Origin of the sequence: Bacillus sp. PK3_68 (assembly GCF_003600835.1) — a bacterium.
In the GTDB taxonomy this organism is placed as follows: Bacteria; Bacillota; Bacilli; order Bacillales; family Domibacillaceae; genus Pseudobacillus.
In genome coordinates this window covers 403701-461371 of sequence record NZ_NQYC01000001.1, presented here as the reverse complement: position 1 = coordinate 461371, position 57671 = coordinate 403701, and the positions used below count along the sequence as shown (strand labels likewise).

General features: G+C 38.4%; 57 protein-coding genes, 3 pseudogenes and 1 riboswitch (1 of these 61 only partly in view). Of the genes and pseudogenes, 40 read left to right on the top strand and 20 right to left on the bottom strand.

The annotated features are described in order from the left end of the window. The first annotated feature begins 54 nt into the window (after nt 1-54). Nucleotides 55-1653, top strand: coding sequence for an amidohydrolase (locus CJ483_RS02240; protein WP_120031530.1), 1599 nt, complete (start codon nt 55-57; stop codon nt 1651-1653). Nucleotides 1654-1824: 171 nt separating this feature from the next. Here CJ483_RS02240 and CJ483_RS02235 read toward each other — a convergent pair whose 3' ends face one another. Then, complete coding sequence (locus tag CJ483_RS02235; RefSeq protein ID WP_120031528.1) at nt 1825-2697, bottom strand: LysR family transcriptional regulator; 873 nt, start codon at nt 2695-2697, stop codon at nt 1825-1827. Nucleotides 2698-2822: 125 nt separating this feature from the next. Between CJ483_RS02235 and CJ483_RS02230 the strand changes: the two genes are divergently transcribed. Continuing rightward, the gene (locus CJ483_RS02230) at nt 2823-3923 is read left to right on the top strand and encodes an AbrB family transcriptional regulator (protein WP_120031526.1); all 1101 of its coding nucleotides are present in this window, start codon (nt 2823-2825) and stop codon (nt 3921-3923) included. A gap of 89 nt (nt 3924-4012) precedes the next feature. Here the strand turns inward: CJ483_RS02230 and CJ483_RS24845 are convergent, their stop codons facing one another. Then, nucleotides 4013-4144, bottom strand: a complete 132-nt coding sequence (locus tag CJ483_RS24845) for a hypothetical protein (RefSeq protein ID WP_259455538.1) — start codon at nt 4142-4144, stop codon at nt 4013-4015. Nucleotides 4145-4357: 213 nt separating this feature from the next. Between CJ483_RS24845 and CJ483_RS02225 the strand changes: the two genes are divergently transcribed. The 5 genes from CJ483_RS02225 (at nt 4358) to CJ483_RS24325 (ending at nt 9163) form a co-directional block, all read left to right on the top strand. Further along, a complete protein-coding gene (locus CJ483_RS02225) occupies nt 4358-4705 on the top strand; it encodes a hypothetical protein (RefSeq protein ID WP_120031524.1) in 348 nt (115 codons plus the stop codon). Nucleotides 4706-4926: 221 nt separating this feature from the next. Then, on the top strand, nt 4927-5241 hold the full coding sequence (locus tag CJ483_RS02220; RefSeq protein WP_120031521.1) for a hypothetical protein: 315 nt from the start codon (nt 4927-4929) through the stop codon (nt 5239-5241). A gap of 250 nt (nt 5242-5491) precedes the next feature. Next, the gene (locus CJ483_RS02215; protein WP_120031519.1) at nt 5492-6121 is read left to right on the top strand and encodes a metal-dependent hydrolase; all 630 of its coding nucleotides are present in this window, start codon (nt 5492-5494) and stop codon (nt 6119-6121) included. 1830 nt (nt 6122-7951) lie between these two features. Beyond that, nucleotides 7952-8530: a cupin domain-containing protein gene (locus CJ483_RS02205; protein WP_120037747.1), complete on the top strand. Its 579-nt coding sequence runs from the start codon at nt 7952-7954 to the stop codon at nt 8528-8530. 495 nt (nt 8531-9025) lie between these two features. Next, the gene (locus tag CJ483_RS24325; RefSeq protein WP_182916938.1) at nt 9026-9163 is read left to right on the top strand and encodes a hypothetical protein; all 138 of its coding nucleotides are present in this window, start codon (nt 9026-9028) and stop codon (nt 9161-9163) included. A gap of 433 nt (nt 9164-9596) precedes the next feature. Here the strand turns inward: CJ483_RS24325 and CJ483_RS02200 are convergent, their stop codons facing one another. Then, nucleotides 9597-10175, bottom strand: coding sequence for an undecaprenyl-diphosphatase (locus tag CJ483_RS02200; RefSeq protein WP_120031515.1), 579 nt, complete (start codon nt 10173-10175; stop codon nt 9597-9599). Nucleotides 10176-10819: 644 nt separating this feature from the next. On the opposite strand from CJ483_RS02200, the gene CJ483_RS02195 reads away from it, so the two are divergent. After that, nucleotides 10820-11389: a DUF2238 domain-containing protein gene (locus CJ483_RS02195; protein WP_142927202.1), complete on the top strand. Its 570-nt coding sequence runs from the start codon at nt 10820-10822 to the stop codon at nt 11387-11389. Nucleotides 11390-11481: 92 nt separating this feature from the next. On the opposite strand, the gene CJ483_RS02190 is transcribed toward CJ483_RS02195, so the two are convergent. Next, nucleotides 11482-11889 carry a hypothetical protein gene (locus CJ483_RS02190; protein WP_120031511.1) on the bottom strand — a complete coding sequence of 136 codons (408 nt, stop codon included), beginning with the start codon at nt 11887-11889 and terminating at the stop codon, nt 11482-11484. Between the two features lie 332 nt (nt 11890-12221). Between CJ483_RS02190 and CJ483_RS02185 the strand changes: the two genes are divergently transcribed. Beyond that, nucleotides 12222-12431: a hypothetical protein gene (locus CJ483_RS02185; RefSeq protein WP_120031509.1), complete on the top strand. Its 210-nt coding sequence runs from the start codon at nt 12222-12224 to the stop codon at nt 12429-12431. A gap of 125 nt (nt 12432-12556) precedes the next feature. Beyond that, a pseudogene (locus CJ483_RS02180) lies at nt 12557-13063 on the top strand (NUDIX hydrolase). 659 nt (nt 13064-13722) lie between these two features. Here CJ483_RS02180 and CJ483_RS02170 read toward each other — a convergent pair. Then, nucleotides 13723-14580, bottom strand: a complete 858-nt coding sequence (locus tag CJ483_RS02170) for an MBL fold metallo-hydrolase (RefSeq protein WP_120031505.1) — start codon at nt 14578-14580, stop codon at nt 13723-13725. Between the two features lie 594 nt (nt 14581-15174). Between CJ483_RS02170 and CJ483_RS02165 the strand changes: the two genes are divergently transcribed. From CJ483_RS02165 to CJ483_RS24320, 5 genes and pseudogenes are all read left to right on the top strand, one after another. After that, complete coding sequence (locus CJ483_RS02165; RefSeq protein WP_120031503.1) at nt 15175-16059, top strand: YitT family protein; 885 nt, start codon at nt 15175-15177, stop codon at nt 16057-16059. 198 nt (nt 16060-16257) lie between these two features. Beyond that, nucleotides 16258-16665, top strand: a complete 408-nt coding sequence (locus tag CJ483_RS02160) for a sporulation protein (RefSeq protein ID WP_120031501.1) — start codon at nt 16258-16260, stop codon at nt 16663-16665. Nucleotides 16666-16758: 93 nt separating this feature from the next. Further along, nucleotides 16759-16936, top strand: a riboswitch (cobalamin riboswitch). A 210-nt stretch (nt 16937-17146) separates the two neighbouring features. After that, nucleotides 17147-19371 (top strand): annotated as a pseudogene (locus CJ483_RS02155) (ribonucleoside-diphosphate reductase subunit alpha). 8 nt (nt 19372-19379) lie between these two features. After that, entirely contained in the window at nt 19380-20420 is a 1041-nt protein-coding gene (locus tag CJ483_RS02150) for a ribonucleotide-diphosphate reductase subunit beta (RefSeq protein WP_120031499.1), read from the top strand. A gap of 383 nt (nt 20421-20803) precedes the next feature. Then, nucleotides 20804-20944, top strand: coding sequence for a hypothetical protein (locus CJ483_RS24320; protein ID WP_182916937.1), 141 nt, complete (start codon nt 20804-20806; stop codon nt 20942-20944). Nucleotides 20945-21030: 86 nt separating this feature from the next. Here CJ483_RS24320 and CJ483_RS02145 read toward each other — a convergent pair whose 3' ends face one another. Then, nucleotides 21031-21333, bottom strand: coding sequence for a DUF6509 family protein (locus tag CJ483_RS02145; protein ID WP_120031497.1), 303 nt, complete (start codon nt 21331-21333; stop codon nt 21031-21033). A gap of 210 nt (nt 21334-21543) precedes the next feature. Between CJ483_RS02145 and CJ483_RS02140 the strand changes: the two genes are divergently transcribed. Together CJ483_RS02140 and CJ483_RS02135 are read left to right on the top strand one after the other, a co-directional pair. Then, nucleotides 21544-22362: a GDSL-type esterase/lipase family protein gene (locus CJ483_RS02140; protein ID WP_120031495.1), complete on the top strand. Its 819-nt coding sequence runs from the start codon at nt 21544-21546 to the stop codon at nt 22360-22362. 115 nt (nt 22363-22477) lie between these two features. Next, nucleotides 22478-22960, top strand: a complete 483-nt coding sequence (locus CJ483_RS02135; protein ID WP_120031493.1) for a C40 family peptidase — start codon at nt 22478-22480, stop codon at nt 22958-22960. A 44-nt stretch (nt 22961-23004) separates the two neighbouring features. On the opposite strand, the gene CJ483_RS02130 is transcribed toward CJ483_RS02135, so the two are convergent. Continuing rightward, the gene (locus CJ483_RS02130; protein ID WP_120031491.1) at nt 23005-23340 is read right to left on the bottom strand and encodes a coiled-coil domain-containing protein; all 336 of its coding nucleotides are present in this window, start codon (nt 23338-23340) and stop codon (nt 23005-23007) included. A gap of 309 nt (nt 23341-23649) precedes the next feature. On the opposite strand from CJ483_RS02130, the gene CJ483_RS02125 reads away from it, so the two are divergent. Further along, nucleotides 23650-23925, top strand: coding sequence for a YqhV family protein (locus CJ483_RS02125; protein WP_120031489.1), 276 nt, complete (start codon nt 23650-23652; stop codon nt 23923-23925). Nucleotides 23926-24368: 443 nt separating this feature from the next. Continuing rightward, a complete protein-coding gene (gene fosM / locus CJ483_RS02120) occupies nt 24369-24791 on the top strand; it encodes a FosM family fosfomycin resistance protein (RefSeq protein ID WP_120031487.1) in 423 nt (140 codons plus the stop codon). Between the two features lie 146 nt (nt 24792-24937). Here fosM and CJ483_RS02115 read toward each other — a convergent pair whose 3' ends face one another. From CJ483_RS02115 to CJ483_RS02105, 3 genes are all read right to left on the bottom strand, one after another. Next, nucleotides 24938-25474 carry a helix-turn-helix domain-containing protein gene (locus CJ483_RS02115; protein WP_120031485.1) on the bottom strand — a complete coding sequence of 179 codons (537 nt, stop codon included), beginning with the start codon at nt 25472-25474 and terminating at the stop codon, nt 24938-24940. 81 nt (nt 25475-25555) lie between these two features. Continuing rightward, nucleotides 25556-26782 carry a DUF819 family protein gene (locus CJ483_RS02110; RefSeq protein ID WP_120031483.1) on the bottom strand — a complete coding sequence of 409 codons (1227 nt, stop codon included), beginning with the start codon at nt 26780-26782 and terminating at the stop codon, nt 25556-25558. Further along, a complete protein-coding gene (locus CJ483_RS02105; RefSeq protein WP_120031481.1) occupies nt 26754-27791 on the bottom strand; it encodes a dipeptidase in 1038 nt (345 codons plus the stop codon). Before CJ483_RS02105 ends, CJ483_RS02110 begins: the two co-directional genes overlap by 29 nt. Before the next feature lie 339 nt (nt 27792-28130). On the opposite strand from CJ483_RS02105, the gene CJ483_RS02100 reads away from it, so the two are divergent. After that, on the top strand, nt 28131-28868 hold the full coding sequence (locus CJ483_RS02100; protein ID WP_120031479.1) for a cyclase family protein: 738 nt from the start codon (nt 28131-28133) through the stop codon (nt 28866-28868). 874 nt (nt 28869-29742) lie between these two features. On the opposite strand, the gene CJ483_RS02095 is transcribed toward CJ483_RS02100, so the two are convergent. After that, nucleotides 29743-30993 carry a helix-turn-helix domain-containing protein gene (locus CJ483_RS02095; RefSeq protein ID WP_120031477.1) on the bottom strand — a complete coding sequence of 417 codons (1251 nt, stop codon included), beginning with the start codon at nt 30991-30993 and terminating at the stop codon, nt 29743-29745. Between the two features lie 146 nt (nt 30994-31139). Between CJ483_RS02095 and CJ483_RS02090 the strand changes: the two genes are divergently transcribed. From CJ483_RS02090 to CJ483_RS02080, 3 genes are all read left to right on the top strand, one after another. Continuing rightward, the gene (locus CJ483_RS02090; protein ID WP_120031475.1) at nt 31140-31898 is read left to right on the top strand and encodes an SDR family NAD(P)-dependent oxidoreductase; all 759 of its coding nucleotides are present in this window, start codon (nt 31140-31142) and stop codon (nt 31896-31898) included. Between the two features lie 429 nt (nt 31899-32327). Further along, a complete protein-coding gene (locus tag CJ483_RS02085) occupies nt 32328-33083 on the top strand; it encodes a GNAT family N-acetyltransferase (protein WP_120031473.1) in 756 nt (251 codons plus the stop codon). A 295-nt stretch (nt 33084-33378) separates the two neighbouring features. Beyond that, a complete protein-coding gene (locus tag CJ483_RS02080) occupies nt 33379-33933 on the top strand; it encodes a sugar O-acetyltransferase (RefSeq protein WP_120031470.1) in 555 nt (184 codons plus the stop codon). A gap of 360 nt (nt 33934-34293) precedes the next feature. Here the strand turns inward: CJ483_RS02080 and CJ483_RS02075 are convergent, their stop codons facing one another. After that, complete coding sequence (locus CJ483_RS02075) at nt 34294-34545, bottom strand: hypothetical protein (RefSeq protein WP_120031468.1); 252 nt, start codon at nt 34543-34545, stop codon at nt 34294-34296. Between the two features lie 283 nt (nt 34546-34828). Between CJ483_RS02075 and CJ483_RS02070 the strand changes: the two genes are divergently transcribed. Both CJ483_RS02070 and CJ483_RS02065 read left to right on the top strand, forming a co-directional pair. After that, a complete protein-coding gene (locus CJ483_RS02070; protein ID WP_120031466.1) occupies nt 34829-35074 on the top strand; it encodes a helix-turn-helix domain-containing protein in 246 nt (81 codons plus the stop codon). Between the two features lie 114 nt (nt 35075-35188). After that, nucleotides 35189-35431: a hypothetical protein gene (locus tag CJ483_RS02065; protein ID WP_120031464.1), complete on the top strand. Its 243-nt coding sequence runs from the start codon at nt 35189-35191 to the stop codon at nt 35429-35431. Nucleotides 35432-35583: 152 nt separating this feature from the next. Here the strand turns inward: CJ483_RS02065 and CJ483_RS24315 are convergent, their stop codons facing one another. Together CJ483_RS24315 and CJ483_RS02060 are read right to left on the bottom strand one after the other, a co-directional pair. Beyond that, nucleotides 35584-35754: a hypothetical protein gene (locus CJ483_RS24315; protein ID WP_182917179.1), complete on the bottom strand. Its 171-nt coding sequence runs from the start codon at nt 35752-35754 to the stop codon at nt 35584-35586. Between the two features lie 23 nt (nt 35755-35777). Next, nucleotides 35778-36305 (bottom strand): helix-turn-helix domain-containing protein, encoded by a 528-nt coding sequence (locus CJ483_RS02060; RefSeq protein ID WP_120031462.1) that lies wholly within the window; start codon nt 36303-36305, stop codon nt 35778-35780. 423 nt (nt 36306-36728) lie between these two features. Here CJ483_RS02060 and CJ483_RS02055 point away from each other — a divergent pair, with 423 nt between their 5' ends. Together CJ483_RS02055 and CJ483_RS02050 are read left to right on the top strand one after the other, a co-directional pair. Further along, complete coding sequence (locus CJ483_RS02055; protein WP_120031460.1) at nt 36729-37511, top strand: dioxygenase family protein; 783 nt, start codon at nt 36729-36731, stop codon at nt 37509-37511. 29 nt (nt 37512-37540) lie between these two features. After that, the gene (locus CJ483_RS02050) at nt 37541-37972 is read left to right on the top strand and encodes a DoxX family protein (RefSeq protein ID WP_120031458.1); all 432 of its coding nucleotides are present in this window, start codon (nt 37541-37543) and stop codon (nt 37970-37972) included. Between the two features lie 96 nt (nt 37973-38068). Here the strand turns inward: CJ483_RS02050 and CJ483_RS02045 are convergent. Continuing rightward, a pseudogene (locus CJ483_RS02045) lies at nt 38069-38395 on the bottom strand (four-helix bundle copper-binding protein). A gap of 143 nt (nt 38396-38538) precedes the next feature. Between CJ483_RS02045 and CJ483_RS02040 the strand changes: the two are divergent. From CJ483_RS02040 to CJ483_RS02025, 4 genes are all read left to right on the top strand, one after another. Beyond that, on the top strand, nt 38539-39921 hold the full coding sequence (locus tag CJ483_RS02040) for a sensor histidine kinase (RefSeq protein ID WP_342753566.1): 1383 nt from the start codon (nt 38539-38541) through the stop codon (nt 39919-39921). Next, on the top strand, nt 39918-40628 hold the full coding sequence (locus tag CJ483_RS02035) for a response regulator transcription factor (protein ID WP_120031456.1): 711 nt from the start codon (nt 39918-39920) through the stop codon (nt 40626-40628). The genes CJ483_RS02040 and CJ483_RS02035 overlap by 4 nt, the downstream gene beginning before the upstream one ends. A gap of 66 nt (nt 40629-40694) precedes the next feature. After that, nucleotides 40695-41279, top strand: coding sequence for a YdhK family protein (locus CJ483_RS02030; protein ID WP_120031454.1), 585 nt, complete (start codon nt 40695-40697; stop codon nt 41277-41279). A 508-nt stretch (nt 41280-41787) separates the two neighbouring features. Then, nucleotides 41788-42345: a DUF4256 domain-containing protein gene (locus CJ483_RS02025; protein WP_120031452.1), complete on the top strand. Its 558-nt coding sequence runs from the start codon at nt 41788-41790 to the stop codon at nt 42343-42345. A gap of 250 nt (nt 42346-42595) precedes the next feature. Here CJ483_RS02025 and CJ483_RS02020 read toward each other — a convergent pair whose 3' ends face one another. After that, nucleotides 42596-42988 (bottom strand): hypothetical protein, encoded by a 393-nt coding sequence (locus tag CJ483_RS02020; protein ID WP_120031450.1) that lies wholly within the window; start codon nt 42986-42988, stop codon nt 42596-42598. A gap of 277 nt (nt 42989-43265) precedes the next feature. On the opposite strand from CJ483_RS02020, the gene CJ483_RS02015 reads away from it, so the two are divergent. Further along, the gene (locus CJ483_RS02015) at nt 43266-43757 is read left to right on the top strand and encodes a GNAT family N-acetyltransferase (protein WP_120031448.1); all 492 of its coding nucleotides are present in this window, start codon (nt 43266-43268) and stop codon (nt 43755-43757) included. A gap of 394 nt (nt 43758-44151) precedes the next feature. On the opposite strand, the gene CJ483_RS02010 is transcribed toward CJ483_RS02015, so the two are convergent. Together CJ483_RS02010 and CJ483_RS02005 are read right to left on the bottom strand one after the other, a co-directional pair. After that, nucleotides 44152-44829 carry a DUF2711 family protein gene (locus tag CJ483_RS02010; protein WP_182916936.1) on the bottom strand — a complete coding sequence of 226 codons (678 nt, stop codon included), beginning with the start codon at nt 44827-44829 and terminating at the stop codon, nt 44152-44154. 327 nt (nt 44830-45156) lie between these two features. Continuing rightward, a complete protein-coding gene (locus tag CJ483_RS02005) occupies nt 45157-46563 on the bottom strand; it encodes an amino acid permease (RefSeq protein ID WP_406908639.1) in 1407 nt (468 codons plus the stop codon). 651 nt (nt 46564-47214) lie between these two features. Here CJ483_RS02005 and CJ483_RS02000 point away from each other — a divergent pair. Then, a complete protein-coding gene (locus tag CJ483_RS02000) occupies nt 47215-48597 on the top strand; it encodes a sigma-54 interaction domain-containing protein (RefSeq protein ID WP_120031444.1) in 1383 nt (460 codons plus the stop codon). A 582-nt stretch (nt 48598-49179) separates the two neighbouring features. Next, the gene (locus tag CJ483_RS01995) at nt 49180-49638 is read left to right on the top strand and encodes a divergent PAP2 family protein (protein WP_120031442.1); all 459 of its coding nucleotides are present in this window, start codon (nt 49180-49182) and stop codon (nt 49636-49638) included. Between the two features lie 205 nt (nt 49639-49843). On the opposite strand, the gene CJ483_RS01990 is transcribed toward CJ483_RS01995, so the two are convergent. Next, nucleotides 49844-50413, bottom strand: a complete 570-nt coding sequence (locus tag CJ483_RS01990; protein WP_120031440.1) for a GNAT family N-acetyltransferase — start codon at nt 50411-50413, stop codon at nt 49844-49846. A gap of 91 nt (nt 50414-50504) precedes the next feature. Between CJ483_RS01990 and pdxR the strand changes: the two genes are divergently transcribed. The 3 genes from pdxR (at nt 50505) to CJ483_RS01980 (ending at nt 54493) form a co-directional block, all read left to right on the top strand. Continuing rightward, on the top strand, nt 50505-51884 hold the full coding sequence (gene pdxR, locus CJ483_RS01985; RefSeq protein ID WP_120031438.1) for a MocR-like pyridoxine biosynthesis transcription factor PdxR: 1380 nt from the start codon (nt 50505-50507) through the stop codon (nt 51882-51884). 57 nt (nt 51885-51941) lie between these two features. Next, on the top strand, nt 51942-52085 hold the full coding sequence (locus CJ483_RS24310) for a hypothetical protein (protein ID WP_182916935.1): 144 nt from the start codon (nt 51942-51944) through the stop codon (nt 52083-52085). 245 nt (nt 52086-52330) lie between these two features. Further along, the gene (locus CJ483_RS01980; RefSeq protein ID WP_120031436.1) at nt 52331-54493 is read left to right on the top strand and encodes a sensor domain-containing protein; all 2163 of its coding nucleotides are present in this window, start codon (nt 52331-52333) and stop codon (nt 54491-54493) included. Nucleotides 54494-54675: 182 nt separating this feature from the next. Here the strand turns inward: CJ483_RS01980 and CJ483_RS01975 are convergent, their stop codons facing one another. Further along, the gene (locus tag CJ483_RS01975) at nt 54676-55116 is read right to left on the bottom strand and encodes an Lrp/AsnC family transcriptional regulator (protein ID WP_120031434.1); all 441 of its coding nucleotides are present in this window, start codon (nt 55114-55116) and stop codon (nt 54676-54678) included. 120 nt (nt 55117-55236) lie between these two features. On the opposite strand from CJ483_RS01975, the gene CJ483_RS01970 reads away from it, so the two are divergent. The 3 genes from CJ483_RS01970 to CJ483_RS01960 form a co-directional block, all read left to right on the top strand. After that, a complete protein-coding gene (locus CJ483_RS01970) occupies nt 55237-55656 on the top strand; it encodes a carboxymuconolactone decarboxylase family protein (protein ID WP_120031432.1) in 420 nt (139 codons plus the stop codon). Between the two features lie 198 nt (nt 55657-55854). Continuing rightward, a complete protein-coding gene (locus CJ483_RS01965) occupies nt 55855-56658 on the top strand; it encodes a CPBP family intramembrane glutamic endopeptidase (protein WP_259455537.1) in 804 nt (267 codons plus the stop codon). Between the two features lie 241 nt (nt 56659-56899). Continuing rightward, nucleotides 56900-57671, top strand: the 5' portion of a protein-coding gene (locus CJ483_RS01960) for a CdaR family transcriptional regulator (protein WP_120031430.1). It continues 149 nt past the right edge of the window; the window shows 772 of its 921 coding nt (coding positions 1-772); the start codon lies at nt 56900-56902; the stop codon falls past the right edge of the window.

Here is a 57671-nt window from a genome sequence, read left to right as displayed (position 1 = left end):
TAATAGACGCCCGTTATGTGCTTTTATTTTACTTGATGTTTTGGGAGGGTCATTATGTCAAAGTCAATATTTACTAATGGGGTAATTCACACATTTGATGAAAACCAACCGTTAGTTGAAACAGTCGTCGTAGACGGTGGACGGATTACAGAGATAGGATCCCATAAAGAAATGATGACAAAATGGGGAGATAGCGACACAAAAATTATCGATTTACAAGGGAAGATGGTGACTCCCGGACTGATTGACAGTCATCTTCATCTTTCAGGGGTTGCTTTTCAATATTTGGATTTAAATTTGATTGGGATCACATCTAAACGAGCGATGCTTGAAAAAATACGCGAGAGAGCGAGTGCCACTCCGCCGGGTAAGTGGCTGCTTGGTATGGGATGGGATGAGAACCTTTTTACCGATGGAACGATGCCGACGATACAGGAACTAGATCAAGTTGCCCCGCATTGCCCGGTTTTCTTAAAGAGAATTTGTCACCATGCATTTCTTGTAAACAGCAAAGCACTTGAAATGTCCCATTACCACCCGTCCATAACAGTCCCAACTGGCGGAAGCATTGTTCTTGATGAAACTACCAAAAAACCAACGGGTTTGCTGCTTGAATCGGCTTCTAAGCTGGTTACCGATTACATACCGGACCATACATATGAGGAATTGAAGTCCGGCCTGGGGCAAGCAATGGACCATGTCGCACAGCGGGGGATAACAAGCGTCCATACGAATGATCCGCTCTACCTGGGCGGCTTTGATCAAACATATAAAATGTATGATGAATTAATCAATGAAGAGGAAAAAGGTCTGCGGTGCAACCTTTTAATTGATTACCCTTTTCTTGATCGCTTGAAGGAGAGAGGCATATATGCAGGTTATGGGAATGATAAATTGCAAATTGGTGCAGTAAAGATTTTTGCAGACGGGGCCTTTGGGAAAAGAACCGCTTTACTCTCAGAGCCTTATTATGATGCGCCGAACCAGTTTGGGGAAGCGCAGCACAGCCAGGAAGAGCTTTATCACATGGTGAAAGAGGCAAGAGAGCACTCCATGCCAATAGCTGTTCATACCATTGGTGATCAGGCAGTAGAAAATGTGCTGGAAATACTTGATCAATTTCCGAAAGTCAATCACCGCGACCGCATTATCCATGTGTCGTTGCTGCGAGAGGACTTGATCCAGCGCTTGGCAAAGTCACACATAGTAGCAGACATTCAACCGAGATTTTTAGTTGGGGATTTCCCGTGGGTAAAAGAAAGACTTGGAGAGCAAAGAATCCAGTATTTATATGCCTGGAAATCGCTGTTAACGGCTGGAGTAGTATGTGCAGGGGGGTCCGATGCACCGGTCGAGCCTGTTGATCCGTTGTTAGGTATTCATGCAGCAGTCACCCGGAGAGACCCTGCACAATCGCATGACGGCTGGAATGAAAAAGAGAAGCTGTCAATGCTTGAATCGTTCAAGCTATTTACCATCGGTGGGGCATACGCGACAAATGAGGAACATAAAAAAGGAACGATCTCGCCTGGGAAGCTAGCCGATATGACGGTTTATTCAAACGACATTTTGTCAATGGAGGATCCAGACGAACTGTTAACGACCAAAATCGAGATGACCATCGTGGACGGAAAGGTTGTTTACCGGGGGTAAACAACTAAAGAGAATGCCATTAATAATGGAACCGACTAACGAGACTGGATAAAGTCATTAGCTGTCAGTTGGACTGAACAAAAAGATCATTGACCGCCCCGTAATTGAACTATTACCGAGCGGTCTGCTTTTAGTTGTTTACGCCAATAGGTTTGACGGTTCATCGGACAGCTAGTTAATTTTCTCCAAATCCACCTGCTCCATAAATTCAACAAAAGCCCGGACAATGTTAAGCTGGAGCGATTCTTCATGGAAAATCATCCACGTTTTTCGGATGATCGGCTGTCCATCTTTTGAGCGGATGGCTATTTTATACACATCTTTTAAATCGCTTAAGAGCATCCCTGGCAAAATAGCATAGCCCAAGCCGTTGGCCATCATATTTTTGCTTGTGCCGGCTTTGTCTACATCGATACTGACAAGAGGCGGTTTCGTATAGTTTTCTGCCCACCAATTATCGACGACTGTCCGCAAGTTCTGATCTGTATGATAATCGATCCGCGGCAGATCGGGCAAATCTTCCAAAGTAATTTTTTCTCTGGAAGCAATATAAATTGGCTCTTCGAATAAGAGCTTTTTGCCGCCTTTCCAACTATAATCTCCTTTCACAAAAGCAACGTGTACATCCTGGTTATAAGCTAAATGAATAATTTCGTTGCTCCAGCCTGTCATCACTTTAAATTCTATATCGGGGTATTCATCTTTAAAGAGCTTTAGCAGCCCGGGAAGTTTATAATCTGTAAAAAAGGTGGAGACACCGAGCCGGAGTGTGCCAGTAATTTTCTTTTCCATGTTCAGCACATTCTCTTTTATATGCTGCAGCTTTAACAGCATGTCATCAGCACATTTAGCAAGATACTCTCCTTGGGGAGTAAATTGTACACCGCGCCGTCCACGATTGACAATTTGCACACCGAATTCCTTTTCCATTTGCTTTAAACGGTTCGTTAGTGCGGGCTGAGAAATGTACAGCTTGTTTGCCGCTTTTGTCATGTTTTTTTCATTAAATAATGTTTGTAAGACGCGCCAATCTCTTTCATCCATTGCTCTTTTTCCTTTCTGCTATAACTATATTTTATGGTTAAAGATAAAAAAGCGATATTTTATTTATTTCTTTAATCTTAGTATAATTTATTTATAGACAACAAGAAAAGAAAGAAGAGGATCGGATGAAAGTAAACAAATGGGTCGTCCTACTAGTAAGCAGCCTTGGCGGGCTGTTGTTATCATTGACTGGTTTGTCAATTGGTTGGATGTTAGGAACCTTGCTTGCGGCCGCTTTTATTTCTTTTGCTTTTCCGCAAATTTCAGGAGCAAAAGACATCCCTAAAAGCTGGTTATATATAGGACAGTTAATATTGGGCATTCAATTGGGTCAAAAGATTAACCTGTCGGTGTTAACTGCTTTTCAGTCTCATTGGATCGTTATCACTCTTATGATCGGATTATCAGTTGTTTTCTCATTACTTTCCGGTCTTAGTTTATGGAAATTTAGCCGCTCAGATATGCTCACAAGCTTTTTTGGCACAGCGCCTGGCGGATTGTCAGCTATGCCGGCACTGGCGGAAGAGGTAGGCGCCAACACTGCAGTGGTGAGCATTATTCAGACCATGCGTGTGTTTTTAGTGATTTTAATTATTCCGGTGTTCGTTTCACTTTGGACGATACATCCAGCTAGCGCAGCGGCTGTGCAACAGACTTCACTGGGATTTGAGCCAAGTCAATTGCTGTGGACAGCCGTATTAGCTCTGACAGGATGGGGCGGTTATCATATCGGGAAATATTTAAAATTCCCGGCACCTTGGCTTCTGGGAAGCATGACAGCTGTGGCAATTGTTCAATCATTCAGTTCTTCCTATGCCGGTCATAATATGGTAGCCTACTGGCCGCACAACTTGATCGTTTTGTCACAAATTTTGATTGCCGTATCGATTGGAGTCCGTTTTCATAAGAAAATGTTTATCGGACTGAAGCAGACGCTGATTGTCGGCTTGATCAGTACCATTGGGCTGATTGGTGTGATGTTTGCCTGTGCATACCTTGTTTCTCTTGTGACAGGCATAGATTTTAAAACAGCTGCACTCGCTTTTGCACCAGGGGGAATTGCTGAAATGGCCACGACAGCGGTTGTACTTGATGCAGATTCGACCTTTGTAGTTGCTGTGCAAGTGCTTAGAATTTTGGCCGTTTGTCTTGTGTTACCGCCTTTCTTTCGATTGCTGCACGGTTGGGAGATGCGGAAGGAGGTTCATTCGCACCTCTCTGCGTAATTTAAGCGAGAGAAAAACAAATTCATCGCTGTTATTCAGAAAAGGGCAGTCTAAAAATTGGTTATCCACCAACTTTTAGACTGCCCTTCTTAATGAATTTTTTCCTCTTTCATTTCAATAAGTTCTTCGCTCATCTGTCTAATTCGGTCAGATAATTCGAGAACAATCTCTTCTAATTGAGTAATCCTTATTAATAACTTTTCTTCGTCTAATTTTTTCATAATTTTCCTCCTAAACCTGGCGGCTTTCAAAACGTGCACACCTTACTATTGATATTATCTTTTTTTGCCTGCTTTAAACTTTTTGAAAAAAGTTTTTCTTTCCAAAGAATGTGAAACGCACGGGTAAAAAACAGAAAAATGGGTACAGTAATAGAAACGGGAGAAATGAGGTTTGAAGGGCGCCATACGAAGAAGAAGAGGAGGTGTCACAAGGTGGAATTGTTGTTGCTTCTTACCGGTGCACTGTTTTTGGGGCTGTACTTACAGCGGAAAAAACAGTCGTCAAACTATAAAATAGATCATGGCATGCTGATTACAGAGGATACATTCAATCAAGTAAATATCCCATTATCAGAAATTGTGGAAGTTGTAAAAATAGGAAAAACAGCGAAGCCGCGTTTCCGGTTTAATGTTGAGACCTTTCTGGGAAGGCTCGATAGTGTAGCGGTATATACGCGTTCAAATGTTTCTTATCTTCTCAGAGTGAGAAATGCTAAAATGCTAATCAGAGAATTAAAAGAGCAAAATCCAGGTGTGTATACAAAAGCAGAAGTTATATAATGACAATGTGATGAGCGAACAGGCAGGCCCCGGCTATTTATTATAGTGGGGCTATATTTTATTTTTTTGAAAAAAGCTCTTTTTTTTGTTTTATATTTGCCGATCCCAGCATATTATTTACAATTCATTGACGAAAGGAATTTTTTGTTTACAAAGCAATTCAAAGCTGATAGGTTATAGGTGATGTGATTGACCATATATAGTGAAAAAGAGGTATATATATGACACCCTTCATAAATGAAGATGCTGCTATTGAATGCACGACTACCGATACGGAATATCGTTGGAAGAAAAATGTGATTAAAGTGGATAAGGGATTTTTAATCAGTAAAGGTATAGTCACAAATGTTCGGATTCCGATTCATCACATAGATACGGTTGTATATTCGATGAATCCGAAAAAACCGGCTCTCGTACCAGGATTAAAAATTATCGGCAAAGGAACTGTACTCGCAGAGCTTGATATTTCCGGTGAATATATTGAAAGTGTGCAGGACTGGCTTCTTCAAGTGATTGAGCGGCACACGAATGCTTAACCCTGTGTTTACTCGCAGGGTTTTTTTGTTTGCAAAACTAAAGGAGATCCTTATCTAGTTATGTATGGATGTAGGGTTTGCTAGCTGCTATCGTTCGATCTGAAGGGCGAGAGCGTGAGGTGAAATAGACAAACAGTTAAAGAGAAAGAGGGGAGTTATTTAGTGTAGATAAGATCATTACCGTTCATTTTTTTATAGGATTAAGAACGTTTGTTTGTTATAATGGAGAAAAAGAAAAGGATGGAAATAGATGAAAGGATCGGCTCATTTGGCTATCGGAGGAGGCTCCGGATTAGCAACAGCTGTTTATTTACATACGGATCCTCTTACTACAGCTGCATTAGTTGGCATTGGGGCAGTAGCTGGTCTTGCACCTGACCTTGACGTAAATGGAAAGCTGTCCAATCGAATTACTATATCAAAAAAGTGGCTGATCTTGTTTTTTGCAGCAGCTGGCCTGCTTCTAATTGGCTATAGCTACGTAATGTTGAGCGGTTTTGTTCAGTCGGCTGGCTTCATCGTTGGTCTTTGCTTGACGATATTGCCTAGATTGTTTATTAAGCAGCGTACGATGCTCTTTATAACAGGAGCTGGATTAGGTGTGACCGCTTGGTATGCCGATATTTTTTGGCTGTTGTTGTTAAGCGGGTTTATTATTGTTTCTTCATTTTTATCTCACCGTTCATTAACTCACTCTTTAATAGGAGCTGCCTGTTTTGCAGGGATAGCGTGGCAATTCCAACAAAGTGTAGGAATTGAAGGCAGCTTTTTGGCTGCTTCGATCGCTTACATGAGCCATTTAGTAGCAGATATGAAAGTATGGCCGGCTAATAAAAGAGGCATTAAATGGTTTCAGCCATTGTTTAATAAAGAGTTTTAAGGCGGGAGAACCCGGGCTATAAAAGGGATTGAGGGAGAGGTTAAAAACTCCCCCAGAGTTCCCCAATATTACATATTGATCATGCTGTTGAATGCTTGGACGGGCTTTTCTTTTAACTTAATCCACCTCTGGAGTGTTTTCTAAACGTTCAGCGGTGACTTTGACTGAAATAAGCGGTCTTATTAAAATAGTGTAGCCCATAAGCTGTAACTAGTGCTAACCCGCTCGTTCATTATATGGTCAAAACAGAACTTTATGGTACGGCTTCGTATTAGTTGAGCAGCTCTATAGAAAATAAAAATAAAATCTTCATCCTTTAAGCTAGAACCATAACGGAATGTTGTTTGAATACACCAAGCTCGATGCGTTTTCAGCTGTTTTAATAAAATGTCGTCTACCAGTATTGTTCGATAACTATTTTTTAGTTTTCGACGATCTGGTATTTTTTTCGTCTCGTATTTTGTTAACTGTACGTGTTTTTCTCTCAAAATCAATGTCATTGTACGTTAAACCAAGCGCTTGTCCTCTACGCTCTCCATATAAGAAGGAGTATGTAGTTTGTAATTTTTTCTTAGCAGCACGGCATTTTTTTATAACACATTCATAAAAACACGCTTGCAGATTGCTTGATCGAGATTTTATAGTCGGTGTTTACTGAGAAGGAGATTGATTTGTAATCTAATGACGATCTCTTGTGGCAATCGTGAAGGATTTTATAGTCGTTCTTATGAGTTTTATTAGCCATGAAACTCATCCAATGTACCCAAGTGATCTTGCGAGCAGATACTCGTTATACATGATGATTTGTCGTCTGAATGCTTCAGGCGAAAAGAATATTGAAAAGAAGAATATAAAAAAGCCAGGAAAATCTCCTGGCAGACTTATTAACCTGTATATGTTCTGGGGGAACGAACAGGTGACTCTTTAACCAGTATTTCCAATTCAAATAAAAATATACAACAGGAAAGATCTCAGCCTCTGGAAAGCATCAACACTTCAATTATAAGAGGTCGGGAGCGTCCTAATGAAAGATTCTAACCTTATAGTCAGGCAGAAATCGAAGGCAGCTAGGACGGTGCTTCATGTAATAAAAGACAATGGGTTCGGATGTCTGGCCAGGATGCTATTTGATGCATTTGTTGGACGAATAACAAGCGATAGATGAATGAGAGATAGGTTAAAAATCCCTTGAATGTAATTGGTTGTAATGGGAAAATAAGGAATGTGTTAAAAATTTGGAGTTAGCAACTGGCATTTGCGTGCTCCTACCTAAATGTGTAGCGTGCAGAAGGGGTAGTTAAGGTGCTAAGAAAGATATTTTGCAGGCATTCATGGGCTTTACGTATTGATGATACGAAAGTGAGAGGGAAAGTTTACGAATGTAAGAAGTGTGGGGAGGTGAGAATCAAATTTTATTAAGATTATAGTTCATTGAAAATATAACAGCTTACTATAGAGCTTAACGGAAAAAGAGAGGGTACCAAACCATTAAGGCAGTATGCAGCTGCTTTATGGTTTGGTGTCTTTTTTTATTTTATGGAAAGGGGAGGAATGCAAAACAATTAAATCTTTTTATAGATATAAATGGAAAAGAAAGACAAAACTTGATTATGAGGGCCAAGGAGATACCGTTGGGCGCTTACCGTTCAAACAGAGAATAGCAGTTATTTGAAAAAGCGTATTTCATTATTACGCAATCGAGCCATTGAATGGGAGGGGGGTATTGGGGATAATAGAGGATTCCTTTAAATAAGTCACCATAAATCAAAGTACACTCCCTAAATATGGTGCATAGGATAATTCTATAAATTGATGAAAGGAATGAAAGTGATGTATTACGTTCCTTATATGTATCAATATCCACATCCTTACTATGTTAACCCGCCGATAGATAACCAGAGAAGACAGTCGGCTTATTGGCCCATGCCTAATGAGATGAAGCATGGAAACCGATTTGCTTCTCCACAGCCTTTAAAAGGTAAAGGAAGCTTTGGATTAAAAGATTATGGAACCCAACCATTTGTTGTAAACATTGATAAGGCCACTAACCAAAACAACACATTTCGTACGGCCCTATGGACAGGGAAAAATCTACAAGTAACTCTGATGAGTATTGGAGTGGGAAAAGACATCGGATTAGAAGTTCATCCGACAGTTGACCAGTTTTTGCGCATTGAAGAAGGGCAAGGAATGGTTCAGGCAGGAAATACTAAAGATAATTTGTATTTTGAAGAAAGAGTGTATGAGGATTACGCAATTATGATACCAGCAGGGACATGGCACAATGTCATCAATACTGGAAATAAGCCAATGAAGCTTTACTCGATCTATGCGCCACCTGAGCATCCATTTGGTACTGTTTATAAAACGAAAGCAGATGCAATGGCGGCTGAGAAAAAAACACACTAATAAATAGCAGGTTGAATAGTTTTATGGTTACTTTTCCTTAATAATTGTTTTAGGGGAAGAACGGAACAAAAAACGGACAAATTCCGTCCAATAATCGAACAAACAGGGTGCCGTTTTGGGTACCTTTTTATTTTTCCATTATCAGTCAGTTAGTTGGCTAGATTGTGAGATTCTTTTACAAAACGACCGACTGTCGACAGCTGCTGCTTCTGTTGAAAATGAGAAGTGATCCAAAAGAGCCTTATGGGTGCTAATAGAGGAACATACAAGAGAAGGAGTATTTAAGAAAAGAGAGAGGAGGGGTTAATTTCCTCTAGTTGTTATCGAAGCGTTTGGTCCAAGTGTTTGCAGGGAATTGGTAAGCAAGTTAGCAGACAACGAACTAGTTTTCCAGGGAGATAACACAGAGGAGGCAATATGGAAAGAGACGAATTCACCTACGAGATTCTTAAAGAAATTCAGAATGGAAAGCAACTTCACTAGAGTGACTTTTCGATGAATCAGGAGCAATTTGAAGCTGAAATAGACACGATTAAAAAGAACCATCTAGTCCAAATTGATGGCACGAGTGATGGGGAGAAGGGTCCGGAGTTAACATCGGAAGGGATTACGTATATAGAAGAGTATGAATAGGAGTAAGCAATAGTAGCATTCTTTAGCTGTTTTTATTTGAGGTGGCTAGATTATCCTCTCAGCATATCGAGAATAAAGTTCCTTTCTTGAAAGTGAATTATTAAAAGGTGGTTGATAACTTGCAAAAAAAGATTGGAATAGTGCCTTTGAAACATCCAATATTTAAATAGTGATGAGGTTCATTCAGCAAGTGTAGTGGCATTGATTAATGTTTTATCTCATAAAGGGATCATTACTGCTGATGAGTATTTAAAAGAGTTTACAGACTTGATTAAAAAGATGGATGATAAAAAGGCAAAATAAGTCTTATATAGACAGAGCATTTTCTTTGCGGGGCTTCTTCTGTATACAAAATAAAAACCCTATTTGCAATAGGATTTTTATTTTCCTCTTCATACCACACTTACAGCAATCGCTATCTTGAGCTGATAATTCAACAATCTCTCATTTTACCCTGGCCTTGAAAGAGGGGTCTTTGGATTAGCTTAGTTATTGGTGGTACTTTAAATAAAATATAGTGTGTAAACAAAGCGATTAATAAGCCATTTATAAATCCAGCCATTACATCAAGTGGATAATGTACTCCCACCCACACCCTAGAGAAAGCTACACCTACAGCGAGAGCAAACCAGATATGTTTAAAGCGATAGGATGACAGCCATAGAGTAACAGCAATTACTATTGCGGAAGTAGCATGGTCACTCGGGAAAGAGGAGTTAGCAGAATGGTCTACGAGTTGAATAATGTTATGCGATATAAAAGGCCGATCTCTATAGATGAATACTTCAATAAGTCTGTTTATTGAAAATCCTAAGGCAAATGCAAACATAGCTTGAAAGGCTATTATGCGAAAATTACTTTTGTTTAGTAGCCATAACATTATAATCAATAAACCAAAAGCATATTGAACATACTCAGCAAAGAAAATCATGATGTTGTCTAGCAATTGATAGCGCTGAACTTGATCATTGATAAATTTAAACCATTCGTAATCTGCATCTGTAAAATTCATTTGATAATTACCTTTAACGTACTAAATTAATTAACGTTTCCTTTCCATCTGTCTATTACTAACATTTTAACAATCACTATCCATTTTTCAAGGTATTGTTGCATAATTCTACATGATTAAAAAATAGAGTACTTAAATAATTTTATTATTTCTGTCCGATTGGATTACTTTTCTTTGAAATCCAAGGGTTAGTTTAACGTATGGGTTAGGAAGAGAAAATCGTTTCTTTTTTTAAACAAAAAGAAATTGAGGATGATTAGATATGAGATGGATATTGGAAAGCTGAACGACTTATTTGTGAGGTTAACTATAAATCAATTCTTTGATGGAATGGTTCAATTGGATTTCAAAAAGTGATCCAGCGTCCGAATAGAAGGTGCTCTTTTTATGTCCAAATATATAACATGATTCTTCCCGGCATTTGAGCAACAGCTTTAAAATAAGAAGAAAAATGTGAGATTGTGTATTTAAAAAATATCCAACACATATAAAAAGTGTTATAGCTATCTCTACGGCAATACATTGAATGTAATCGCCTGTATTTTTTTAGGATAAGCGGGCAATTTAACAATACATATAGAACAATGTTTATAAATATGAGGAACAAGTAAATGCTAAGAACTTTTACAAATGAGGCGATAAATATGAAAAAGAAAGCCATATTGATATTAAGCATAGGGTTTGCTGTCTTGATAGCATCTGCTTTCTTCTTACAACATTTAAATGGATCTTCCCCTAAATGGACAGACATGCTGGGGAGAATTGTGATTGGTCTTCTGCCTATCCTACTTTTATTTTTAAAGAGGATTCCTTTTAGCTTGCCGTTGATTATAGGGTATTATGCTTTGCTTTTTTTCGCATTTTTCCTAGGTGCCGTTTTACGTTTTTATGATCGTTTTTCTTGGTGGGATACGGTTCTGCATTTTGGAGGAAGTGTTTTCACAGCCTTTGTTGCAATGGCTTTATACAGGCTTCTCATTCCTGAGTCGGCAGAAAGAAGAATTTCTCGCTGGCTGATTTTTCTATTTGTCCTAACATTCGCGGTAACCTTCAGTGCCTTTTGGGAAGTTATAGAGTTTATTGGGTCTGTTATGGGGGCTTTGGAAAGTGATGATAATAAAGATACGATGACCGATACGCTATCAGGCATGGCAGGAGGGGTTATCATAGCTATCTATGCAGCCTTTCACAAAAAGGTAAGCGACCAAAACTGAGGGACAAAGACATAAATAAGTGAATAGATTAGGGAGCTACCTTAGAAGAATATTCATTAAGGCAGCTCCCTTTCTGTTGTGAAGGTATTTATTTATCTTTTCTTATTATTAGGATCTTCCGTATCTCTATTGTTTTCAAGGAGATCTTCATCATTTTCATTCATATTGTTATCCCCAGGCATCAGATTATTTTCATTGTTTTGGTTATTATCACCATCGGGGAGTATATCATTTCCGTTGTTCGTGTCATCTCCGCCGTTGGGGAGTATATCATTTTCATTGTTCCTGTTGTCTTCACCATCAGGCAGGATATCATCGTCCCTATTCATGTCATTTTCGTTGTCGGGGCCTATATCATTAACCTTATTCTCATTGTCATTTTGAGGTGTTTGTTGTGTATCATTGTCATCTTCTACTGGATCATTATCATTGTTACAACCCATTAATACTACGGCTGTTAATAAAAAGGCAGGTAGTATATGTAACCATTTTTTAGGCACTTTTGTTTCCTCTCTTTCAGCGTTGTTTTTTATTGCTTTATCATTTTGTTCAGTTTATTAATTTTTATGTATAGCTTAACATGAGGCCGATTTGTTTTATTTGTACAGTAGATCATGATCTGGGATGAGGATGGGGCTTGTCATTTTTTATCATAAAAGCAATAAGGAAACAGTTAAAAAGAGGAGGCTGGAAAGTTCTTCGTTTAAAACTTTTTATAAAAATAAAAGCATTAGTCGTATAAAATTCTCATAACAAAGAATTAATTTTGTATCTACTATATCAATTATCTGGTAAAATTTAGTTGAGAAAACGTTGTGAAAGGAGGTCTACAGTGGAAGTCATTTTAACGAGTATATTTTCAGCTATCATTATATTTATTACTGTCTTTTACATGGTGAAGGTATTTATTGTCGCTTATAAGAGGAAGGAAATATCAACTCGAAAATTCATTGCTTTTTCAGCTTCTTCCATTTTAATCGGTGTTATAATCGCTTCCGTATTACCCTTTGCTTATCAAAAAATACTTCATTATATCTACTAACTATCTCTTTTAAAAGGACCTTCCTAATCAAAGGTCTTTCATTTTTTAATCAATCAACGAAATTTAACATCGCTAATCAATAAAATAGAAGTGTACCTAGGAAACAAATGAAGGTGGCAAGGTAGATGGGGATGTCTAATTATTATAAAAGGCTGCGTGAAAAGGTAGGTAATGAATTGATATTCATGACAAGTGTAGCAGCGATTGTTCGAAATGATTGAGGTGAAATTTTATTTCAAAACAAAAGAAATGGGGAAAAGTGGAGTCTTCCTGCTGGAGCCATTGAGCCTGGAGAGGTACCAGCGCAAGCTGTGATTCGAGAAGTATGGGAAGAAACCGGTCTAACCGTTGTACCAAAGAAACTATTAGGCGTATTTGCTGGGGAAGAATTTCGCTATAAATACCCTAATGGTGATCAAGTGGAATATATTATATTCGTATTTGAATGTATGATTTATCAAGGGAGGCTTGGTCCAGTAGACGATGAAACTGTGGAATTGCGTTACTTTGATGCAAGTGACATGCCAGGACTTGCCTTACCTTACCCTAAATCATTATTTGTACAGGGAATGACAGCGGATTTATCTTTTCAATGGGATGACAATTGGCTAGAAAATATCCCGGGAAAATGATGAGGATGTACTTCATAGATTAACCAAGAAAATGGTGAAAAAGTTTGCCCTTATTAAGCAGGCTTTTTATTTGCATTATATTGGAAGAATCTTGTATAGAAATATGCCTATGTACAATAAAAAGGGAAGAGTAGAGGGGGCTCACTAAAAGGCGTAAGTACTAGAGAATTTGCTGTTTGAACATGGCTATGACTTAGATGCAGAAATAGAAGCTTAGAAAAGTTTTTTTATACGCCTGAGTTATGGTACTCAAAGCGATAAAAATAGACTGTCTATTGACAGTCCTTTTTATTTTGCTTGTGAATGGGGGCTGTTGATTTCCATTCCAGGCGCTTCGCTTTCCGCGGGGCGAGCGGTAAGCCTCCTCGCCGCGTAAGCGCCTGCGGGGTCTCACCTGTCTCGCTGATCCCGCAGGAGTCTTTGCGCCTTCCATTCCAATCAACAGGGTTTGTAAAGTTAGAATAGCCGTACAACGATGCCTGCTTTAAGATAAACTCAGAGAAGTCTATCTTTCTCCTGAATGGCTTGAAAACTAACGAAGAATAAAAGTGGTTCGGAACGATCTTATTTCGAACCACTTTTGCCGACAAACTGAGACCGTCTATCGACGGTCTGTTCTCGAATTAAGATTTTTATTAACACCATTCTCTTGCAGATAATCAATGGGTATTTTTGTCTACATATTTCCCGTAATCAGGTATAGCAATTTGGTCAAATTCTTTAACAAGCTTTTGCAAACTGTTTGTCAACAACTCGCCAGACATAGGTAATCCATGACCGGTAACAGCAACAGTTGGCTCTAATGCTTCTAACTTAATGACTGATTCCTTGGCTGCTTTCCAATCTGTTGTGAGGTACCTCGGAGGCCCGCTGATTTCCTGTTCTTGTGTTAAAACTTTATAAAGATATTCTTGCTTAACAGTAACGAACGCGTCCCCTGCGATTAATGCTCGGTCTTTTTCTCTAAATAAGGAAACATGTCCAGGTGCATGTCCGGGTGTGTGAATCCATTTAAAATCCGGCATATGAGGAACGGCTCCATCAGGAGGCAGCGGTTTTACATTATCTCCTAAATCAATCGGCTCATTAGGAAACATAGGAGACATTTTTGCCACCATACCGCCTTCAACCGTCGGGTCTGGTTCTGGATAACTTTTTTGGCCTGTGAGAAAAGGAATTTCTAACTCGTGTGCATAGACAGGAACTTCCCAATGCTTAACCAGGTCAATAACAGCCCCGACATGATCAAAATGGCCATGTGTCAAAATGATTGCCTGTGGCCGGCTGCTTGCCCCAAAGCGTTCTTCGATAACAGAAATAATTTCATTTGCCGACTCAGGCATTCCTGTATCAACTAATACGAAGTCCCTCATCCTAGGATTTCCAACTAAATGAATATTGACGATTTGGACAGTATGACAAAATAAGTCTGGCAGTACCTCAATACCCACTCCACTGCCTATAGAAGTTGTTGGAATATATTTGTAATCACTTCCGTAATTTATATCCTTATCCACTTTTCATCCTCCTTCATTCACCTAAATACCTGCGCAAAATCTATTGTTCCCCTTTATTTGTTCATCTAAGCAAAGTATTTGAAGCAAGAAAAATGAATAAGATCGATCAAATTATGTTAAATCCTATTACTCAAAAATCTTAAGGGGTGAAAGTGAAAGGCATGCAAGGAACAAGTTGCATTCAAACGAAAAAGCTTTCCGATGAAGTAAAGGATTGTCTGGCGGTTTGAGTAGTCTTAGGAGTACTGTTGCTACTTTTTTACAGCAGCAAAAAGGCCCCGCTTAATAGCCGGGCATATACATCTGTTCACTAAAGAATCTCCCTGAAAAGTGCCTATTCAGAAGGCTGCTACATACTTGAATAGCCTTCTTACATAATTGTAGACCCCACTATGCAGTGAGGTTTTTTCCTGTCCATTCAGAAAATGAAACATTATAATAGAAAGGAATAAAAAGTGGAAAAAGCTTTATAGTGCACAGCTATGGAAGGGATAATTTTTTTATTTTAAGGCTTTTCCTAATTGAAAGTTATTTTTCTTAAGCAGGAATTAAGATATACTAAAAATAAATAAGTATGAGTAAAGGTGTGGTTTTTTGACGGACGAGTTATTGGTAAAAAAGCAACATAAGAAATTATCGCGTTTGAAAGTGATTCAGAGGGCTGTTTTTATTACAGTTGGCGCCTTGCTCATGGCTGTTGGATTAGAGATCTTTTTAGTTCCCAACCAGGTAATTGATGGTGGGGTGACAGGTATTTCCATTATGCTTTCCCACATTACAGGAGTAAAACTTGGTATCTTTCTTTTTATCTTAAATTTACCGTTTGTATACTTGGGATATAAGCAATTTGGGAAAACTTTTGCTATATCGACTGTATATGGGATTATTATGCTATCTGTCTTCGCCACATTTTTTCACCCGATTATGCCGTTTACTGAGGATATCCTTCTGGCCACAATTTTTGGAGGGATTTTTCTAGGTGTTGGGGTTGGGATGGTCATCCGAAATGGCGGGGCGCTAGATGGGACTGAAGTACTTTCAATTGTGATAAGCAAAAAAGTCCCTTTTTCTGTTGGTGAAATTGTCATGTTCATCAATTTATTTATACTTAGCTCTGCAGGGTTTGTCTACACGTGGGATCGTGCGATGTATTCTATCCTAGCTTATGTGGTAGCTGCTAAAGCGATCGATATTGTCGTTGCCGGGATGGAAGAATCAAAATCGGCATGGATTATTAGCGATGAAGCAAGAGAGATAGGCGATGCCATTAATAGCCGATTAGGAAGAGGCGTCACTTATTTACATGGAGAGGGCGCTTATACAGGTGATGACAAAAAGGTTATATTTTGCATCATTACCCGTTTGGAAGAATCTAAATTAACCACAATCGTGGAGGAGATCGATGCTTCGGCTTTCCTGGCCATTGCAGATATTTCGGAAGTGCGCGGTGGACGGTTTAAAAAGAGAAACATCCATTAAATTATTAATCTATTTGCGATTACAACTGTACATATTTTTCAGTTGGCAGACAAAGTCTACAAGGTAAAACATACTTTTTAAAAAGTATGTTTTTATTTATTTATGTGTAAAATTCAAAACCATCCTATTTGGTTAAGATTAAGGAGCGAGCCTCGGGGAATATTAAACTAATACTAACTAAAAGAAAGGAGAAGTTTCATGTGGAAACATATTTTATCCAGTATTGGAATTGACGGAGTAGCGATTGATACAGCTCTTCAAAAAGCGGCTTACCACAGAGGGGATAAAATTGAAGGAACAGTATTGATTAATGGCGGCCGGGCTGCGGAACCAATTGATGCACTCATTGTTTCTTTGCATCTGCAAATGGATGAAGTTCGCGAAGACAGTGATTTTGCATACCATGACAAAGATGTAAAAGAACTTCTTATCCCGATTCAACGTGAAATCCAGCCTAAAGAAAAGCTAACGATTCCTTTCTCGCTGGAAATTGACCTTGAACATCCACCTACCAGTGATACAAATAAAACCTTTTTAAAAACAACCGCTGTGATTCCGCAAGCCGTTGATCCTTCTGATCAGGATGAATTAATCATTTTAAATTAAATAAGGACAGAAAAATAAATCAAGGCTTGCACAGGAGAATTTTCATTGTTATACTAATCCGGACACAACATTTAGTGGTAATGCTTTAATTAAATCAATATTTAGTAAAAAGGTGCTGTCACAGCTTAATAGGGAATTCGGTGAAATACCGAAGCTGTCCCCGCAACTGTAAGTGTGAACGACCGCAGATCAATCCACTGTCTAATAGATGGGAAGGAATGTGGAAGGAAGAAGCACAAGCCAGGAGACCTGCCTTTTTACTGCGTGTACTCTTCTTCGGGAGTTGGGAAGAAAGCGCGGAGAAAATAAAAATGTCTTTCGTTCAGACAAGCTCTTTTGATGATGCTTAGGAGCAGGTCTGTCCCATTTTTCATTAAACTTTTATTTCTTCGCTCTTATCCCATCTTTCATCTAGAAAGATGGTTTTTTTATGGACAAAAAAATCTCTTTCTAAACTACTTATCGTTTAGGAGGAACAAATATGATTCAAACAGTACAAAGTGTGGCAGAAGAGGCGTTCAGTGAAATTCAAAAAGAATTTCCCTCTATTGAACTGGCAAGCTACAAGAAAAAAGTAAGAGAAACTTTGGATACGAGAGAGGGATGGACAAATGAGCAGGTTCAGCAGCTGCTTTTACATTCAGCCGTGGAGCGGATCACAAGTGAAGAGCCGGATTGGACATTTGTAGCTGCCCGTCTGTATTTACAACAATTATATAAGCAAGCAGCTATAACACGTGGGGAAAACACCAATAGGTATGGCAGCTTCTTGAACCTTATTCACCTTCTGCTGAAAGAAGGAATATACAATCCGCAGTTAACGACAGCTTATACGGAAGCGGAGATTAATGAGTTAAGCACCATCATTGATCCTGATAAAGATCACTTATTTACATACATCGGAATTGTTACATTGAGCGAAAGATATTTAGCTTATACGCTCGACAAGCAGCCAGCAGAGCTTCCGCAGGAAAGATGGCTCATTATTGCGATGACGTTAATGATGAACGAACCTCAATCGGTACGTCTCCAATACGTAAAAGAAGCATATTGGGCTCTTTCTAATTTATATATGACAACAGCTACGCCAACACTTGCCAATGCCGGGAAATCATACGGCCAGCTGTCAAGCTGCTTTATCGATACGGTGGACGACAGCCTGCAAGGGATCTTTGATGCCAATACGGACGCTGCCAATTTGAGCAAAAATGGAGGGGCCTGGGCATTTACTTAGGGAAAATTCGCAGCCAGGGCAGTGACATTAAAGGATTCAAAAATGTCAGCTCCGGCGTGATTCCATGGATGAAACAGCTCAATAATACGGCCGTTTCTGTCGATCAGCTCGGACAGCGTCAGGGGGCGATCGCCGTTTATCTCGATGTCTGGCATAAAGACATTTTTTCCTTTTTAGAAACCCGTTTGAATAATGGAGATGAACGCCGCCGAACACATGATTTGTTTACCGGTATAACGATACCGGATTTGTTTATGGAAGCTGTTGATAATAGGGAAGAATGGCATTTATTTGACCCGCATGAGGTAAGGAAGGTAATGGGCTACTCGCTTGAAGACTCATTTGATGAAAAAAGAGGAGCAGGTACATTTAGAAACCGGTATAAAGAGTGTGCGGCTCATCCAGGGCTCAGCAAAAAAACCGTGCCGGCTATTGAGATTATGAAAGCTATTATGATTTCCCAGCTTGAAACAGGCACCCCTTATATGTTTTACAGGGATACCGTCAACCGGGCGAATCCGAATAAGCATGCCGGCATGATTTATGCGAGCAATCTCTGTACGGAAATCTGCCAAAATATGAGTCCGACTGTTGTGATCGAAGAAAAGACGGAAGACGGAAAAATCATGATTACAAAGGACCCAGGCGATTATGTGGTATGTAATTTGTCATCTGTTTCTTTGGCCCGCGCTGTTATGGATGAAGTGCTTGAGCGCTTAATTCCGATTCAGGTAAGAATGCTTGATAACGTGATTGAAATGAACAGTATCCCAGTGCTACAAGCACAGCTGACGAACAAGAAATATAGGGGAATTGGGCTCGGCACGTTTGGCTGGCAGCACCTGCTCGCTTTGAAGGGATTAAGCTGGGAATCGGACGAAGCAGTCAGTTATTGCGATGAGCTGTACGAGCAGCTCGCATTCTTAACTATTGAGGCAAGCGCGGAGCTTGCAGCCGAAAAAGGGGCTTACCCGGTATTTGCAGGGTCAGAGTGGGAGAGCGGCGTCTACTTTGAGCAAAGAGGTTACAGTGGGACGAAATGGCAAGAGTTAAAGGAAAAAGTGAAAAGATCAGGCATGAGGAATGGATATTTGCTGGCAGTGGCGCCGAATTCATCCACTGCTTTGATTGCCGGTTCAACAGCCGGAATTGACCCGGTTTTCCGTAAAGAATATATGGAAGAGAAGAAAAATTATAAAATCCCAGTGACTGCTCCGGACTTGTCGGCTAAGACGACCTGGTACTATAAAACAGTTTACTTAATTGATCAGCATTGGAGCATTCGCCAGAACGCCAAGCGCCAGCGCCATATTGACCAGGCCGTCTCCTTTAACTTATATGTGCGGAACGACATTAAGGCAAAAGCGCTGCTTGATCTGCATTTGGATGCGTGGGATTCAGGATTAAAAACAACTTATTATGTGCGGTCGACCGCTTCTGATATTGAAGACTGTGAAAGCTGTCATTCATAAGGGGGAGAATGAGTATGAAGCTTAAAAAAAGAGAAATCATTGATCATAGTGCACCAAACCGTTCTACAGGGATTGTGAACGGGAAAAGCTCAAATATTTTAAACTGGGACGATGTGCGCTTTAGCTGGGCTTATCCAAAATATAAGAGAATGCTTGCGAACTTTTGGACACCATTTGAAATCAATATGACGAAAGACCGCCAGCAATTTAGCGAGCTGTCTCCTGATGAAAGAAATGCATTTTTAAAGATTATCGGTTTGCTTGCTTTGCTTGATAGTATTCAAACCGATTATGCTGGCAGAGCGGCAGACTATTTAACAGATTCCAGCTTGCATGCGTTAATGATTATTCTTGCTCAGCAGGAAGTGATTCATAATCATTCTTACAGCTACGTGTTATCGAGTGTGGCGGATAAAGAGACGCAAGACCAAGTATTTGATTTTTGGCGGACCGAACCGATTCTTCAAGAACGCAATGAGTTTGTGACAAAAGGGTATGAAGCCTTTTCTCATGAACCAACCGTCGAAAACTTTCTGAAATCGATTATTTATGATGTGATATTAGAAGGCCTTTTCTTTTACTCTGGATTTGCTTTTTTCTACAATTTGGCCCGCAATCAAAAAATGATTGCAACGAGCACAATGATTAATTATATCAATCGGGATGAGCAACTTCATGTCGGATTATTTGAAAAGATTTTTAAAGAAGTGCTAAATGAACATCCCGAATATGATACAGAAGAATTACATCTCTACGGAAAGGAGGCCTTCCGACAGGCCGCTGAACTTGAAATTGAGTGGGGAAACTCAATCATTGGCCATAAAATAGATGGAATTCAAATGAGCGAGCTGGAAAGCTATATTAAGTTCATGGCCAATAAACGTGCTGAACAGTTAGGTTTCACAGCGCCGTTTGAAGGCTACCGGACAAACCCAATGCGCTGGATTATTGCTTATCAGGAAGTAGATTTCGGGAAGACAGACTTTTTTGAACAAAAATCCCGTGCCTATACGAAGACAAGTGAAGCGAACGGGTTTGACGAATTATAATGAGTAGTCTCCATTCTTCTTAAATTCTTTAAGAGAATGGCTTGGCGATGAATAGCTAGTATATAGTAAGACAAGCCTTAACCATTCGCAGTATAGGAAACCTACAAGAAAAGTTAATGGAGGCAGAAGAGGCGGCTCATTCAATTGAAGCAGACGATGATGTTATCGTTCCTTTAATTGAGTGAGCCGCTAATTTTACTGGCAGCACTGAAGAAAAGGAACAATTGCAAAGAATAGAAGGTTCAATCGCTGATTGACTTTTTTAGGTTATTTTCTGAATATTCAGGGTAAAATAAAAGCAAGATATTGACATGTTTTTCTGTCTGTTATATATTATTGGTATAAAAATATATTTGTTATATAACAGGAGGGAGGTGGAAAATATGGAAATGTATCGAGAGGCTTATGAATATTACATGGAAAGCTGTGAAAATTATGAAATGGAATCCATTAGCTTTTACCATTTTGTTAAGCATTTAACAGAAGAGCAGCTGCAGGAGTACATGAAGAGCGAAATAAAATAGAGGATGTGATTATTACGGAGACATTAACTGAAGAAATAAGTTAAACCCCGCAGGCAGTGAGTATTCGTGCAGCGGGGCTTTGTCTGTTATTCGGCTTCTTCGGTTTCGTCAGGAAGATGATCCTGGCAATAAGCTGCCACAAGCGCTTCTTCGTCCTCTTCAAGTTCAAAATCCAAAACTTCTCCTGTTGCCCGATCGTGTAAGTGATAATGAATGATCTTTTCCTCATCTCCATTTACCAAATAAAGCACACGAATATAGAAACCAGATTCTGAGTATAACTCATCCTCTTCGTCTACCTTTGCATATAAATGAAATTCAAATCTTTCCCCATCGAGCAGCCCGAATGGATCTTCAAGCAGTTCAACTGTATGATGTGTAATGTCCATTAACAATCCGTCCTTTGAAAGTAATATGAGTACGTTTTATTTTAACATAAAACTTGCTTATAGCCGCATACCAGGTTTTTTTGCTTGAAAATACAGGTATGATTATTATAAGATTCGTCTACACTTACTACTGAATTTCCTCTCTGTTGATGAGTAAATGAAAAATAAGCGTACATAAAAGAATATCTAAAAGGAGCAAAGGAGCGAAAAATGAAGCGTTTATTTAAATATACCGTCTCTGTTCTCATTGTTGCTGTCATTGCTGTATCCCTTTGGCTTTACTATCCTACTTACAAGATCCAGCAAATGAAGGAAGAATCTGCCCCTACGTCTGCTCAAGCTGCTCTTTCTTACGTTGACTATTATAGCAATGTTGATAAAGAGAGTTTAACTCATCTTGCCATTGGTGACTCGATCATTGCGGGTTTTGGCTCAGAGAATGAAGAAAGCTTCGTCGATTATTTTTCCCGCCGTTTCGAAGAGCAAACAGGAAAAACGGTCATTCTGGAAAACGAAGGGATCCTTGGAATTAACAGTACGAATTTAAACACACTCGTACAAAGAGGCACCTTTGATGACCAAATTAAAAAGGCAGATTTGATTACAATTAATGTCGGCGGCAACGATATTTTGGAGACTCTTTATCAAGGTGATTATAAAAACGTTGTAGCTAATTTTGACTCTATGAGAAAGACATTCACGGACAACTTAAAGGCGATAAGTGAAAGGATCAAGAAAGAAAATCCTTCAGCAACCATTGTTTTTTTGGAGATGTACAATCCTCTAAATCCGGATCACGAACTTTATAAAGTAGCTGATCAACTTCTTCCAAAATGGAATGTGAAAATTTATGAGGTAGCCCGCCATTACAATCATTCGATTGTTCTAGAGACAACAAAAGTGCTTAATGGCCATCATTTGCAATATCTTTCATCTGATGGTGTGCATCCAAATTCTCTCGGATACGAAGCGCTCTCAAAACAAATGCTGAAGCAGTTAAAGAAGAAGCCATTCGTTGAATCCGTCTGATAAAAAAGCAGATTTCCTATCTGCTTTTTTATTATGCTTCGATCTGGGAATATTAAACACAAACCAGCATATATTTAATTTCGTGTACAATCTTTGCAATCAGGGGGTAGGTTAATTGAACAGGCATTTATCAATTTCGAGGTGGTTTGTCCCAGTATTTATGCTGCTATCCTTTGCTTTTTTCTTTGCCTGCGAGCCAGTCAATCAAGCATCGGCCACCATTAATTATGGAGAAGAAGCAGCAGCAACGGCACAAACACTAATAGGGGCTCCTTACAAGTATGGAGGCACCTCTCCCAAAGGGTTTGATGCCGGAAGCTTTACACAGTATGTGTATAAGGAAGCTGCTACTCAAATGAACATTCCAAGAACAAGTGCTGCTCAATTTAAAACAGGAAAAGCAGTCAAACAGAAAGATTTACAATTTGGCGACTTGGTGTTCTATGCAACAGGAGCGAAAGGAAAAGTTTCTTTTGTTGCGATTTATACAGGGAATGGCAAGTTTGTAGGAGCTACATCTAAAGGCGTAAAAGAAGTAAAGATGAACACCTCCTATTGGAAGAACCGTTATATAGGCGCGAAAAGAATCATTAAATAAAAAAAGCAAGCTGGGACTCTTTTTGCTCCCAGCTTGCTTTTTTGTTAGAAGCCGTCTTCCATTGCAGCAAAAGGAATGTTAAGACGGTTCTCTACTGCGCGTAATCGTTGGTTTAATCTGTTTAAGCGCCTCGTGTGACGTTCATCATTCTGATTAAGGCGTGTAATTTCGCGATTGATCCGTGTAATTTCCCGGCTCAGCCGAGTTATCTCTGCTACCTGCCGCTCGTTTTGGCGTTCCAAAGCAGTCACTCTTCTCTCCAATGCAGAAGGCTGTCTGCTCACATCATCATACTCTTCTTCAAGAGGCATATAGGAATAATCCGAATAATAATCAGCTGACTGAGGCACAAAGCCAGGAGGATAATAATATGGATTCATGTTCTTCATTCTCCTTTTATCGTAGGGTCAATTTCCCTACATCATATGTGGAGAGTGATCAAATGACAGGGTGAAAGCCTAGGGAGGCTCTTAACGGCAGTTGGAGTTTCTAGTTATGCAGCAAATATAAGAGCAGGCTATTAACAAAAATAAGGAAATTTCATCGGGAAATTCATGAGCGAATAAAGTAAGTGACCGAATCCATCGTATGATGAAAGCAAAATGTTTAAAAAAATGATGAGCCTTGTCCTGCTTTCTTATATTGCTGCATATAAATTGTAAAAAGAATGGTTTTTACTGGAGGAGCGTATGTTTACATTTATAGAAAAAGCGGTAATGGGTATGGCTTTATTGAGAATATTATCGGGTGGAATTGAGATTTTCGCTGCTTTTTTAATGCTTAGATTTAACGATATTGAAAAAGCTTTGATTCTGAACAGTTCACTCGCCTTGGTAGGTCCGATTATTTTAATTGCCACTACATCCATCGGTCTGTTGGGATTGACCGATCGGATATCATTTCAAACAATCTTCTGGGTCTTTCTTGGTGTAGGATGTATTCTGTACGGGGTAAGAAGCGGATAGCCGTCAACTATCAGATCTGTTCTTTAATGAAAACCGATTACGGTAATGGTTCTCTCAACTTGTATAAGCAGAAAATAAATAATACATTGTAGGCTGAATATAAAAAGAGCTTAAGGCTTCTGGACTAGCTCCGCTAAACGGCAGTTTTCATTTTCCATTCTTTTATTTTGTAGAAGTTGTTGAAAATAAAAAGCAGTCTTCATTATAAGATTGCTTTTTATTTTTTATTTCCTCTGGATCGTTAGGTAAGCTAAAATTAGCATAGGAGTGAAAATGCAGGGAATAGTCCTTCAAAGAAGCGATAGGCTGCTTAAAGTGAAATAGGCGTTAAGAAGGATAACGGATTCAATAATTAAATACATAACGATGAGATTGTGCAAGTCAAACAAATAAAGCGAATAAGTTTTTAGCTTTTATCAGAATGCATAACGGAGGTAAGACAATTGTCAGTAAAAGGCCTTAATCACTTGTTGTTTTCTGTTTCCAATTTGGACAGGTCCATTCAGTTTTATCAAAACGTATTTGGTGCAAAGCTGCTAGTAAAGGGGAGAAGTACAGCTTATTTTGATTTAGATGGCATGTGGCTGGCGCTCAATGTAGAAGAAAATATCCCTCGCAATGAAATCAGCCAGTCCTATACCCATATTGCCTTTTCAATCAAAGAAGAGGACTACGATAAGATGTACGAGAAATTAGAGAAGTTACACGTAAATATTTTGTCAGGGCGCTCCAGGGACGAAAAAGATAAAAAGTCTATCTACTTTACTGATCCCGATGGGCATAAATTTGAACTTCATACAGGCACTTTACAAGATAGACTTCGTTATTATAAAGAGGAAAAAAAGCATATGGAGTTTTACGATTGAAAAATTTTTTCATTCAGGAAGACTTCTTCATGCCATATAACAGTCTGATGAACGAACACAAAACCGCTATAGCGAGTATAGCGGCAAGGGATAACAGATGATTGGAGTGGGTGGACGTTCCCCCTTGAACAGCGACCGAGATCCATTTATAATACTCGTCCGGTCATAGCCCATACAGAGACAGCGGTTTCATTGGAGTGGTTGAAAAATCTATGGGGAATAGTGCTCTTGAAGCGAATAGAATCCCCTTCATTTAAAATGTATTCGTTGCTTCCCAGAACAACCGTCATCTGTCCTTTGAGTATCAGGCCGCATTCTTCACCGGAATGCTCTATAAGTTGTTGATTTTCTTTTCCGGGTTCCAAGTGAATCATAATCATTTCAATTGTTCCCTCTGTAATAGGAGTCAATAATTGATATTTAGAATGAGACAGGGGAAAAGTAAGGGTTTTCCGCTCTTCCTTTCGAATAATATGCGTAGATTGTTCATCATTTTCCAAGAGCGATGAAATAGAAACATCCAAACCTTTGCAAAGTTTGTAAAGAGTAGTCAGAGTCGGATCCGTCGTTCGGCGTTCAATTTGACTAATCATGCTTACACTTACACCTGACTTTTCTGCTAGTGCTTTTAAAGACAAATTTTGCGCTGTTCGCAAGTCACGAATCTTTGTACCGTCAAACATGGCATCTCCCTCAGTTCGGTTATTTGTATGCTTGTATTATACAACAGACCCGGCATTTTATTAATGCCGGGTGAAATTTACTTATATTAAACTAGAAAACCAGAAACCTAACAATGTGCCAACATAGTTGCCAATAATATAGCCGAGTGTTCCGACGACAAGTATAGGCCCAATTAAATTTTTCCATCCTTTAGCAATCGCTAATGCGGCTGCAGTAGTTGGACCGCCGATGTTAGCGTTACTTGCTAGAATGATATCTTCGAGGTTCGTTTTTAACAACTTTCCGGCAGCTAGTGAGATAATCATATTAATCATGACAATGATAAACACAAACACCAGCAGCAAAGGAGCATTTTTAATAATGAGAGGGATAGATGCTGGAATCCCAATCACCACAAAGAATAAATAAATTAAGTATGTACCTATTTCCTGGCTTCCATTAATCTTGTCAAAGTATTTCGGGAATAGCCCCAAAATAATAAAAGTAATGGTTGTAAGCATCAGGTACTTGTCTCCTACAAGGCCATTAAGCAAGTTCATCACAAGAGAAGAGTTTTCACCGGATGGAATCAATTGATCGAAAAACTCCGCTATTTTAAATGAAATAATAACGAGTAAAAAGGCTGTACCGACAGAAAGGGCAATATCTTTTAAGGAAATGTCCTTCCTTTTCCAAAAACTTTCTGCTAAAGTTTTGCCATCTTCATTAGAGTTGCCGCTCTCTACTTCCAAGACATGAGGCATGCTGTACCGTTTTCTGAAAAATGAAAGTGTCGGAATAATCATCAAGATAATAAAGTAGATGGCCATCATTAAATTATCGGCAACTACTGTAGCGGAAACTAATTCGCCAGGTGCTTCAAACTTTGCGGCCATGGCAGCGAAGTTAACGCCTCCACCGATATAAGAGGCACTCATCATTGCTCCAATCTTATCAAGGTAGGGAATGTGGTCTTTTAATAAAAAGAAACTGACGATCGTTCCTGCCACCGTTCCGATGGAGCTTAATAGAAAAATGATAAGCAGTTTGCCGCTCTCTCGCCATATCTGTTTAATATTTACATGAAAGAGAAGCAGCGGAATGGCTAAAGGAATGATCACTCCCCATATCGAGTCATATACCGGTGATTCTGTTGGAATGATGCCAGTGTTAGACAAAACAATGGCACCGATAAGAGCAATGATGGCACCTGATATTTTGGATGCCCAGCTATACCGTTGTTCTAAGTAAATACTGACAGACGCCCACACAACGATAATTCCCCATAATGTTAACGTATCATCTGCTTGAATAAGTGTTTGTCCCATTTATGCTCCCCCTCTTGCTTAAATGATTTGTAATATAAGAATGAGCATTTTCGAAGCTAATGGCCTCTAATTCTGCATTTGTAAAACCTCTTTTGCTCATTTTTTCGAGAAGATCCGGTACGGTGGATGCATCCTCTAAGCCTTTCGTATATACAGGAGAAGCGGTTCCTAAATCGTAAGAATGAAGATAATCTACAAAGTCAAAGCCGAAGGCGAGGTGCTGCGGGCCGACAAGATTGGCAATATAGACGGCATGATCAATGAACCGATCAATCGTTGGCTCTTCTTCATCGACAAATGCCCCATAAGCATTCAGGCCGATCATCCCTCCTCTGTGGGCAATGGCTTTTATTTGTTCATCGGTTAAATTTCGCTCGTGCATACAGACCGATTTTGCATTGCTGTGAGAAGCGATAATAGGATGATTAGTAGTATTATACATATCCCAAAAGCTAGTTTCAGTTAGGTGAGAGACATCGAGTACCCAGTTTTGTCTGTTTGCATAGGCAACAGCAATCTTTCCGTAATCTGTAAGGCCTTTGAATGATGATACACAATCAGCTCCTGTACCAGTTGCTAAAAAGTTGTGTTCATTCCACGCAAATATGGAGTGCATGATCTTATGTTCACTAAGGTAAGTGAAGGCGTTTTCTATTTTTGATAGGGTGGTTTCTCCTTCCCAGTCCTCCATAAATGTGAGGCCTTCAAGGCCTAAATAAATGTTGATTTTTTCTGTCTCCACAAGCTTTTTTTCGCGAGAAGAGGGAGGGGAGAGGGCGGCGTGTTTTGAAGAATTTAAATCCTCCATAACATATGTCAGCAGTTGCTTAAACCGTTCATAGGATTGATTGGCAAACTTGGGTTCCACCCAAAAAACACAGATAATTGATGTGATTCCACCTGCTTTTAGTTTTGGATAATGAACTCTGTCAAAAACACTTTTCTCGCCTCGGCTTTTTCTCCAGGCAATGTCTGTAAATAAATCTGAGTGCAAATCAAAAACTTTCAAGGCATCTCCTCCTAGGAATTATGTTATATTGTAATTTATCTAATATATTATAACTGAATTTTCATAAAGACAAGACTATTTAGCATATTTGTTCGATCATAGCCTATTTTTTATCAAAGCAGAGGAAGATGAAAGTGATTCTATTTGTCTGGATTGCCAACAATAAAATTGTAATTTTACAATTATTTTGACTTTTAGAGAAAAGTAGGTGTTTAATAGTAATTGGAATTACTGGTGTTCTTGCCCATAGAGAATAAAAAAGGAGAGCAACCATAGAAATGCAAAGTTTCTTGCTTTAGAAGGAAGTTTTGCAGTGAATTTTTTAACGGGGGGATTAAGGTGTCAAATGAATTATTGAAAGCATTTAATCTAATTAAGGAAAAAGAATGGATAGACCTTACTCATACATTTGGTCCCGATTCACCACATTTTGCAGCGTTTGATTCCGCAGAATTTAATACATTATTTACTCACGATGATGGGTTTTTCGCTCAAAGCTTTAAATTTGCAGGCCAGTATGGGACACATTTGGATGCCCCTATTCATTTTGTACGGAATACACGATATTTAGATGAGCTAGAGTTAAAGGAGCTTGTTTTGCCCCTAATTGTCATTGATAAATCGAAGGAGGCAGAAGAAAATCATGACTTTACTTTAGGGATAGCTGATATTTTAAAGTTTGAAGAAGAATATGGAATGATTGAAGAAGGAACATTTGTTGCTCTGCGTACAGACTGGAGCAAACGCTGGCCGAATAGAGAAGCATTTGAAAATAAAGATGTTCATGGCGATAACCGTGCACCCGGTTGGTCGCTAGAATCTTTAAAATTTTTGTTTGAAGAGAGAAAAATTAAAGCGGTTGGCCATGAAACATTTGATACGGATTCAGCTGTTGACTTCAAAAAAAACGGCTCACTCTTGGGTGAGTATTATGTTTTAGAACAAGATACATATCAAGTAGAATTATTAACGAATTTGGACAAGGTTCCTGCCAAAGGTGCCGTTATTTTCAATATCGTTCCTAAGCCGGAAAAAGCGTCAGGATTTCCAGTAAGGTCTTTTGCCATATTGCCATAAAAGAAGAGAAAACAGCTCCTGCAGCTTAAGGGCTGTTTTTTATTTTCTTCAAGCAGCTTTACAATGGGTCGGAGGATAGCCTTGAAGGCTGGTAGTTTAGGAGAAATTTCTCTTCTTACTTCCGGCGGGAGAAACTATAGATTATGACATCTAATCAAAGAGATCATTGTGTAAAATTCAAATATATTCCTTATTGGTTCAATCAATAAATTTCTTTAGCATATAAAACCAAGAATCTTTGACTAGCGAAGGAGTAGCAGGCTTATATAGAAGAAAAGGAACCTGGGAAAAGAGAAAAAGCTACCTTCAGGATGAGGCATCCTAGCCTGTTGAACAGATGCCACTACTTGAATGGGTGAGTCATTTTAAAAATAAAAGCAGTGCCCTATTTTCGCACTACTAAAATCTGCCTCCAGTCATTTTTTTATCGTGTTTGATGGTAAGGACAAGCATGACTATACTAAAAACTGATGATATGACCGTGCTGCCTATAAGGACACTTAATATAAGATTTAATTGATTTTTCAACAATAACACTCCTAAAGTCGTTTAGGGGTAGTTTTTACAAATGAATAAATTTCATGCACAGTTCATTGAAAAGGCCAACTTTCATCCTTTATGCACTTCGGTAGAGATCTTTGGTTACATTACGAATTAAACCAGCCTATATATTGGGAATCCGAAAGAGGAAGAATGTAAATGTCACTTCGCTGATAGGACCAAATTCTTGTTGAATACAACTGGCTCCTTTTTCAATCCGTCTTATTCATCCGTTCATTGTAAGATTAAGTAAGCTCAGTAATGCTCCTCCTCATAGTCGGTCTGATATCCTCAGCATAAAATAAGTTAGTGCTTAAATTTCCTTGATAGATCATTAGGTCGATTCACGATCGGAGCAATGATCATTTCTAAACTGTCTGGGGGTTAAACCCGTGTACTTTTTAAAAATCTTGATAAAATAACTTTGGTCGTTGAAATTCAGCCATGTGCCAATGTCCGAAATTGAATAATTGGTTAAAAGTAATAGCTTTTTTGCTTCTTCAATCCGTTGCCGTTGAATGTATTCACTTATTGGCTGACCAACCTCTTTCTTGAAAAGTGACGATAAGTAATTCGGGCTTAAACGGCAGACTTGTGCAAGGGCATCAAGTGCGATATCGTCATAAAGATGGTCATAAATATAATGTTGACAAGCTGTTATGGTTGGAGAATATTTTTCATTATTTAATCGGTGCACACGATTGGTGAAATCCACTATAGCTTCTTCCGTTAACTTCAGTATAGCTTTTAAGCTTCCTAATTCTTCAAGATGTTGAATATAGAAATCGCTTAACGTGAAGGCAGTTTCATCGTTTAAACCACCCTCAATGGCCGCCCTGCAAACAAGAGCAATTCCAGTTATCATTAAATTTTTCTCACTTCTTAGGCGATTTCGTTTCGACAATAGTCCTAATTCCGCCTCCCCCACAATAGAGTAATCGAAGATGTCCTTTAATTTATCTACCCGCCCGTTTTTGACATGCTCGAGCAAAACTCGTTCATATGAAAGATTGGAATGAAAAATGAGATCCCTTCTCCCTTTTGAAAGTTCAAGATCGGGATTCTCTGATTCCATCCTATCAAGGGGTAACGCTTGATTGTTTTGGATCACCATCGTTTGATCTAGCTTTTTATGGTACACCAAATAATAAACCAATAGACTAATCGTTAGGAATTGCTGATGATCAATAATAGGGATGGAATGGTAATATTCAATGAGCTTCCTTTTATTCAGGCTTCCTTTAAAAGCATCCATGATCTTGCTAATATCTTCCTCAGATATTTCCGATTCAAGAGTAGGACCTAAAATAATGGTGCCTAAAAATAGGCTTGTTTCTTTTAGATTGACAAAGAAAAAGTTCAAATTTGAATTCGAAAAAAAGATAGGAAAATCCGTCGGGTTATCTTCATACGTATATACGCTTATCTGCTCTTTGAATGAATAGTAATATGGATTATCCCGTAGGTCTCCACTTGAAAATTCATATTCAATCTCCCCAAATTGATTAACATAATAAACCGGTATGTTATGAACTCTATAAATAATGTCACATATGTATGGCAAATCCTGTATGGCTATCTCCATCTGTTGTAAGCTCCGTTCAAGTTTTTTATTTGATACAGCTCAAAAATAATTAAATAAATACTATTATTCGTAAAATAATACAATATTTATTGTTAAACAAGCAATAAAATTATGGAGTAAGAAGGATAAGCAGGGAGGAAGTAAACATGGAATTATCAAATAAAATTGCTGTAATAACTGGTGCAGGAAGTGGAATCGGAAGAGCAAGCAGTTTGAAACTCGCTAGTAACGGGGCAACAGTTGTATTAGTCGATTTCAATCAGGAAACAGGTGAAGAAACGTTAAAACTTGTAAAAGAACAAGGTGGACAAGGGATCTTCGTTCAGGCAGATGTCTCGAAAATGGAAGATGTACAAAACTATGTAAATAAAGCGGTTGAAACATATGGACGTATTGATATATTTTTCAACAATGCAGGTGTTATCCAAAAGTTCGCTCCTTTTACTTCAGTAGAAGAAGATGAATTTGATCGCATTATGTCTATCAATGTAAAAGGAGTCTTCCTTGGAATGAAATATGTGTTGAAAGTAATGGAGGAACAGGGAAGTGGCTCTATTATTAATACCGCTTCTACCGCGGGGGTTCGTCCTGAGCACAGTGTAGCCGTATATTCTGCAAGCAAACATGCGGTTGTAGGCTTAACCAAGGGAGCTGCATTAGAGTATGCGAAAAAAGGCATTCGCATTAATGCGCTTTGTCCTGGCGGGGTAAAAACAGCCTTAACAACAGGTGTTGAAGCTCAGTTTGCAAAAGGTGGATACGTTCCAGAAGAGGTTTCCAACATGAGAATGGGGCGTTATGCTGATCCTCAAGAACTCGCTGAAATGGTTGCTTTCTTAGCATCAGATAAAGCAAGCTACATGACTGGTTCAATTGTTCTTGTAGATGGCGGATTAACCTTATAGTCACAAAAGACAGTCCATTCAAGGGAACAGGTAGAATGCTGAAGACATAAGAGGCATTCACAACCATTTATGTGTACCATTAAAAATACTCTATTTTGATCAATCCTTTTTCAAAATAGAGTATTTTTTATTTGTGTTATAAGCGGTTTTTGTCGTACGTTTAATCAGACTTTATTCCAAGGCGATAGCTTAAATGAAGGAAATAATCAGGAATTGTTAGGATGGATGAGCCCTCGATTTCTTTACACTAAAAAGGAGTATAGGAGGGCGTCATCTGCGCAAACGTGGGGCTAGTTAAAATTTCGCGGAAAAGCTGTCTATATCCAATGAATGAAACCTATGAATCTTTAAGAACGTATGAATATTAAAGTGTTATTTTTCTAATTTATATAATAATACTTTAAATTATCGAATTCGAAGGGGAACGATATGGAGTTCATTCAAATTTCCAAAAATAATATTGAAACGGAACACATATGCTGTGCATTAGGAGCAAAACAATATGAAAATGCAGTAACTGAGAAAAAGAATTGGCTAACAGAACGAATGGATGAAGGGTTGGTTTTTTATCGCTTAGATGAACGGGCAAAAGTATTTATAGAATATTTACCTGCCGAAATGGCGTGGGTTCCTATTCAAGCACCAAATTTTATGTATATCAACTGCTTGTGGGTTTCAGGAAGATATAAAAATAACGGTTATGCAAAGCAGTTATTAAATCATTGCAAAGAAGAGGCTATCCATCGTGGCATGGATGGGATTGTACATATTGTAGGCAAGAAAAATTACCCGTATTTAAGCGATAAACGTTTCTTTGAACATATGGGGTTTGAGCTAGTAGACGAAGCAGAACCTTATTTTCAATTAATAGCATTAAAGTGGAATGAACAAGCGACCGTACCTTCTTTTAATAAGCAGGTAGAGACTTTGACGGATGATACAGGCATATCTATTTATTACACAGCACAGTGTCCTTATGCTGTTGGTGTATTAGAAGAATTAAAGAAAATAGCAGAAAACAAAAATGTCCCTTTTAAAACTTATAAGATCACAACTAAAGATGAAGCACAACATTCACCTGTAATTTGGACAACTTTTGGTTTGTTTTATAATGGTGAATTCATTACACATGAAATAATCAGTCCAAATAAATTTAATAAATTACTAACAAGACTGCTACCGTAGAAAGACACTCTTTATTCTTATTTAGATTAAAGACGTTATCAATTTGAGGTTCTTTTTTGTAGTTTCTTATTTCAATTATGCTCTTTTTTATCCTTGTAATATTAAACTTTGATACTTTGTCAAGTGTCCAAAAATGAATGAGTAATTCTTGATAGGTCACAATGAAGCCTATTGTATCGTGAATTTAGCTGTTTTAGGGTAAAGATTATTTTATAATTGGATGTTAAAAGTTCTTCCTCATACGATACAGTCTTATAAAATAAGAAAAATCCATCTTAGTTAAGGAGATTCCGTTATGAAAACAGAAAAAGAGAAAATGTTGAGTGGAGAAATTTATTTTGCGGATGACTCAGAACTGACACAAGAACGTGAGAACGCACGAAGATTAACGAGGCTTTTTAATCAGACAACAGAAACGGAAGGCAACAGGCGTACAGAGCTCTTAAAAAAACTTTTTGGTTCGACGGGAGAAAATATATATGTCGAGCCCACCTTGCGTTGTGATTATGGTTACAATCTTCATGTCGGTGCAAACTTTTATGCAAACTTCGACTGTGTATTTTTAGATGTATGTGAAATTCGAATAGGAGACAATTGTTTTATCGCTCCAGGAGTACATGTCTATACAGCTGCTCACCCACTAAATGCGAGGGAAAGAATTAGCGGCGCTGAATACGGACTGCCGGTACATATCGGTCACAATGTGTGGATTGGTGGGAGAGCGGTGATCAATCCCGGTGTGAAAATAGGTAATAATGTAGTAGTTGCTTCCGGGGCAGTAGTAACAAAAGATGTCCCTGATAATGTAGTTGTTGGCGGAAATCCAGCGAAAATAATTAAACATATCTAAGTGTATACCATCCTTCTCCAGTATTACACACTCGTTTATTTATAGAACACTATGAGTTATAGACAAGAGAAATAATTTATTAAAAACTCTCGATCTTTTAGCGCGGGGATTTATTTATTGTTCGATCGAGTCACACCCCGAATATTTCCGATTGATCCCTGCTCTCAACGGGCAAGGGCCTTTATATTTTGAGGGCATTAAAAGAAGCTTCTATTAACTAATTTGGAATGTATATTTTAACATGTTCTGTTTCGTATACCTTCTTTATTTCTACTGTGGCCATATTTTCTCCTTCCCAGTGGACTTTAACTTCATCAAGGGAAGAAATAGATTCAGAAGGTTTCAATTCTTTATATGTTTCTAAAACACTTCCTTTTTTCCATAATAAATTCTTGTGAAATAGTTTGTTACTTCTTTAAATGCTAACAATCCTTTTGACTCTTTAACGACTAGTCTAGCTTCGATTATATTGGTGTGGTTTGGGGATTCGTTGCTAAAGATAACTTCAGATTCATAAATATTTTTATTTCTTTCCTCATAGCCATGCACGACAAGATAGAGAATAAATGCAACTATAACTATTACTACAGATAAACAACCCCATTTGGTCACATATTACACACCTCTTAATAAATAACGAATAAATTATTTTACCATTTTTGCCCTTTGTAATCGAGGAAGTATTTCCCTTTCTAATTTCCTCTTAACTAAGTATGGATAAAAAATCAACCGGATGATTATTCTATGAACTTTTAATTTTTCTTTGCATTGTACTTGTATAACGTATTACCTATTTTTTTGTAGATAAATGTATTCGTTTTAAGGGGAACATTAAAAAAATGGATCATTTTCTTTGTTATAAAGTTGCTGGTACCAGAAAGGAAACGGTGAGGAAATGGAATATCATTTGAAGAATCGCGAAGAAGTAGAACGGTTCGTTATTGAGCAAGTATTGACCACTTCAAAAGCAATAGAAATTCTGAGTGTTACCAGACAAAAAATGAAATCGTTAATTTCAACTAAAAAGATTACTCCAGTGAAAAAACTTAATAGAGAAACCTTATTTTTAAGAAGTGATATTGAAGCGCGAAAAGCAGAGCAGGATGAACTGCGCAAAAAATATCACCCGTTTGATAGCTAAAATACTTTTCCCGCTTCTATTAAGCGGGGCTTTTTTATTTGTTAACACATGGAAGGACTTTGTGGTTTTTTGTGGGAATATACCTATGTATGACAAAAAAAGGGGGAGAGCAGAGTGATTCGCTCACTAGGAGGTGTAAGAACGCTTGATGAACTGGAGGATTTGGTGTTTAAGAAAGGTTACGAAATTAGATGTAGAAATACCGGGTTGATGGTCGGTGTCGCACAGCCTGTAATGGCCCTTCATCTCTCGGATGATACACCAGTCTGCTCGCTAATCAGCGAATCACATCCAAGGCTCGAACTTGTGAAAGCAGGAAGAAGTAGAATAGGATCACATGCAATAAAAGCTTTCTAATAAATAGAAGCTTAGATCAGTTTGTTTAATATGCCTGATGTTATAACATTCAAATCTCTAAAACGGACCGTCTATTGACAATCTGATTCTTGGATTAAGGTTTTTATTAACATAATCCTCGATTATAGGCATTAAAAAGAATACTGTTTTTTTTACCATTCCCTCCACTCTTCAGTTATATCTTCTTCTGATTCCGGGCCAGCTATACTCGCAGCTTCAACAATAAACTCATATAGTTCTTTCTCTTTCCACAAAATACAAAGCGGGATAAAAAGAAAAATCTTCCCAAACGTTGTTATATCAACGTTTGGCAGAACTTTCATGACTAGGGATACTCCTATTTTTATTATTCTGTATAAACAGCAATTAAAACAATGGCTGTTTGGTCACCGATATTTTTAACAAAATGCGGGGCACAAGCATTCCAGCTAAACGAATCCCCCTCTTCTAATATAAACGAATCCTCTCCTTGTTCAGCGAGAATTTTACCTTGCAATACTAGATGACATTCTTTCCCTTCATGAACATGCGGTTCTTCTCCTGTTGAGGTTCCCGGCGGAAATTCGACATGCTGGAGCGTTAATCCATCTTTTGATATTAAATGCTCGACTCTAATGTTTTCTTTTTTATGAGTCGTATATTGCCGCTCATTCTTTCTAACTACATTCATACGCTGGTCCTTCTCTAAAAGAAGGTAGGGCAGAGGCACCTGAAGAAAGTTAGCGACTGTTTGCAATGTAGTGATAGAGGGAGACGTATTGTTGTTTTCCATATTGCTGATAAATCCTTTGGAGAGTCCCGTGCTTTCGCTCATTTGTGCAATGGTGATTTTTTTTCTGTTTCTGATCGCTCTGATGTTTGAACCGATGTCCATCTTCTTCCCCCTCAGTTGTTTTCTAATAAGAAACTTAATTCTATATTAACAAAAAAACAGTTGACGTTCTATGAAATTGTTTGTTATCTTATAAAAAACAATTATTCACATAGGGAAATAAAAGCGTAACTGCAGATCAAAGACAGGTAAACTCGCTAACAGTATAGATCCAGCTAAATGGAGCCTGCACTACCTGGTTCTTCATTCAGAGAATAATAAGAAATAATGGGCGAGATTCACTATTAGCCGTTAGGAAGATAGAGAATTTTTTATATTCAAGCGTGAGGGAATATTTTTAAACGGGGCAGGTTAAATAATTGCTGAGTTCATCAAGAGAAGCGGCAAATTTATTTACAGTAAACAAATGGATCGAAAAGAAACATACTAATATACAAACCTAAAGGATACAGGAGGAAAATAAGGATGATGCCATCTTTTTTTATCGCTCACGGAGCGCCGCTTTTGGCTATGGAAGACAATGAATATACACAGTTTCTGACGGAATTGGGCCGGACACTCGTACGTCCAAAAGCCATTGTACTGCTGTCGGCCCATTGGGAGTCTCCTGTCCAAAAAGTAAGCGACGTTGATGTGTACAGTACGATCTATGATTTCGGCGGTTTTCCGGAAGCATTGTATCAGATTCAGTACCCGGCTCGCGGTGATAAGCATGTTGCTAAAGAAATTCAAGGGTTATTCACTAAACATCGCATCCCTTATGAAATAGAAAAGAGAAGGGGACTGGATCATGGGGCGTGGGTGATTCTTCGGATGCTTTATCCAGAGGCTGATATTCCTGTCGTTGCTATGTCTGTTAATTCCCGTCTCACACCAGAAGAGCAGTACAAGATTGGAAAAGCACTGGTCGAACTGAGAGAAAATGATATTTTGATTATTGGCAGCGGGGGAACTGTGCATAACCTTGGAGCGGTAAACATGGCTGCAGATTATGGGGCCGTAGATGATTGGGCCGTAGATTTTGATGAGTGGGTGGCCCGTCATTTGCAAAGTTGGGAGTTAGATACTCTCTTTCATTATGATACTTTAGCTCCTACAGCACGTCTGGCTGTGCCTCCATATGGAAAAGAGCACTTTATTCCAATTTTCTATGCTATGGGAGCAGCAGATGACAAGAGAACAGCCGAGCTCCTTCACCGAAGCTATCGATATGGAAACTTAAGTCACAGCGTATGGCAATTTGGTTAATAAAAAAATGACCTGGAGGTATGGTAAACATGGCAAGCAAATATGAGTGGAGTGCATTGATCTTACGCGTTGTATTGGGAATAGCCTTCTTTGTGCATGGACTAACAAAATTCCAGGGAGGCATTGAAAACATCACCGGATGGTTTGAAAGCATTGGATTGCCAGGCTTTCTTGCTTATGGGGTTGCTTTCTTAGAAACAGTTGGCGGAATAGCATTAATCGCTGGCTTAGGCACTAAAATTATTTCGACGCTCTTTGCTCTATTAATGGCTGGAGCGATCTTAAAAGTGAAACTGGCTGCTGGTTTCTTAGGGGACGGGCAATCAGCAGGCTATGAGTTGGATCTCGCATTCCTGGCAATGGCTGTCTCTCTTGCTATCACAGGAAGCAAGTTTTGCTCGTTAGACCGGTTGATTTTTAAAGGGCGCGACTATAATAACGATACGCCTAAATCTGCCTAATCTTGTTCTTCCCATCTTCTGAGGCAGCAAAGAATTTATCATAAAAAACCTGTATCCGCTTCTAATAGCGGATACAGGTTTTTTAGCTCAATCTGATTATGATGCCATCTGACGGCATTGTTCCGCGCAGCGGAAGCACATTTCAGCACACTTTTGACAATGCTCATGATCGTGTGTTTTACATTAGTTTCCGCAGACTTCACAAATGTCTGCGCATAACTGGCAGATTTGTTTGGCGAATGGACTGTTAGATTGCATCGATTTTGCCGCAAGTGCGCAAATGTCTGCACATTCTCTATCTAATCGGATGCAGTCAGCCATCATTTTCACGTTTTCTTCTTTTAAACAGGCGTCATAACAATGGTTGCACGCTTCCATACACTCCAGACAAGCTTTGATACATTCTTCATACATTGTGTTCATAAAGCATCCTCCTCATGATATTAGTCAATTAGAGTCTACCCTTCTTATTATTTTTCTAACGATTTAATGAAAAGTCCTTAAAAACTGCACAATTCAATATGATTTTTTCAGTATGATAAAGACAGTAATCTTGAAAAGCGGTGATGGCAATCAATAAAATAACATTAAAGTTAGGTCTTTGGTTTTTCTTTGTGATGGTAATGATTCAAATTTGTTTATTCTTTGTTTTACATACTGGTCTTGTCGAAAGCAGGGTAGAAGAAGAATTAGACTCCCTCCTTGCAAGAGGGAATAGCCATAGGGAGGTTCTGGAGGATAGCTACAGCCCGAAAACGCTGCATCACATTGCATTAATGGAATGGAAAGCTGATACAGAAGTGGTTATTACTGACGGCAAACAAAAAATTATTATTAGTTCTTCTAACATAGACAATGAGGAAAAGAAAATTATAGCCAAAAAGCTGGAAGAAGTTCCACGCAGAGGGGAAATTCTTGAAAGGCGATGGGAAAATGAAAAATACATTTCTACCGTCAGTCCTTATACTACGAGAGAGAATCAAAGCGGTTATATTTATATGTTCAAAAGCACCGATCAGGTACAACGCCTAATTTCAAAATTAAATCAGCATTTTCTATTTGCTGCAGCAGTAACGATTATCCTTTTAATCACGACGGTTCTATTTCTTTCAAAAGCGTTAACGACTCCCCTTATTCAAATGAAACGAGCTACAGAAAAGCTAAGCAAGGGAGATTTCTCTGTCCGGCTGCCGGAACGAGGGGAAGATGAACTCGGTGAATTATCACGGTCTATCACAGTTCTTGCTCAAGATCTGAAGCAATTAAAGGAACAAAGAAACGAGTTTTTATCAAGTGTTTCTCACGAGTTAAGGACCCCTTTGACTTATATAAAAGGATATGCTGATGTGGCCAGAAGAAAAAACATTGAAGAAAAAGATCGAGAAAAGTACCTCGATATTATCTATGAAGAATCAGAGAAGCTATCCGCTCTGATGAAGGACTTGTTTGATCTTGCCAAGATTGATCGCAACTCTTTTATTATTAACCGAAAGAAAGTGGAGATTTGTCCTTATTTAACAACTGTCTGTGAAAAAATGCTTCCGGCTTTTCAAGAGAAAGGGATCGAGCTGGAAATGGAATGCAGAGAAGAGCTGTATGTCTTGATGGATCCTTTAAGATTTGAACAAATTCTTTTTAACTTGTTGGATAATGCGATGAAATACTCCTGCCCACATACGAAAACAACCATTTCTGTGAAGCGAAAAAAAAATGACGTTGTCATTGCGGTGAAAGATGAAGGAGTGGGCATTCCTAAGGAAGACCTTCCTTTTATCTTTGACCGTTTTTATCGAGTCGACAAGTCGCGGTCCAGAGATTTGGGGGGAAGCGGTTTAGGATTGTCCATTGTAAAGGAGTTAGTAGAAGCCCATCAAGGCAGGATTGAGGTTAGCAGCAAAATTAATCAGGGGTCATTGTTTTTGATTTGGCTGAAGGAGGCAACAAAATGAAAACGATATTGCTTGTAGATGATGAAGAGAGAATGCTTGATCTGTTAAGCATTTATTTATCGCCGAATTACGAGTGCATCAAAGTAAATTCAGGGCTGAAAGCTATTTCATATGTGAAGAAGAACAAAGTTGATTTAATTCTTCTAGATGTAATGATGCCCGAGATGGATGGCTGGGATACGTGCCGAGAGATTAGGAGATTCTTTACTCTTCCTATCATTATGTTAACCGCAAGAAACGAGACAACAGATATAGTAAAAGGATTAAAGATAGGAGCGGATGATTATGTAACAAAACCATTTGATGAAGCTGAGCTGCTTGCTAGAATTGAGGCTATTTTTAGGAGAGTAAAAAACGGGGAGAACCAGAAAATTGAATTTAAAGGTCTTCTCTGGGATGGAACGGCTCATGAATTAATCTACAAAGGACAGGACATTCAAGTGACCCCAAAAGAATTTTCTTTAATTGGATTGTTTCTACATAATCAAAATAAGGTATTCTCGCGTCCCAACCTGCTTGAAAGCATTTGGGGAGATGAAGCCTTTACAGAAGATCGAACCGTTGATTCCCACGTAAGAAACATCCGGGAAAAACTGCGAAATGCAGACTTTCCGATCGATCAATATCTTTCAACGGTTTGGGGAGTTGGATATAAGTGGGTGGATGCAGAGAGCCCGCTTAAGGAAGAAAGCAATATAAAAAAATAGAGAAGACAGCTCCATATTTTCTGCAAACTTCCTTGTTATGATGAGAAGCGATCATTAAAGGAGGAGATGTTTATGCTTAAAAAAGCGCTGATTCTATTATTTGCCGCTCTTATCTTCATACTGGGGGCCTGTTCCAATGATAAGGAGGAAAGCAAGAAAAGCACGGACAATAAAGAGCATACTGAAAAGATGGAAGACATGGATCATGGAGAGATGAGTCATTCCAGTTCGGGCGAAATTCCAAAAGGCTTAAAAACAGCAGATCATCCAACTTATAAAGTGGGAAGCGAGGCTATTCTTGAAACGGATCATATGGAAGGAATGAAAGGGGCCAAAGCAACCATAGCAGGGGCTTATGACACGACAGCTTATGTTGTTTCTTATACCCCGACTACTGGCGGAAAGAGAGTAGAAAACCATAAATGGGTCATTCAAGAGGAAATGAAAGATGCGGGCAGCAAAACGTTAGCGCCTGGCACGGAAGTTACCTTAGTAGCGGACCACATGAAGGGAATGAAAGGAGCTTCTGCTGAAATTGAATCAGCAGAAAAAACAACTGTCTATATGGTCGATTACACCTCTACTACTAATGGAGAAGAAGTAAAAAATCACAAATGGGTAACTGAAAACGAATTATCCCCAGTAAAATAACGAGTGTTTTTCAAAAAAGAGCTTACTTTTATACCAATAAGCTCTCAAAATGTTGCCCCTCTTTTTAGGTTGAAAATCTGAAAGGAGGGGCGTTTTTACGTTTATATGACCGCACTGGTTTCTTCTTTGGGAATGGAAATAAACTAGCAGATGAATGAGGCCTAATGACCAGCATCGTAAAAAATAATGAAATATAACCCAATCATTTTATGGTAAAATTTTGATTAGCAGGGATTTGGTAGATATAATTATTGTGATAACCCTGTTTCTTATAAACAAGCTTTAGCAGTTGGAGGGCTTCAGTGTGTCTGAAAGCGGGTGTTATTGAATTGTTGGGCATATCTTGTTGAATAATTAACAAAAAAGATTGACTATTCTCAATAAAGCCTGATCAAATTCTGTGTCGGAGCCAAACGTTTCTTTTTGTTGTGGATGTTGCAAAGCTTCATTCCAACCATTTACATATACGTAAATTATCATAAGTAAATACAGTGAGGGGGACATTAACATGATAATAGAATTGTCACTAGAACAACGTGAAGAATTACTCAGTGAATTGAAAGCTCGTTTTGAGAAAAACATGCACCGCCATAAAGGTCTTGAGTGGGCTAAAATCCAAGAAAAGCTGGAAGCTAATACTGAGAAACTATGGTCGCTTAATGAAATGGAAAGAACAGGCGGTGAGCCGGACGTTGTTGATTATGATAAAAAGAAAGACGAGTATATTTTTTATGATTGTTCAAGGGAAAGTCCTAAAGGTCGCAGAAGTGTTTGTTATGACCGCAAAGGGCTAGAATCAAGAAAAAAACATAAACCAGAAAATAATGCTATGGATATGGCAACTGCCCTGGGCATTGAATTATTAACGGAAGAACAATATCGAGCGTTGCAGAAGATAGAAAACTTTGATATGAAAACGTCGAGTTGGGTGCAGACACCCTCTGATATTAGAGAACTCGGCGGAGCTCTTTTTTGCGATTACCGCTTCGGACACGTTTTCGTGTATCACAATGGAGCAGAATCTTACTATTCTTCCAGGGGATTTCGCGGCTCGCTAAGAGTCTAAATTTTGCCCAGACAGCGAAAATTAAGCTTAAGAATAAACCCTGGAGAAAGGCTTTAATCTCATTCTTCAACTATCATGCGCTTTAATTGGATTAGGAAGATAGCTTTATAAAAGAATCATTCAATTGAAATATATTAAGAGCGTGTTTTGATGAATCTTCTTTTCAAAACACGCTCTTTCTTTTTGTTCGTTTATCAACGATATTATCAGTCATTTAATCCATCGTTATTCTAAGTCTACAATTGACATTTCAATCTAATAGGAAAGAGAATGTCTTTTCCAGTTTTTTGTATCGTTTATCTTTTTCTTTATTGCCTAACATGATGAATAGAACCTGCTTTGCTTTTTCTTTCTGGTGACCCTTCAAATAAGTTTGAATTATTTCTTTGAAACTAGGATCATAAACAAACCCCTGCGTCATTTGTTCATGAAACACTTGATCAAAGTATTCGGTCGCTTGCTTATACTTTCGTTGCTTAGCATAGGATAAGCCCATGTTAATCTGCAGACTTGATGCTTCTGCCGGGGATAGGCCTGAATGCTGCAGGGCGAATGGATAAACACGTCTCTCTGCCTTTTTAAGAAAAAAGGCACCTAAAATGCTACTTAATAGAGCGGCTATACTGTACAAATTTATTCTCATTTTTCCTCCCTCCAAGAATACTAGAATCGTAGCACACTTAATTACAGTTACACATCAATAGATTTTGAAAATGTTGTAGTTTTCAGCTTAACAAAGATTTAACAGAAAGGAGCTGGAAAAAGAAGAGGGAGGCAAGTATAATTTTTTTACCGGTCGAGTTATTCAAAGAGCGTTTATTTAGGTGTTTTTGCCATCCATCGACTTGAACACCAAAAAGTAAATATTTACAATAAAACAAAAACACATACATGTCCTTAACGAAGGGAGATCCACACGCATGGCAACTGTTCAAAAAGAGAAGATTTCGTTGGACTTCTATAAATTTAAATATAAGGAAAAGCTAGAAGAGTATTATTTACCAGAGGAGCAGCAAAAGTACACTTCGTTGCCGGCTGATGCTCTTGCAATATGTGAAACAGATAGTGAGCGCACTCCTGTTGTTATTCTTTACAATCAAACACCAGCTGGATTTTTCGTTCTTCACGGCTGGGAAGGTGTCAAGTCATATAGTGATAATAGGAATGCTATTCTTTTGAGAGCCTATTCAGTCAACGCCAACTTGCAAGGAAAAGGAATAGCTACACAGTCTATTCAATTATTGCCCTCGTTTGTAAAAGAAAACTTTCCCGATAAAAATGAAATTGTTTTGGGAGTTAACCATTTAAACAAGAGAGCCCAATGTGTCTATCAATCAGGCGGGTTTAAAGATAAAGGGATCCGTGCGATGGGGAAAAATGGAGAGCTATATATTCTGCATCTGGAGCTGTAAACGGCCATGGAGGGGAAAGAAAAAATTATAATGAGCCGAAGGGGACAGGCACATACGAGATGAGAGAAATGAAGATGACGAAGCAATTTCCCATGCAGCGATGATTCTTTCTGATATAAACATCGCTTTTTGGAGAATCGTCATTTTTAGTTTTAGACCATCGGGTTTCCGGTCTGATGGCAACTCTGGCTTCTAAAATAACGCACTTCTGTAATCGAGCAGCTAACTTGAAATTATTCAGGGACAGTCAAGGGGGATTCCAAGGTTGTAAAAAAATAAAGGCTTGGCTGATGGTCCCCGTCTATTCTTATTGTATTCTAAAGAAAAATAGCAATATGTAAGATGTGGCGGCTTAAAATTTTATTATCTTTTTTAGTTTCTCGACATACGATTATTATTCTGATAAAAACCAAGCAGAGGTTGTTTCTTTATCACAAATAAGGGCTTCCCATTCCTTTTGCTTAATTATTGTATGGATGTTTTCATCTTTCGCAAAAAAATAGGTTGTGTAAGCATCATACTCACTCATAAAAGCGAAGTCCATGTTTTCATCAGCAATGATCATCTCGCTGAGTGTTAGAAAAGGTAGTTCAAATGGCGTAATGTCTGTAATTCTCACTCTCCCTTTTTTACCTTCAATGGGATCAGCGTAATAAAAGTATTCTGCTCCTTTCGAAGAGAAGGTATCTAGAATATCTTTCAGTAGAAGGATACATACTGTGTCCTCCATCGGCCAAAAGAGGTCTTCATGAAGGGCAGCGTCCAATTTCTTTGCTAAATGGGGCTTTGCATATTTTCTATCAAGCCAATTATCAGATAAAGCAGTAGCAACTTCCGCAAAACTAGACAGGCCACTTTGCTGCATTATCTTCTTCCATGAAACAGGACTGCCTAGCTCTATGATTTCCCTATCGTCTGGATAAACGTGATGATTTGGATACTTTTGTTGGGCTTGTTTCCATCCAGCAGACATTTGAACAAAAGGATGAAATAAAATGGCGGCAGAAGCAAACGGAGGAGGAAGTTGGCGCAAAATAGGGATGTTTATATCTAAAGAAATATAATCGATCAAAATTATTCCTCCTTTGATTTTGTAATGACGAATGTTTCATCTAGGGCTCTTTCCTTAGCGAAGTGCTTGTCGGCCCAGGAATTGAAGGATTAGCGGATGTTCTGGCTCGAGATCCAACTCAATTAGTTAAAGGGCAGTCTCCTTCAGGTGATTTGCTTACCTGATTTTCCAATCATTTACTTAATTATCATTATTCTATCATGAATGTTTGTAAGATGAAAACCGGCTTTGAATTTTAACCATTTTGCTAAGATTAAGAGATTTGGCTATTAATAAAACACCTCCACCTTATGAGAAATAGCATCCATAAGGTGGAGGTGTTGTTTATCAATTTTCCGTTTCGACTTTCTTCAGATCTGCTTGAGACAGATTTGGAACGATTTCTTTTTTGTTATAGAAAAGAAAGTAAGAGCCGATAACGAGAATGGTCAAAATGGTAGTAAGGAAGAATTGTAAGCGCATAGAACTGATGAAAGCCTGAGCGACAAAGATAACTAATAAGACAAAGATAGTTGCATAAGTTAAGTAAGGGAACAACCACATTTTTACTTTTAGCGCCGCTGGATTTGTTTTTTCCATTTTTCTCCGTAAACGTATATGAGAGAAGGCGATAAAAATATACATAATGATCGTTACGCCGCCTGAACTATTTGCTAAGAATACAAATAGCGTATCAGGAGAAATGAATTTAAACATTGTGAAGACATAAGCGAAAAATAAACTAGCTGCTAATGCCCAGATAGGAATTCCTCTCTCGTTGACCTTGGATAAGAATTTAGGAGCGGAACCTTTTTTCGATAAAGAATATACCATACGGGAACTTGTATAAAGTCCTGAATTCAAAACAGAAAGCAAGGAAATAAAAATAACAAAGTTCATTACTTGACCTGCAGCAGGGAGGCCTGCCATATCAAATACGCTGGCAAAAGGCGTTTTAAGCAAGTCTTCAGCTCCTTGCGGAATAACCATGATTAGCACAGCAACTGATCCAACAAAGAAAAGAAGAAGGCGCCAAACTACAGCGTTTATTGCTTTAATGATATTTTTCTCCGGATTTTCTGATTCACCAGCTGCGATAGCCGCCACTTCACTTCCAGATAGCGAGAATGTGATAAAGATAACTCCAAGCAGCACCGGTATAAAACCATGAGGGAAAAATTGATCGACTGTAGCCAGAGTGGAAAAGCTCTGAACTTCAACGCCGGGAATAAGTCCAAAAACGATAGCTACGCCTAAACCGAGGAAAATAACGATGGCTGCTACTTTAATAGAGGCTAACCAATACTCAAATTCTCCGTAAGCTTTAACCGAAAAAATATTTGTAATCGTCATCAAAATAGGAAAGATAACACTTGGTACCCAAATAGGTATGGAAGGTATCCAGTTGTTCACCATTTCTCCTAACAAGGTTGCTTCAATTGTAACGATAATGACCCAGTTAAACCAATAGAGCCAACCGATAGTAAATCCAGCCCAAGGACCGATTGCCTGGTGTGCATAGGTTGAAAAGGAACCGCTATCAGGATTTACAACAGCCATTTCACCAAGCATCCGCATGATAAGAACGATCATCAATCCTGCAATAATATAAGACAATAATGCCCCAGGTCCTGCCTGTGTGATCATTGTGCCGCTTCCTACGAACAGCCCTGCACCGATTACCCCACCAATAGAAATCATTGTTACGTGTCTTGTTTTTAGTCCGTGTTTTAGATCATTATTTTGCAATCCCAAATTATATCACCCACTCCGTAAGTTTTACGTTTGTCTCACCTTTTCAAAATTCCCCATCTTAAAAGTTATTGTTTATTGATGCCCTGCACCTTGATCAGAAACTTTCTCTGCCTAATTTTCATCATTCATAGCCATTATAAATAGAAGTAATATTTATAATGGTAACAATGTTGAGAAAATTTAAGAGGCAGCTCTCTGACAAACCTTACAATTTATTTTCATGCCCCCTTTTAATAATGAATGCTTTAAATCTCACTGGGCCTAGACAAACATTAGTCTAAGGTTTGTTTATTCGTATCTTTTATCAAAACCTTATGACTTATGAAAAAAAATCTCCCAGATCTGCCTGCTGTTTAATAGAAAGAAGACTTTTACTCATTGAATAAGGTGAAAAATTCCTTTTCTTCCTATCTAAGCGTTTTCAAACTGATTTAAAGCAGTGTGCCTTATATTATAAGCAAGATGCGTGCCAACATTCTTTTGCCTAAAATTCGGCATTTTATCGTTGGATATGACAGAAAACGATTTGTTTTTGTATCAAATTCGAGGTTTTTTGATCCATTTCTTGATTATTGATCCACTTTTGAATTATATTTTAATTATGAATAAAAGTAACAGAGAGATGAATAAAAAAGCAAGAAGGAGCATCTTATGTCGATTGCAGATATTATTTTAGAGAAAATTATAAAGACTTCTAATAACAACATTACCATCACGGATGAGAAAGGGATTATTTTATATACGAACAGCGATCATTGGTCTGTTTATGATGCAGAACCAAAAAACTATATTGGAGAATCTATTTTTAAACTTCAGGAACAGGGGTTGCTTACTCCTTCTATTACAGCCATAGTACTTGAGAAGAAACAGCCTACTAAAATCATGCAGCATACAAGGAAAGGCAAAATTATTATGTCAACGGCTTACCCAATCTTCGACGAAAACGGAGATATTGTTCGAGTCATCAGCTATGCCATTGATCAAACAGAAATTAGCAATCTGCAAGAGCAATATGAACAATTAGAGAGAAAGTTAAAAGGGTACCAAACAGAGGTAGAGGAGTTGAGAGAAAAAAAAGAGACTCACTATCGCAGCAAGGAAATGCAGCAAATATCCAAAACTCTACAGCGGGTGGCCAATACGGATGCGACTGTTTTAATGACAGGGGAATCCGGCGTTGGCAAGAGCATGCTGGCCCGAAAGCTCCACACGCAGGGACATCGTCAAAAAGAACCGTTTATTGAAGTGAACTGCAGCACCATTCCTATCAATTTATTTGAATCAGAAATGTTTGGTTATGAATCTGGATCATTTACAGGGGCACAAAAGAATGGGAAACAAGGATTAATTGAACAAGCCCATAATGGCACGCTATTTTTAGATGAGATTGGAGAATTGCCCTTAGCTATGCAGGCAAAATTATTAAAAGTGCTGCAGGAAAAAAAATTCATGAGAATAGGCGGGAATAAAGAACGCCGTATTGATTTTCGTCTGGTCGCAGCGACCAATAAAGATTTGGAGGAAATGGTTCAAAAAGGCGATTTTCGTCTGGACTTATATTATAGGCTCAATGTTATTCCGGTTCATATCCCTCCATTACGGAATCGGAAAGAAGATATTTCTTTGCTGATTAATCATTATGTCGATCTTATTAATAGAAAATACAATACGTCAAAAAAGTTACACTCTTCCACGTATGAAGTTCTGCTTAAGTATAAGTGGCCCGGCAATGTACGAGAGTTAGAGAATTTAATGGAACGGCTAATTTTAACATCCGAGGAAACGATGATTTGGCCAAAATCTTTACCTGCTTCTATTCTTAGCCAAGAACCAACAAATGGGGAAGAGATGTTGCTAATTGAACAATTCGTAATTGAAGACCACAATTTAAAAAATGTGATGGAGCGTGTGGAAAAGCTAATGCTTTCTAAGGCACAGAAACATTGTAAATCTACGTATGAAATGGCTGAATATCTAGGCATCAGTCAGCCTTCCGTCATTCGTAAATTGAAAAAATATAAAGAATCCATCTAACAAGCTCGCTTGATTTGCTAAATGGTCAATTTATCGGGCGCCCCGTTCGAAAATAAGAGCGGGGTGCTTAGCATGGCCGTTTACGTGAGGGACCCTTTTATCATAGTAACGTAAAGCCTATTGGAGCTAAGGGTTATGTAATAAGGGATACACAGAAGAAGTATCTCTTGCAGCTCAGTCTTTTCTATATCAAAAGAATCGCTGGCCCAGTTATGAGAATAGGGCTGCATAATGGTATTTATTGAAGAAGCATGGATTTAGCATTTAAACCTAAACCATTTCGGACGGTAGAATAACGTTCCTATCGTTTTAGGAAGAGATATGACAATTAGTGAATAATGTAATGTATGCAAAATTCAAATAAATATAACAAAAAAACAGTCACTAAAAAAAGCAATCGATGAAAAAAGTCTAGCTATCCTGTTTTTCCTCAAGTTTTTTGTTTAACTTCCTGAAAAAAAGAGAAATATCCTATTAGACCGGCTAAACCCTATGTTAAGGACTGTTTGTCTTTTTTATTAATGATCTGAAGAAAGAATAAAAACAACCAACTTTTTTCAAAATAACATGGAGGTGAGCATTTTGAATAAAGGAATAATTACTGCATTATCAAGTATTGGAATGGCCCAGGCTTTAAAAATACCACTTCATTATATAAAGAAAAAGGAATGGAAGCCTGAACTGTTTTTAGCCACAGGTGGAATGCCAAGCTCTCACTCGGCTGGAGTATCCTCTCTGGCCACTTACATTGCTATGAAAAAAGGTGCATCGTCCATCGATTTCGCTCTTTCAGTTATTTTTGGGGTCATTGTGATGTACGATGCGCAGGGCATCCGCAGACAAACAGGAGAATTAACTTTAAAAGTGAACGACCTAGATGAATTGATCGATAAAATTCATAAAGATGATCCGGTTAAATATGAAGAAAAGGTACCTGATCCACTTAAAGAGGTCCTTGGCCACAAACCAGGTGAGGTACTGGGGGGAGCCTTGTTGGGTGTCGTATTAGGAGCAGCGGGTTATTACTTATCGGAAAAATGATGCCTCTTTCAGTAAGATACATAGGAGATCATTGGAGAAGACGAGCGGATTAGCGGAAGAGAGTAGGTCTGATGAGGAGGCGTTCTTGCCGAGTGATTATATACGAATGCTTGCAAGAACGCGCTCTTTTTAAAGTCATTTATAGCTCCCTATCAACAGGGTTCAATAAAGCACACCTATTCACCTGTTTGCAGTTATGCTTTTTTTACAACAATTGAGCCAGAAATAGCTGTTTTACCTTTGGCCAATCTTCTTGTGTCATGCTGTACATTACCGTGTGCCGAATATCTCCATTTCGCTGGATCATATGATTTCGCAACATCCCTTCCTTTATGCCGCCGATTCGTTCAATTGCTTTTTGAGAGCGTACATTACGGTGCCCTGTTTTAATTTGCACACGGTTATAGTCAAGCTCCTCAAAACAGTGTTGCAGCAACAGCCATTTACAATTTGTATTGACGGTTGTGCGCCAATAATTTGGGTTCAGCCAGGTGGAACCAATTTCTAACCGTTTATGCGCTGGGTGAATATCCAATAACCAAGTACAGCCAATAATTTGCTTGGTGTCATTATGGAAAATCACAAACGCAAAGTCTGTGCCACTTTCACGCTTCTTTAACGCATCCTCTACATAATTTCTACAGTCCTCTTTAGTCATTAAGTTAACAGACATATGCTCCCAAATGCTCATGTCTTGGGCTGCAGCGTGGATTCCATCAATATGCTCTAACTGGATGGGAATTAATGAAACCACTTTGTTTTCTAGTTTTCTCATTTGTATCACTCCCTGTCACCATTTAAAAGCATTTTTGGTAATATAGGTAGTATCAAAAATGATAAAAAATATAATACCAGGGAGTATGGATATGGAATTAGAAATTCACTTCTCTCATAAGAAGCCAAAGTTTCTTCAAATTTATGAAGGCATCCGACAAGGCATTTTGCTTGGGAATTTCAGAAAGGATACGCAGTTGCCCGCTAAAAGAAAGTTAGCTGTTCAATTGAATGTCAGTGTGATCACTGTTCAACAAGCATACGATCAATTGGTAAGTGAAGGATACATTTATTCGATAGAGAGGAGAGGGTACTTCGTAGCGGCTATTTTGGAAGAATGGCATGAACAAAAAAACAAAACGGAAGATTTACCAAACAATCAGCAAGAAGTTCCCCCTGCTTATAACTTTAGAAACGGGCAGGTAGATTTGCATAGCTTTCCTTATAATCAGTGGTTGCGCATTTACCGTGAAAAGCTGCAGATGCTTTCTCCTCAAAATGCCCCATGGCAAGGAGAAGAAGTGCTTCGTCGCGCGATTGCCCAGTATTTAGCAACAGCTAGAGGACTAAGTTGCAGTTATCAGCAAGTATTTGTCTTTAGCGGCTTTCAACAACAATTTATGAATTGCATGCTGTTTTTTAAAGATAGGAGCATAGGGATAGAAGAGCCTGGTTTTATGAGAGCAAAGGCCACACTTCGGCAGCTTGGGCGTCCCTATAAGCTTGTCGATGTAGATGAAGAGGGCTGCCAAGTACCAGATCTTCATATAAATTGCCTGTATACGACACCCGCTCACCAATTTCCAAATGGGCAGGTCATGACAATCCAAAGAAGGATAGATCTGTTAAATTGGGCAAGGAAGAATCAAGGCGTCATTATAGAGGATGATTATGATTCAGAGTTTCGGTACACAGGTACGCCTATTCCAACTTTAGCCAATCTGGACCAGCTTCAGCATGTAATCTATTTTGGCACGTTTTCTAAAACATTGATGCCTTCTTTACGAATCAGTTACATTGTATTGCCCGCTCATTTCGTGAAGCCGTTTGAAGATTTTAATAAGCATCTAAAATCAACCGTTTCTAAAGTAGACCAGCATACGTTGGCCGAATTCATAAACAAAGAGCTATATAGCAAACATGTTGCGAAAATGCGGGTGCTCTATCGGAAGAAACGAATGCACTTATTAAAGAATATTGAAAGATATTTAGGCCAGGGCTTTAAAGTAAAAGGGGAGGAAGCGGGATTACATATTGTGTTAGAATTGCCCGCTCATCTGACAGAAGATCATGTAATTCACCAAGCTTATCAGCAAGGCATTGCGTTAGATCGAATTTCTAGCCTGTATGAACAGCAGAAACCGAACAACCAGATTATGATCGGATACGGGGAGCCAAGTTTAGAGGAGATAGAGCACGGAATAAAGAAATTAAGTTATTTTCTTTGTGCTGACCACAGCGACCGCAGATGAGTAAATAAAAAACTTCATCTACCTTATAATGGATCTTCTCTTGGAAGAAGAACATAAATGCTGGGGATGAAGGATGATGACATAACGAACGGTGTTTACCTTAAGAAAGATAAGGGAAATGTAATAGACAATGAACAGGCACTGCGCAGGGGGACGTTCTCCATTATCATCAACGATTCAAAAAATATCATGGATCTTTAGCAGAGCCAAAATGTAAAAATCGCTTGTTGAATAAAATACTCTTCATAATGCAGAAAGACCGACACAGAACAAGTTACGATTCTATGTCGGTCTTTTTGTCCACGTGAAGTATATCCTTTTTGTGGAAGAAGATGGATCATTCACAATTTAAATGCTTGCTCGTCTATATTTACTCTTGTCAAATGCTGCTCTAGATAGGTACTCTAAATTATACAAGTGAATCCGTCCTCTTGGAGGTAAACATAATGAAAAATGAAAACAATGAAAACTACAGCTGCAGCCGTGATATACAACTATTTCAAGGCCATCTCCAGAGCTCACTAGAGGAGAATCATCAAGCACTTTCAAAAGAGCCTGCTTTTTATAAAGAGATGTTTGAAACTCTAGTTGAAAATGCACCTGTCGGTATGTACGTATTAGAAGATGCTACTTACTCGTATATTAATCATCAATTTTGCCAACTTGTTGGATATACAAAAGAGGAGTTAGTTGGAGACAAAGTCGCATTAGATAAATTAATACATCCTGATGATTTATCTTTATTACGAGAAGGCGTTCATAAAGAAACGGGAGAGCGCGGGGCTCCAGTGCCATACCATGTGAGAGCATTTAAAAAAGACGGTAGTCTGATACATGCAGCCGTGCATGCGACTAAAGCCATTGTGAATGGCAAAAGAATGATATTCGGAACAGTGGTTGATATAACAAAAGAAGTCATTGCTCATGTAAAGCTGAAAGAAAATAAAGAGCGCTTCCAATCTCTCTTTTATAATAACCCAGATGCTATTTTCACTTTTGATATGGACGGCAATTTTATAGATGCGAATCCGGGGTGTAAAGCGCTAACAGGTTATTCGACAAATGAATTGTTAGAGATGTCTTTTATTCCGCTGATCGTTCCTGAAGATCTGCCCATTGCTGTTCACAATTTTGAAGAAGCGAAACAGGGAGCTACCAAAAACTATGAAGTTTCCATCATGTGCAAAAATGGAGAACAGAAATACCTGGATATTACCAATTTTCCGATGAGATCAGGCGAAGAAGTCATAGGGGCTTATGGAATTGCTAAAGATATTACAGAAAAATTAGAGCATAGAAGGTTGATGGAGGACCTGGCATTCTATGATCCGTTAACTAAATTGCCAAACCGAAAATTGTTTGAGGATCGGCTCCAGCAAGTTGCCAAGCTATCAGAAGGGAGTCACCACCAGTATGCGGTCCTCTTTCTGGATATGGATCGCTTTAAAGTGATCAACGACTCATTGGGACACCATGTAGGAGATGAATTTTTAAAAGCGGTTTCTAGGCGATTAAAAGAGATTGTACATGAAGCCGCCACGATTAGCAGATTTGCTGGAGATGAGTTTGTCATATTATTTCCCGATACGGATGAAGAGGAAGTCATATTATTAGCCGAGCGTCTAAATCAGGCAATGGCAGAACCTTTTGATGTGATGGGGCACTCTGTATCGACCTCAGTGAGTATAGGGATTGCACTTAATGATGGAGAAAAAGAAAGTGTAGAGGAATTAATAAAAAATGCTGATACAGCTATGTATTACACAAAAAAGCATGAGAGAAACAGCTATACAGTCTATTCAAAAGAACTGGAAGTAGAGGCTGCTTACAAATTAACAATTGAAAAAGATTTAAAAGCAGCGATTAAGAATCTGGAGTTTTTGCTTTATTATCAACCGATTGTTGACTTGAATAATGGTGAGCTGCGAGCGATGGAAGCATTAATACGATGGAATCATCCCAATCTTGGTTTTATATCACCGGACCAATTTATCCCGATTGCAGAGGAAAGTGGACAAATCATTCCCATAGGCAACTGGGTTCTTCACGCAGCTTGCTCTCAAAATAAAGCTTGGCAGGATCTTGGGCACCCTCCCTTTAAAGTATGCGTCAATGTTTCCACTATACAGTTGCGGCACCCAAGTTTTGTTGAAACAGTAAGCATGGTGCTTAAAGAGACAGGACTTGAGGCAAAATGGCTAGAGCTAGAAGTGACAGAGAGTGTTTTAATAGAGGATACTAAACTTTTAAAAGAAAATTTAATGAAGCTAAAAGCAATCGGTATTTCAATGGCTATTGATGATTTTGGAACAGGGTGCACTTCGCTTAGTTATTTAAGACAGTTTTCCTTTGACCATGTGAAAATTGACCGCAGCTTTATTGAAGATATGAAACAAAACTTAAATGGAATGGCTATTGCTTCTACCATTATATCTTTGGCCCATAAATTGAATATAGGCGTGATTGCAGAGGGGATTGAAGAGGACGAACAGTTGGCTTTTCTGAAGAAGGAAGGATGCGATGAGGGGCAAGGCTATTATTTTAGTCGCCCGCTGCCGGCCGAATCGCTCAAACTGCCCATCGTTTATGAAAACATCAATAAAATCTAACTTTGCAAGGAGTGGAATAAAGACCATTGAACGAAGCAAAGAAAAAGGCTAGCAGATTGGCAGCCTTTTTCTTTTTATGACTAATGCCTGAATAGAGCTTTTTACACCTGTTAAAACAGGCGACAGCCCATCGATTTCTACTCTAACAACTTAGGTCTCCTTATTTAGTAGCGTAGAAAGGGTCATTCTAAATCTATTTGTACATTTGTTTCTACTTCTGAAAAAATAAAATGGGTAACAGTAGAAGCATAAGGATTGACTGTGTTAATGAACTCTTCTGCTTGAGAGAAATTTTCAAATTGCATCTTCAGCATATAACAGGCATTGCCCGCAATCCGGTAACAAAAATCAACATTCGGAAGGCTTTCTATATACCTTTTAAAGCGGTTATAATCCCCATTTTTCACTGTTGCCTCTACGATGCATTGAATAGGCAGCCCTAATTTTTCGTAATCAATGTCTAATGTATACTTCTTGATAATTCCAAATGACTCCATTTGTCTGACCCGTTCAGTAACAGACGGGGAAGATAAATTAATTCTCCTTCCAAGTTCACTCATCGATAAACGGCTGTTCTGCGATAACTCAACTAATATTTTCTTATCAATCTCATCTATTTTCATTTTTAAAGAAATCTCCCTTTTTTGTTGAATGTTTAATTTACCTTATGGAAAAACATTTTGTATTTAATGTGAAATCAAGCTTTTTCAGTTTATATTTAATGTAACAAGGAGGTGGTGAAGGTGGCAAGAGTTATTCAATCAAACTTCGGGAAGACACCTTTTCAAAAATTATTAGGCCACAATAGAAAAGTAATGGAGGCATGGTCTGATTTAGGAGAAGTGCTGGAGCAGGATGGACTGCTTTCATCTAAACTAAAAGAGCAGGTTAGAAGAACTTTGGCACAAAGTAATGGCTGTGAGTATTGCAAGGCAAAAGGGAAGCCCGATCCGCATTTATTTGATGAAAAAACAGCAGTCGCAACAGGATTTGCAGAGGTATTTTTAAAATATGAAAAAGGAAATGTTCCGGATTCGGCCTTTCAAATAGTAGCCGATTATTTTTCTGAAGCTGAAATCAGTGAGCTTTGTGCATTTATTTGTTTTACTACCGCTCAACAGTATTTTGGAGCGATGATGAAATTAAAACCCGATAGACAATAATTTATAAAAAATGCTTGGATTACATTATTCCAAGCATTTTTTCTTCGCTGCTATTAAACTTATGCATGGACGATGATCTTTTCGTTATAATTGAATGATAAAGGTCTTGAAAATATCAATATATCCAACATTCAACACGTAGGCGGTATCCAGAAGCAATTAAGCAAAATAAGGAGGATGCGCTCTTAAAAGGAGAGGATGAACATACACCATACTTTTACTAAAAGCATGGCTTGCTTATCTTTATTTGTCTTGCTTGTTATTTCCATACAAATTCACAGTTACTTACTCATGAGCTTGTGCATCTTTTTTGCTATTTTTTTATTTGTGATTTTGGATAAACCTCTAAAATCATTTGTTTATACCACTAGCTTCTTTGGGATAGGGTTCTTCATTTATTTGTACATAAACGCTCATGGGATCGTTCAAGCTGAATCGCGAGAATTACATATCTTTTTAAATAGATTATCGTTAGTGACTGTTTTAATCCCGCTGGTTGTACTCTCACTCTTTTCAAGCTCTCCGTTTATTAGATATTGGAGAAGGCCCGAATGGAATGAATACATTTATTTTCCCTTTATCTGGTCTGGCTTTCACCAGACAAAGATTAAATTTTTTCTCACTATAGCAGTAACGGTAAATATTTTAATATGCACACCATTTGTTATTCTAAACGGTTGGTCTTTCATTCAGGAAGTCTGGCTGTTAACTATTATCTTTTCGCTTACAAATGCTGTATTGGAAGAACTGATTTGGCGAGGGGCTCTTTTAAGCCGCTTTTCCGAGCAACTAGGTGAAAAGTGGGCAGTCATCATCACGAGCTTAGGCTTCGGTTTGCAGCATTATTCACTTGGTTTTCCATGGCTTGCTTGCCTTGCTTTTTCTGTGGGAGGGCTATTTTATGGCGGGCTCACCATCAAATCTAAAAGCATTGTTCCGTCTATCGTATGGCATGTCATTTTAAACGTACTTATGGTTTTAAGTGGTTTTATTTTAAAATGAAGATTAAAAAGTCCCGAAATCCGGGGCTTTTTTGTATTTAAATACGTAAAGGAATAGTAGTCTAAGCACCTTTTATTTAGAGAGCTTTCTGTTGATGTTTCTGGTAGCTATTTTTCTGAGGAGCTTTCTATTCAGCAGATCTCCCAGAAACACTGCTATTATGCGAAAATAAAAGAAGGAATTTTTATATAAATAAAATAGCTAAAAAGTTGTAGAAAGTGAGCACGGGAGGTGTACTAGTATGTTAGACGATATTGCGCAGAAGATCGCCGTTTCGACAAGCGAGATTATTGGATATGAAGTAATTATAACAGATGAAGATTCGATCATTATTGGTTCAAGTGATCCTTCCAGGCTAGGTGATTTTCATGAAGCCTCTGTTCAAATTATCAAAACAGGCAAGCCGAATCCAGATACGATGAATATCGATAAAATGAAAGGTACGAAACCAGGATTTGCTTTACCCATTGAATTATTCAATAAAAATATTGGATCATTTGGAATGGCAGGTGAAAAAGCAAAGGTAAAGAAATATTGTTATCTATTAAAGAGATATATTGAAACGATGCTTCATCAAGAAATGTATATGAAATCCAGTCATCTTCGGGAACAAGCGGTGAAGAATTTGATCCAAGAGATTTCTGTTTTTGATGATGAAAAGAGCGACGAATCTTACTTGTTGTCTAGAGGACACGAGCTAGGTTATGATTTACAGCCGCCTCATATAGCTATCGCCATTGATCTTTTTCGTTTTGAAAATTTAACTAAAAAAATATATGAAAAAGCAGGAGGGCAGCAATCTGCTGAACTGCAGATTCAGTCTCTAAAGCTAGACGTATTAGCTATCATACAAAAGACTTTTCACAAAGCAAATGACTTGATTGCCCCTATGCAGGATGATAAATTTATTGTTCTTTCCGCTCTGGCCTTTCAATTCTCAGAACACGGAGTTATCGAAGAGATACAAGATAAGTGCTCAAGCATAATCGCTCAATTTGAAGCAAAAGGAATCT

Coding starts and splice junctions, on each gene's coding strand:
- CJ483_RS02240 (WP_120031530.1), top strand. CDS start 55: ATGTCAAAGTCAATATTTACTAATGGGGTAATTCACACATTTGATGAA.
- CJ483_RS02235 (WP_120031528.1), bottom strand. CDS start 2,697: ATGGATGAAAGAGATTGGCGCGTCTTACAAACATTATTTAATGAAAAA.
- CJ483_RS02230 (WP_120031526.1), top strand. CDS start 2,823: ATGAAAGTAAACAAATGGGTCGTCCTACTAGTAAGCAGCCTTGGCGGG.
- CJ483_RS24845 (WP_259455538.1), bottom strand. CDS start 4,144: ATGAAAAAATTAGACGAAGAAAAGTTATTAATAAGGATTACTCAATTA.
- CJ483_RS02220 (WP_120031521.1), top strand. CDS start 4,927: ATGACACCCTTCATAAATGAAGATGCTGCTATTGAATGCACGACTACC.
- CJ483_RS02215 (WP_120031519.1), top strand. CDS start 5,492: ATGAAAGGATCGGCTCATTTGGCTATCGGAGGAGGCTCCGGATTAGCA.
- CJ483_RS02205 (WP_120037747.1), top strand. CDS start 7,952: ATGTATTACGTTCCTTATATGTATCAATATCCACATCCTTACTATGTT.
- CJ483_RS24325 (WP_182916938.1), top strand. CDS start 9,026: ATGAATCAGGAGCAATTTGAAGCTGAAATAGACACGATTAAAAAGAAC.
- CJ483_RS02200 (WP_120031515.1), bottom strand. CDS start 10,175: ATGAATTTTACAGATGCAGATTACGAATGGTTTAAATTTATCAATGAT.
- CJ483_RS02195 (WP_142927202.1), top strand. CDS start 10,820: ATGAAAAAGAAAGCCATATTGATATTAAGCATAGGGTTTGCTGTCTTG.
- CJ483_RS02160 (WP_120031501.1), top strand. CDS start 16,258: ATGTGGAAACATATTTTATCCAGTATTGGAATTGACGGAGTAGCGATT.
- CJ483_RS02150 (WP_120031499.1), top strand. CDS start 19,380: ATGAGTATGAAGCTTAAAAAAAGAGAAATCATTGATCATAGTGCACCA.
- CJ483_RS24320 (WP_182916937.1), top strand. CDS start 20,804: ATGGAAATGTATCGAGAGGCTTATGAATATTACATGGAAAGCTGTGAA.
- CJ483_RS02145 (WP_120031497.1), bottom strand. CDS start 21,333: ATGGACATTACACATCATACAGTTGAACTGCTTGAAGATCCATTCGGG.
- CJ483_RS02140 (WP_120031495.1), top strand. CDS start 21,544: ATGAAGCGTTTATTTAAATATACCGTCTCTGTTCTCATTGTTGCTGTC.
- CJ483_RS02130 (WP_120031491.1), bottom strand. CDS start 23,340: ATGAATCCATATTATTATCCTCCTGGCTTTGTGCCTCAGTCAGCTGAT.
- CJ483_RS02125 (WP_120031489.1), top strand. CDS start 23,650: ATGTTTACATTTATAGAAAAAGCGGTAATGGGTATGGCTTTATTGAGA.
- CJ483_RS02115 (WP_120031485.1), bottom strand. CDS start 25,474: ATGTTTGACGGTACAAAGATTCGTGACTTGCGAACAGCGCAAAATTTG.
- CJ483_RS02110 (WP_120031483.1), bottom strand. CDS start 26,782: ATGGGACAAACACTTATTCAAGCAGATGATACGTTAACATTATGGGGA.
- CJ483_RS02095 (WP_120031477.1), bottom strand. CDS start 30,993: ATGGAGATAGCCATACAGGATTTGCCATACATATGTGACATTATTTAT.
- CJ483_RS02090 (WP_120031475.1), top strand. CDS start 31,140: ATGGAATTATCAAATAAAATTGCTGTAATAACTGGTGCAGGAAGTGGA.
- CJ483_RS02085 (WP_120031473.1), top strand. CDS start 32,328: ATGGAGTTCATTCAAATTTCCAAAAATAATATTGAAACGGAACACATA.
- CJ483_RS02080 (WP_120031470.1), top strand. CDS start 33,379: ATGAAAACAGAAAAAGAGAAAATGTTGAGTGGAGAAATTTATTTTGCG.
- CJ483_RS02070 (WP_120031466.1), top strand. CDS start 34,829: ATGGAATATCATTTGAAGAATCGCGAAGAAGTAGAACGGTTCGTTATT.
- CJ483_RS24315 (WP_182917179.1), bottom strand. CDS start 35,754: ATGAAAGTTCTGCCAAACGTTGATATAACAACGTTTGGGAAGATTTTT.
- CJ483_RS02060 (WP_120031462.1), bottom strand. CDS start 36,305: ATGGACATCGGTTCAAACATCAGAGCGATCAGAAACAGAAAAAAAATC.
- CJ483_RS02055 (WP_120031460.1), top strand. CDS start 36,729: ATGATGCCATCTTTTTTTATCGCTCACGGAGCGCCGCTTTTGGCTATG.
- CJ483_RS02050 (WP_120031458.1), top strand. CDS start 37,541: ATGGCAAGCAAATATGAGTGGAGTGCATTGATCTTACGCGTTGTATTG.
- CJ483_RS02040 (WP_342753566.1), top strand. CDS start 38,539: ATGGCAATCAATAAAATAACATTAAAGTTAGGTCTTTGGTTTTTCTTT.
- CJ483_RS02035 (WP_120031456.1), top strand. CDS start 39,918: ATGAAAACGATATTGCTTGTAGATGATGAAGAGAGAATGCTTGATCTG.
- CJ483_RS02030 (WP_120031454.1), top strand. CDS start 40,695: ATGTTTATGCTTAAAAAAGCGCTGATTCTATTATTTGCCGCTCTTATC.
- CJ483_RS02025 (WP_120031452.1), top strand. CDS start 41,788: ATGATAATAGAATTGTCACTAGAACAACGTGAAGAATTACTCAGTGAA.
- CJ483_RS02020 (WP_120031450.1), bottom strand. CDS start 42,988: ATGAGAATAAATTTGTACAGTATAGCCGCTCTATTAAGTAGCATTTTA.
- CJ483_RS02015 (WP_120031448.1), top strand. CDS start 43,266: ATGGCAACTGTTCAAAAAGAGAAGATTTCGTTGGACTTCTATAAATTT.
- CJ483_RS02000 (WP_120031444.1), top strand. CDS start 47,215: ATGTCGATTGCAGATATTATTTTAGAGAAAATTATAAAGACTTCTAAT.
- CJ483_RS01990 (WP_120031440.1), bottom strand. CDS start 50,413: ATGAGAAAACTAGAAAACAAAGTGGTTTCATTAATTCCCATCCAGTTA.
- pdxR (WP_120031438.1), top strand. CDS start 50,505: ATGGAATTAGAAATTCACTTCTCTCATAAGAAGCCAAAGTTTCTTCAA.
- CJ483_RS24310 (WP_182916935.1), top strand. CDS start 51,942: ATGCTGGGGATGAAGGATGATGACATAACGAACGGTGTTTACCTTAAG.
- CJ483_RS01980 (WP_120031436.1), top strand. CDS start 52,331: ATGAAAAATGAAAACAATGAAAACTACAGCTGCAGCCGTGATATACAA.
- CJ483_RS01975 (WP_120031434.1), bottom strand. CDS start 55,116: ATGAAAATAGATGAGATTGATAAGAAAATATTAGTTGAGTTATCGCAG.
- CJ483_RS01965 (WP_259455537.1), top strand. CDS start 55,855: ATGAACATACACCATACTTTTACTAAAAGCATGGCTTGCTTATCTTTA.